Here is a 55,749-nt window from a genome sequence, read left to right on the forward strand (position 1 = left end):
CGGCTGAAGAACCGAGACCTCGGACGCACACCAGCCGCCGAACGCGACACACCGTAACCACCAACAACACCACAGGGGTCAGATTTCAGACGTTGGAAAGGGGTCAGTTTTGAAGCGGTGTTGACACTGAGCGCGCTGCGCGCGGAAGACCGGCTGTAACACCTTGGAGGACCCCCCGTGTTACAGCAGGTTCGGCCCTGGTAGGCCGCCCCAGGAAGGACGCCCGCCAAACAGGCGATCACGACTGATGGTGGTGCGCCATCTTCCGCCCGATACCAGGGCCAGGGCGCGTGCTCACCTCCTGCTCCCACCAGCAAACTCGCCGGCCTTTCGTCTTGGGAGGGCTGCAGCTTCAGCCAGGAGAGTCGCTAGGTTCCCTCGCCGCCGCTCCGTCTCGTCGTGGTGCAGTCACGCATGTCCGAATCCGTGTCAAGACGCTGAGGATGTTGCCGAGTCGCTCTGTTATGGCGTCCTTGAGTGCTCTTGTCACGCTCCAATGCTGACGTTTGGATCTAGGGGTGATCTTCTGCGGTGCGTCACAAGCAGCGGGTTTCGGATGTGTCGCCCATATTGCCGCCTGTCCTGCCCAGTTCAGTCCTGTCTGGGCGCGCGGTCATCAGCCTGCGCCGTCCTCCAAGAGAAGGAGTCGCGACCTTGACCATGCTGACCTACACCCTCATCACCGACCCGGCGCCCCTGGCGGCGTCAGCGGCCGGGCGGCCGTCCACGGGGACGGTGTACCTGCTCGTAACGAACACCGGGCAGCAGGCGGTGCTCTGGTCCACGATCAAGGTGGAGGTGCCCGTCGGCAACGGCGCTGGCGACCTCACCTCGGCCTTTAACAAGATCAAGCCCAAGGGCGAGTACAACGGCACCCAACCGGTGAACGTCCAGCGGCAGGGCTCCAACGCCTTCCAGGCCACCGCCCCTGGCGGCACAATGAGTTTCGCCTCCGGCGACTACATGGTGCTGACGCTGGAGAACGTCACCGTCGCCGCCACCGCCGGACTGGCCGTGCTGAAGGTGACTGAGAACACCGGCAGAACCATGCCCAAGCCCAAGACCAAGAGCCTGCCCACCAGGTCCGCGCGGGTGGCGCTGGTGAAGACCGCTCCGAAGGAGCTTCCGGTGCCGCGCGACTTCCGTCCGGACAAGGCCATGGTCGACGCCGGTGAAAAGCTCACACTGCGCTGGGAGGGGGCGGCCGGCTTCGGCTACGAGATCTTGTACCCGGGCGCGCCGCAGCCCGTACCCGTCTCCGGGGGCAAATGGTCACCGCCCGACGCGCCGAAGCGGGCTACCACCTACATCCTCATCGCCACCGACCCCAAGACTCAACAGCAGCACTTCCTCACCACGACCGTTCAGGTGCGCAATCCCATCCTGGAAGCTCTCACCGCCATCGAGGGTGTCACCACCCCGTGCGTACAGGGGGCGACCGAGGAGGACGGAGCCTTCACCTTCTCCAAGGGCGCGATGCATGTGCGGCGCGAATTCGGCTCCCATGAAGGCGGGGTGCTGTACGCCGGCGGCATCAGAACCGAGTACGTGAGCGGGCCCGATGACGCCGACGGAGACATCACCTTCCTCCCGGGCGAGGTGAAGGTCTGGCGCAATCGCGGCTCCAATGACCCGGGCGCCCTGGGCGCCGGTGAGGCCAATGTCAGCGGCATCGCCACCGGGTACGTGAAGGGGCTTAATGACAGCCACGGAATCATCACCTTCCTTCCGGGCGTGGTGCAAGTCGGGAGCGCACTCGCCTCCCGGGACCGGGGCATCCTGTACGTCGGCGGCATCAGAACCGAGTACGTGAGCGGGCCCGATGACGCCGACGGAGACATCACCTTCCTCACAGGCGGGGTGAAAGTCTGGACCGCACGCGGCTCCGGTTTCCCGGGCAACCTGTACGCCAGCATGGCTGAACTCTGGTGCATCTACACCGAATGGGTGGGAGGAAGAAGCAACGACAACGGACGGATCAGCTTCCCTGAGGAAGGGATACAGGTCAGCCGGGGAAACGGAGCGTATGGAATCGTGTCCGCCTACGAGTACCGCCGCTGTCAATAGTGAGGGGGCACAGAAAGGGTGCGCAGCACCTTAGATGTCCTAACGACCAGCGGACGAGCCGTCGCCAGCAGACGATTGCGGCGGCGAGGGTCATGAACGCCTCGTGGATGTCGTCGCGTACCTCCCAGCGGATGCGCAGGCGGCGGAACCAGTGCAGGGGCGCGATCGTGCGTTCGACGATCCAGCGGAGGATGCCCGGCCGGAGCCGTGCGGGGTGCCGCGGCGGGCGATGATGGGTTTCATGCCGGTGCGCCAGACCAGGCGGCGGTACTTGTCGTGGCCGTTGCCGCGGTCGGCGTACAGGGGCGTGCGAAGCTCCTCTTTGGTGGAGTGGCTGCGTGACAAACTGAGTGACAACCGCGGCAGACGATCACGGACGTTGACGGACGCTTGCGGATGGTCGGGGCCTGGTCAGCGCTGTCATGAGCCTGGCGGGAACGGGTGCTCGGCTTGCCTGAAAAGCGGAAGGTCGGCGGTTCGACCCCGCCTCTGACCACCTCATAAGACCAGCTGAACGCCCCGAACAGATCACTGTTCGGGGCGTTTGATGTTCGGTGACGACCTCTCTGCCAACGCTTCTTGAGACAGAGTGACTAGGTTCACCTGAGTGATGAGGGTGAGAAAGTAAGGATCTCAGGCCGACCACGCAGCTCGGCAGATCGTCCATGATGGGACGGTGGGCTCGGCCTCTAAGAACGAGCCGGCCGTGAACAGGACGACGAACGAGGCTCGGATCGTACCGGGCGCGATCGGCGTCATGGCGCTCGTCAGGAGCCGCAGGGGCCACTGGGCAGCTATGCAGGGTCGGGTTGACGATCTTGGTGATGGCGCGTGACCTACCCCTGGCCAGCGAGAACGCACGCGTGGTGCCCGGACGCCGGGGGCTGCGCCGCCCCGAGGGGCGCGGCATGACTTCGTTGCTTCGGGGAACGGATCGGGCATGAACGTACTGGTCATCGGCGCCGGCATCGGCGGGCTCTCGACAGCGCTCAGCCTGCACGCCGCAGGGATCGACTGCACGATCGTGGAGGCGGTGCCGGATCTGCGGCCGCTGGGGGTCGGCATAAATCTGCAGCCGCACGCGGTGCGGGAGTTGGTGGAGCTCGGTCTCGGTGAGGCGTTGGAAGAGACCGGGATACCGACGAACAACCTCATCTACACCAACCGGCATGGCGATGTGGTTCTCACGCTGCCGCGCGGGCGGAACGCGGGATACCACTGGCCGCAATATTCCATTCACCGTGGCCGTCTGCAGATGGTCCTTCTCGAGGCGGTGCTGCAGCGGCTAGGACCGGATGCGGTGAACCTCGGATGGGCCTTCGACGACTTCGAACACGGGGTGGACCGCGCCGGTGAGGGGCCGGTGGAGGTACGGCTGCGGGAGGTGGCCACCGGCCGGACGGTGGTGCGGGTGGCGGATGTGCTGGTCGGAGCCGACGGCGTGCATTCAACGGTCAGGGCGCGGATGCACCCGCACGGCGACCCGCTGCGGTGGAGCGGAATCACGATGTGGCGGGGGATCACGGAGCTGGAGTCATGCCTGGACGGGGCGTCCATGGTGGTCGCCGGGGCCGACGACGCGGCCAAGATCGTGGCCTATCCGATCTGCGCGCAGACCCGCGCCCGGGGGCGGGCGCTGGTGAACTGGGTGGCCGAGGTGCGGGTGGCCGAGCCGGGGCCGGCGGTGACCAAGGCGGATTGGCGGCGCGAGGGGCGGCTTGATGACGTGCTCCCGCATTTCACCGGGTGGCGGCTGCCTTTCCTGGACGTGCCGACGCTGATCGCCGGCGCCGGTCGAGTTCTGGAATATCCGATGGTGGACAGAGATCCGCTGCCCTTCTGGGGCGTCGGATGCGTGACGCTGCTGGGCGATGCCGCGCACCCGGTGTATCCGGTCGGTTCCAACGGCGGTTCGCAGGCGGTTCTGGATGCGCGGTTCCTGGCCATGGCGCTCGCGAACGCCGGCGATCCGGTCAAGGGCCTGGCCGGCTATGAAAGCGAGCGCCGGCCGGTGACCAGCGAGCTCGTTCTGGCCAGTCGGCGGTTCCCGGTGGATGAAACCGTCAAGCTTGTCGAACAACGTGCGCCCGGCGGTTTCTCCGACATCAGGGAGGTTCTCACGGCGCAGGAGCTGTCCAGGATGGCGGACGCTCAGAAGCTGGTCGCCGACATGGACGTCAAGACGCTCAACGAACGCCCGTCCTGAACCGTGCCTCAGTGAAAGTGTCACCGGCGGGAGCTTCGAGATCGTAAGGTTCTCGGCGCCCCAGTGATCACCTGAGGAGGAGCTGGACCCACGGATCGACCACCAGGCGCAGGTCGTGGGGTTCAGCTTTCCAAGGGGAGATCGTCCGGTGCCGGCGGGGCGGTCAGGGAGGTGGCGCGCTGGTCGAAGAACAGGCGGGCGACCAGGTCCCCCCGGGAACCGGTGCCGGACTTGGCGAAGATCGACTTCAGGTGGTCCTGAACGGTGTACGTCGCCATGTGCAGCCGGTTGGCGATCTGCCGGGTCGGCAGGCCTTGCGCGACGAGTTCGGTGACCCGTTTCTCCCGCTCCGTCAGGCCGTACATGTCGGCCAGCAAAGGCGCCATCTCGGCTGGTCGGGCCGCCTCGAGCAGCACCGCGACCGGCGCCAGCGGTCCCTCTCCCAGCAGGGACGCCCGGACGATCAGCCAACGGCCCGTACGGGTGCGGACGCGCGCCCTGGCCAGCCCGATGCCGGCGACCTGTGTCCTCCCGTCGGCGATGGCACGAGCCTGGCCGGCGACGGAGCGGATCACGAGCGGCAGCCTGGTGCCGGCTCGCTCGCCGATGCCGAGTTCGTCGACCCAGTGTTCGGCCTCCCGATTGGCAAGGTCGACACCGTCGTCGGGATCCAGCACGAGCATCCCGGTGTCAGGGCGGTCTGCACAGGCGTCATCCAGCAGGAGCGCCCGGCGCAGTCCGTCGGAGATCAACCCGGTCAGCGACGAAAGGAGCCGGACCTCGGGCAGCGAGAAGTGCGGGCTGCCCGTCTCGCGGAACACGGTGAGAGCGCCCCACGTACCGGTGCCGCTGGAGAGGACGACCCGAAGCTCATCGGCATAGCCCCCGGGATGCCGGACCTCGCGCTGACGACGGCTGAGGTCGAGATCGCCTGCGGTGGCCTCGCTCAGGCTCGCCGCCGCTGTGCGGGCGCGCGCCATGTCGACCCACTTGGTGTAATCCGGTTCGCGTAACTCGATGTCGACGAGCCGGCTGATCGAATCCGCGGTCAGCCCGTTCTCGACGAACTCCGCTGTCGGCAGCATGGTGGCCGGGTCCATGGTCATCAGGCAGGTGCCCGCCGACGGCACCGCGTCATCCAGGGCGTCGCTCACCGCGCGCCAGTAGTGCTCCACGGACATGCCGCGATGAACCAGTCGTACGAGGTCGTCGCGGACCCGTCCGCGCATCGCCTGGTCGTAGACCATGGTCCAGCGTAGCCGGACCCCCAGAAATATGGGATACCCCGAACACCGCGGTCGAGGAAAGCTGATCGCGTGAGCGGGAGGAGTCACGATGGAGACCTTGTACGTCGGGCTGCGAGTCGCAGACCTGAAGCGATCGCCGCCGTTCGACGAGGCCGCCGGGAGCGTGCCCCGGACGCCGATCACCGTGCTCGACCTGCCGGACGAGAGGGGTGCCTGCGATGGCTGACGCGCCGCTCCGTCTGTACATGGCCATGTCCGTCGACGGTTTCATCGCCGGACCGGACGACCGGGAGGGCCAGGAACTCGGGCGCGGTGGTGGGCGGCTGTTCAACTGGCTCGACGAGCGGAGATCCGCAGGGGTCAACGGGCAGGTGTACCGCGAGGCCATGGCTACCGGCGCCGTGATCTCGGGACGCCGTACGTTCGAGCTGGCGGGCAGGTGGCAAGGCGATCACCACGACGGCGTGCCGATCCACGTGCTGACCCACCACGTCGACGCGGGTGACGTGCCACCTGGCAGCGCGAAGTTCTACACCGACGTCAACGTGTGCGCCGCCGAGGCCAGGGAGGCCTCGCGAGACCGTGCGGTACTGGTGCACGGCGCGGGTGCCGCGCAGGCGTTGCTGGCGGCCGGTCAACTCGACGAGCTGGAGCTGCACCTTGTCCCCGTGCTGCTGGGAGGTGGCCGCCGGCTGTTCGAGGAGACGGGCCTCGGTCACATCGAGCTGGAGCCGGTCCGCCGGCTCGAAGGTCGCAACGCCACGCACTTGAGATACCGCATAGTCCGCTGAGGAGGAGATCCAGTGATGAAGGCCGCTCTTGATGAGGTTCCCGCAGGGACCTGGACCATCGATCCGATGCACAGCACGGTCGGGTTCTCGGTCCGTCATCTGATGGGCAAGGTGCGCGGAACCTTCGAGGAGTTCACCGGTTCCGTGACCACCGCCGCACGGCCGAGCGACTGCTCCGCGACCGCCACGGTCGCCATGAGCTCGGTGAACACCGGGGTCCGGATGCGTGACGACGACCTACGGTCCGCCAACTTCTTCGACATCGACCGGTTTCCCCATATGGTCTTCGAAGGTACCGGCCTGACCGTGGATGACGGACTCTTCGAACTCCGCGGAAAGCTGACGATCCGCGGCATCACGCGTGACATCGCCATGGGGGTCGAGTTTCTCGGCTTCGATGAGACCGGACTGCAGGGCGAGCAGCGGATCGGCTTCTCGGCGACGACGACGATCCGCCGCTCCGATTTCGGCGTGGGCGCCGCGGGGGAGGGTGAGAAGGTCGTCGTCGGCGACAAGGTCACCGTCCTGCTCGACATCCAGGCCGTACGCTGAATCACGGTCTGACGTCGCCAGGCACGCCTTCCACGTACGGTGGATCTAGAGCGAGAGCGCCGTGACGAGGATCAGCAGGAGCAGGAGCGCCAGCCCGCCGCCCGCGACCACCAGCAGGGCGATCATGCAGCCCTGCCCGTTCCACGGTTGGGGGGCGGGGCCGAGGGCGCCCCGGGCGTAGGCCCACACGGGGGCGCGGTATTCGATCTCGAACGCCATCCCCGGCTGGAGCCAGAGCGTGAAGTCCGCAGGGCCGATCTGCGCGGGGAGCAGGTAGGGCAGGTGGACATGAAGGTGATATTGGCCGGGAGGAAGCGGGATCACGTTGCGGCCCCACCGGCCCAGCATCGGCCGGCCGTTCAGGATGATCTTGGGGGTGATCATGGCGAGCATGAAGCCCATCCAGTGCCGCTTCACGTCGAGGACGAGCTGCGCCTGACCGCCTGGAGGGCCTGCCGGAGGGCCCCCTTGAGGCACTCCATGAGGGGCGGGTGGAGGAGGCTGGTTCCACGGGTGGTGCGGGCCGGGCGGATGCATGGCGGCCATGCTAGTGCTCTCCGGCCCTCTCGTGATCTCCCTTCAAAAGGATGCGAAACGTGGCGGTGACGAGCCCGGACGGCGCCGCGCTGACCCAGACGATCACCCGCGCCTACGCCGTCGGCTGACCGGCGTCACAGCGGCCCGGACGTGCAGACCGCTCCGTTGAGCTTGAAGACGGAGGGCAGCACGTTCGGGCCGCTGTAGTCGCCGACGAAGCCGATCGAGGTCGACGCGCCGGTGGCGAGCGCGCCTGCGCCGGGTTCGTTGACGACCTTGACCTCCCGACCGTCCTCCGTCCAGACCCCGCCCCAGCCGCTGCCCAGGCTCTGCCACGACCGGGGCCAGGAGAAGGTCAGGGTCCAGCCGTTCACGGGGGCGCCGTTGTTGGTGATGTCGATGGCGCCGACGTAGCCGCTGGCCCAGTCGGACTGGACGCTCAGCCGCGCCGTGCAGGAACCGGTGGCGGGCGTCGTGGTCGTGAACGTCAGCGGCGGGGACGACCAGGACAGGCCGCCCCCGCTGTCGCGGGCGATCACGTTGACCGTGTAGCGGGTGCCCGGTTCGAGGTTGTCCACGGTGAACGACGTGCCGCCGGTCTCGCCGAGCTGCTCGGTGACGGCGCCGTGCCGGCGGTGCAGCTCGTACTTGGCGATCGGGCGCGAGCCGGCCGTGGCGCGCGGCCAGGTGATCGTGGCGGTGGTGGCGGTCACGGCGGAGGCGGTGGGCTGCCCGGGTGCGCCGGGGCGGCCGGACTCGGGTGTCTCCGGGTGCAGGACGAGCGTGGTCAGCGAGAGGGGCGGGAGGGTCTGCGCGGTGGCGCTGCCCGTGGTCGATGTGGTGATGGACGTGGCGCCGTTGGTGTGGGTCAGCACGGTGGGCGGCCCGGCGGCGGGCGTGTAGCCCTCGTAGTCGATGGTCACGGGGTGGGACGTGCCGGACGAGGTGTTGATCAGCAGGACGGCGAGGTCGCCTCCGGGCCGGCGGACGGCGTGCGCGGTGACGGCGGGCTCGTCGGTCGCGGCGCTGACGAACTGGTCGCCGGGCCGGGCGAACGCGCTCATCATCCGCAGCGCGTGGTAGGGCGCGAAGGGCGTGTTCAGCGGCGGCTCGCAGACGCTCCCGTCCGAGGTGCACGACGCGCTCGACAGCAGGCCGAAGTCGCCGTAGTCGGTGTGCCCCTCGACCTCGGTGACGGCGCCGATGCCGTTGCGGACGTTCCACCAGTCGACCGTGAACACCCCGTTCGCCAGCAGCGTCGCGTAGGAGTCGGCGGCGGCCAGCGCGCCGGGCTGGGTGTTCGTGCCGTTGCTGCTCGAACCGGTGTTGAACTCGGTCATCGCGATGCCGATCCGGCCCGCGTCCGGCCCCGCGTGCCGGGCGATCTGCTCGCGGGTGAGCTGGATCATGTCGGGTACGTGGCCCGCCCGGTCGAGGGTGCCGGGATACCAGTGCAGGACCACGAAGTCGATCTTGGGGCCGGCGGCTGACAGGACGACCTCGTTCCAGCTGCCGGCGTCGCCCTCGGCCACGATCGCGTCGGGCCAGTTGGCGGGCGTGGTCAGCACCGCGCCGATCTTGATGTCCGGGTCGACGGCCTTCATCGCGTCGGAGTAGGCGACGACGTGGCGGGCGTACTCGGCCGGGCTCTTGTCGGGGTGGTCGTCGGCCTCCCACGCGGCGCCGTAGTGGCCGTTGCCGTAGATCTCGTTGCCGATCTCCCAGTACGTGATGCCGTAGCCCTTGGTGACGTTGGCGTGCCGCACCCAGGCCGCGGCCTCCTCCGCCGTTCCCGTGCCGTAGTTGGCGGTCACCATCGCCTGGGCGCCGGTGCGCCGTACGCCGCGCATGAAGGCGTCGAAGTCGGTGTCAGGCGCGACGTAGCCGCCCGGGGCGGTGTGGTCGGCCCAGTGGTAGATGTCGGAGTAGGAGCCGCCGGGATAGCGCAGCAGTTTCACGCCCGCGTCATCGAGCAGGTCGGCGGTCTCGTCGGAGCCCAGGTGGGTGTCCCAGATGGCATGGTTGGCGCCGATGCCCGTCTCGGGGACGGTGGCGAGGGCGGCGCGCGCGTTGACGGTCACCTCGGCCGGTGCGGCGCCGGCGTACGCGGCGGGGGTGTTGAGCGCGGTCAGCGTCAGCAGGAGCGCGGACGCGGCCCGCAGCAGGGTGGTCGGCATCGGTGCACCTCGCCCGTGGACAGTGGTCATCACTCGACGCCTCCTCCTGACCAGGAGGCAGCATGATCATGAGCGGCGGGCGGCGGGCTCGTCAACCTGCGATGAAACTTTCACCGCGCGCTGCACCATATGTGCGCATATGTGCCCTTTGGTGTGCATGTCATCATGGGGGACATGCTGGAGGTTGCCGGGCTGGGCGAGGTGGAGGAGCGGGCGTACCGGTTACTCGTACGGGCCGGCGAGGCGGATCTGACCGGGCTGGCCGAGGAACTGGACCTCACGCGGGAGGCCGCGGCCGCCGCGCTGGCGTCCATGGCGGGCATGGGGCTCGTCCGCGAGGTCGCGGGCAGCGCAGGGCGCAGGTTCGCGCCGGTCGCGCCCGAGATCGCGCTCGGGCCGCGGCTCGTGCGGCAGCAGGAGACGATCGACTGGGCCCGGCAGGCGGTCGACCAGCTCGCCGAGGAATACCGCGCGAGCCTGCGCCGCAGCGACGCCGACCGGCTGATCGAGGTGCTGCCGAGCCGGGCCGCGCTGCGCGAGCAGGTACGCCACCTCCAGGACAGCGCCCGCGAGGAGGTCATGTACTTCTGCCGGGCCGGGCACGTCGTGATGCCGTCCACGGACAACACCGAGGAGCTCGAGGCGCTCGGCCGCGGCGTGGCCTACCGGGTCATCTACGAGCGGGCCCTGCTGGAGGAGCCCGGAATGGTGGCCAACGTGGCGTTCGGCATCAAGCTGGGCGAGCAGGCGCGGGCCGTGCGCTTCCTGCCCGTGCGGATGATGATCGCCGACCGGTCCACCGCGCTGCTCCCGCTGGTGCAGTACGCCGGCCGGACCACCGAGCCGACCGCCGCGCTCGTGCGCGGGAGCAGCCTGCTGGAGGCGCTGATCGCGTTGTTCGAGGCCCAGTGGGAGCGGGCCACGCCGATCAGATTCCTGGAGGACGGGCAGGTCACCGACACCGCCCCCGGCTGCCCCCTGGACGCCGACGAGCTCTACCTGCTCTCGCTGCTGGTCGCCGGGGTGCCGGAGAAGTCGATCGCCAGCCAGCTCGGGCTCAGCCTGCGTACGGTGCAGCGCCGCGTCTACCACCTGATGCGGCTCGCGGGCGCGCAGACCAGGATGCAACTGGCCTGGCATGCGGCCCGCGAGCGCTGGTTGTGACTACTTCACCCCGTACGCCCGGGTGACGGTCTGCTCGAACCGCTCGCCCGGGGCGCCGGTCGCGACGACCCGCAGCGACACCCCGTTTCCGGTCCTGCGATGCGAGACGAGCGCCTTGTACCGGCCCTGCCCGAGGGGGAGGAGCGGCAGTTTGCGCCAGGTCTTCCCGTCGTCGTACGACATCTCCGCGGTCAGCTTCCTCGCGTCCCGCGCGGTGAAGCCCAGCGCGACCGGCAGCGTACGGTGCACCTTCCCTTCCAGGTCGGCGGGCACGTCGTAGTCCACGCCGAGCAGCGGCAACCGCTGCTCGTCCGCCGGCCGGGCGGACCTGAACGTCCAGGAGCTCTCGGTGGCCGTGGCGTAGCGCCACTCCTCCGAGTTCCGGGTCGTGGACAGCTCCAGGCGGTACTCGGCGTCACCCTCCACGGCGGCGATGTCGCCCCGCAGGTTCTTGCGCTCCTCCACCAGCTCGCCGTCGCGGTAGACGCGGGCCGCGGTGGTGTCCTTGTCGTTGCTCCCGCCCGCGTAGCCGTAGTGGCCGTCGGCGTCGACGAACTCGGGCACCTGCACCGACAGGACGTCACCCGTGCGGGTGGCGGCCGTCACGGCCGGGCGTACGACGGGGGCGAACCACCGCTCCCTGGCGATCTCGCCCGCCCGGTACGTCCTCGGCTGGTCGGTCAGGCCGCCGCGCAGCCGGCTGCTCGACTCCCAGGTGAGCGTGTGCTGGACCACGTGCTGCCACTGGGTGTCACCCGAGCTGACGTACTCGGCCCTGCGTAGCGGGGTGCGCACCACGCGCTGCGTCTCCATCTGCAGGCCCAGGTCGTACGTCTGCCACGGCCGCCAGCCGAACCGCTGGTCCTTGCCGTACGAGCCGCCGCCGGACTCCTGGTAGCCGGCGTCGACCCTGGCGGTGTTGCGCCAGTTCACCTCGTGCACGATCCGCTCGGGCACCCGGCCGGAGGAGACCTGCATGACCTCGTACAGGTAGGGGGTCGCGAACTGGCCGGTCACGTCGAGCACGGCACGGCCGGCGCGCGTCCTGTCCAGCAGCGCCTGGCCGCGGTCGTGCGTGATCAGCAGCGTGGGCAGCGGGTCGCGGTCGCCTGACGGCGTCCACGGTTGCCACATGGCCCGGCCGTCGGGCCCGACCACGACCACCGCCGCCGCGCCGGCCGCGGCGATGTCCTTCAGCTTGCTCGTCCAGTCGCCGAACGACGCGCTGGTGATGACGACCGCCTTGCCCTTGACGTCGATCCCGCTCACGTCGCCCGAGCCGCCGTCGACCAGCGGCCAGCGCTTCCTGCCGTCGATCTCCGGCGAGCGGATCGCGGGGCGGACCACCAGCGCGTCGCGGCCCAGCCGGGCGCTCACCCGGGGCGCGGCCAGCTGCCAGCGCGAGGAGAACTCGAAGGTGCCGTTGCGCACCGGCGCGGTGGGGGTGACCGCGAGCCCGTCGACCGACGGGAAGTTCATCGAGGCCAAGGAGATCTTGCGGGAGCCGTACGTGCGGTGGGTGAAGTAGGTGGAGATGCCCTCCTGCATTACCTCCTGCGAGGTCCTGATCTCGATGGGCACGGCGGTCCTGGCGTCGAGCACGACCTCCATGTCCGACGTGACCGGCAGTTCGGGGTTGACGACGAGGGAGTCGACCGGCAGCTCGTCGTTCGTCTCACCCATGATCGCCTGCATGTGGTAAGTGCCCTCCGGCACCTCCGCGGTCCAGCCCTCGTGCTCGCGCAGGATGTAGCCGTAGGCGTCGTCCCTGGCGGCGGCGCCGTACATGGTGATCAGGGGCACGCGGGCGGGGCTGCCGTCCCGCTCGACGCCGGTGAAGTGCACCTTGTGCATCTTGCCGCGCCGGGTCAGCGCGAGCGTGGTGTGCGCGGCCACCGAGCCGTCCGCCGTGGTGGCGGTGACGTAGCCGACATGTCTGCCGTGCACCAGCTTGGTGAGGTCCACGGTGGTCTCGACGGTCGCGTTCGCGCCGGCGTCCACGGTGACGGTCGTCGCCGACAGGTTCACGGCTCCCTCGCCGGGGGCGTCGCCGTCCAGGTTGCTCAGGGTCGCTGCGACCGTCAGCGAGACGGGCTCCTGGCCGGTGTTGGTGTAGGTGACGGTGCCGCCGGGGGTGCCGGTGCCGCCGTCCTCGTGCACGCCCATGCTGAGCGACGCGGTGGCCGAGACCGCCTGCCGCACGGCGCGGGCCACGTCGAGGCGGCCGCCGCCCTGCTCGTACGGCGTCTGTCCCTCGACGGTCTTCGCCGTGGACACCAGGGCGTCCTTGAGCTGCCCGGCCTTCCACTCCGGGTGGCGCTGGGCCAGCACCGCCGCCGCGCCCGCCACGTGCGGCGTGGCCATCGACGTGCCCGACAACTTCGTGTACCGGTCGTCGACCGGCGTGCCCAGCCCGGTGCCCGCCGCCCGCGCGGCCACGATGTCCACGCCCGGGGCGGTGATGTCCGGCTTGAGCGCCTCGTCCAGGCGCGGGCCGCGGCTGGAGAACGGCGCCAGCGCGTCGTTCCTGTCGACCGCGCCGACGGTCAGTGCGGAGGTGGCGGCTCCCGGCGAGCCCACCGAGTAGTCGTCGCCGTCGTTGCCCGCGGCGATGACGAACAGGCTGCCGGTCTCCTCCGTCAGCACGTCCACCGCCTTGCTGAGCGGGTCGGTGCCGTCGGTGGGGCCGCCGCCGAGGCTCATGTTGACGATGTCGGCGCCGCTCTCCCTCGCGGCCCACTCCATGCCCGCGAGCACCTGCGATTCGGCGCCCCTGCCGTTGGCGTCCAGCACCTTGCCGATGACCAGCTCGGCGCCGGGCGCGACGCCTTTGCGCAGCCCGCCGGACGCCTCGCCGGTGCCCGCGACCGTGGCGGCGACGTGGGTGCCGTGGCCGTGCTCGTCCTTGGCCGAGGGGTCGTCGGTGAAGTTGCGGGTCTCGGTGACCCTGGCCGCGACGTCGGGGTGGGCCTCGTCGATCCCGGTGTCCAGGACGGCGACCTTCACCCCCTTGCCGTCGTACCCGTCCTGCCAGGCCTGCGGCGCTCCAACCTGCGGGACGCTGTGCTCCAGCGACGCGGTGACCTTCCCGTCGAGCCAGATCTTGGCCAGTCCGTCGCGCAGCCGCGGCTCGCCTCCGCGAGCTCCGGCGCGCTCGGCTCCCCAGAGCACGGGCAGCGCGTCCTTGTCCGCCCGCAGGGTGCGCGCGTTGACGCTCTTCAGCGTGACGGCCTGCGTGTTCTCCTTGTACGCCAGGATCAGCGGCAGGACGTCGCTGCTCTCGTCGTCGTACCCCTGCTCGATCAGGTCGCTGACCGAGAACAGCCGCTCGTCCATGAGCCCCTGCGAGAGGTAGGGGACCATGTCGGCGGGGGTGACCACGAGGTCGTCGTTCTCCTCCTTGGTGAAGAACCTGACGTCCTCGCGGCCCTTGCCGGGCTGCACGGTCGCCGCGTGCTTGCCGCCCGCGAACTCCTGGACCGTCACCACGTCACCGGTGATCAACGTCACCCGGTGCGGGTCCGAGCCGACCGCCGGCTCGGGGGCCGCCGCGTGCGCGGGCACCGGTACGGCAATCATCGCCAGGCCCACGCCGGCGGCGGCGAGGGGGGTGATCCATCGCATGAACGAACCGATCTGTCTGTGGGGGTGACCCAGGTTTCAGTCGTTCAAGAGAATGGAGCATCGCGCCTGTTCGCAGGGCATGTACCGGGTGAGCAAACAACGACATGTCGTCAAAACGACACCCGGAGGGGTCAGGCGCACTCGGTGTTGCGCGGCGGGAGCCTGCGCGTGGTCACGTACGCGCTGACGTGGTCGATGACGCAGGCGTTCGCCATCGCGGCGAAGAGGTTGTGCCCAGGGCCGTCAAATTTGATCATCCGGCTGCCCTTGACCTGCTCGACCACCCGTGACGTCGGCGCAAAGTCCAGCCACGTCCCGGCCCCCAGCATCGGCGGCAACTTCCGGGGCAGCGGCTTCGGCGGGTTGGCGACCGGCGCGGGCCAGCCCGCGCAGGTGAGCGGGGCGTGCCAGATCAGCGGGAACGTCGCCCCCGTGCTGGGAGCGACCTTCCGCAGGCGCTCGACCGTGCGCGCCAGCTTCCGCTGGCTCTCCGGCCTGGGGAAGTCGAGGCACTCCTTCACGCCGCCGCCCATGAGAGCGGGGTACGGTTCCCGCCCGCCCGGCGCGAACCCCGAGGCGTCGCCGCCCTCCGCCGCCTTGATGGCCGCCAGCAGGGCGTCCCACTCGGCGGGGCCGCGCTTTCCCTTCTGGGTGGCGAGAAAGCGCAGCTGCGTGCCGTCGTAGCGGGCCTTCACCTTCGGCGCGGAGATCGGCTCCTTGTCGGCTCTGGCCACCAGCTCTCGCCAGCGCCGCTCCGTGCCCTTGGGCGCCCAGGCGAAGAACCGGTCCATCAGCCGCTCGTTGTCGCGGGCGATGGCGGTCAGCTCGCGCTCCCAGTTCCGGGCACTGTGGTTGCCGGTGCCGTCGACGTACATGGTCCGCACCCGCTCGGGGAACTGCCGGGCGTACGCCTGGGCGATGGTGCCCCCGTACGAGGTGCCGATGAAGTTCATCGAGTCCTCGCCGAGTGCCCGCCGGATGGCCTCGGCGTCGCGGGCGTCGCTCGCGGAGTCCATGTGGTCGAAGAGCTCGGGATCCGTGTTCCGGCACCGGTCGCCTCTGGCCTTGTTCGCGGCGGCGAGTTTGTCCAGCCCAGCCTGGTCGTCGGGGAAGGCGGGGGTGCGCAGCGGGCTCCAGTCGCACTGGAGCACCGGCTTGCCGAGCCCGGGGTAGCCGCGCGGGTCCCACGTCACGACGTCCATCGACTTCCGGATCTTGGCGAAGATCTTCCCCCAGGACCGCATGATGGCGATCTGGTCCCCCTGCGGGCCGCCGAAGTTGATCATTACGGTGCCCTTCTTCTCGCCGGTGGCGGGCAGCCGGGCCACCTTCAGGGTGAGCTTCCTGTCGCTGCCGGGGGCGATCGCGACGGGCAGGTCCGCGCATTGGAGCTCGGACTCGGTGTCCCCCGGGCAGGCGACCCACTGGAGGTCCTGCGCGGCCGGGGCGGGTGTGGTGAGCACGGTGAGTGCCAGCAGAGTTCGGATCACGCCGGCACGCTACGAACCGTACGGCCCGCCCGTCTGCCGCCGGAAGTCGCTGGAGGTTGTTCTCCAAAGTTGACGTAAGCCGATGAGTAGGGTGAGGCGTATGGCCTGGGTTGTGGCGGTCGCGGCCGCCGATACGGCGCTGTTGTGGCTGGACAGGGCGGAGGGCTGGGCGCTGGCCGCTTACGCCGTGGTGACGGCCCTCGCCATGGCGGCGTCCCCGCGCAGGCCGCTCGCCGCGTTCCTGGTCGCACTGACCCTGGCCCTGCAGACCGGCGGCTCGTACGCCCTGCTCGTCTGCACCGGCTACCAGGCCGGACACCGTATGTCCGCGCGGCGGGACATGATCGTGGCGTCCCTCGCGACCGTCGCCCACCTGGGGGTGCTCCTGATGATCGCGCAGCGTGCCTCGCTCGCGGCCGAGCCGTTCGTGGTGCTGGCCCGCGTCGTGGTCCTGACCGCACTGCCGGTGCTGGCCGGTCGCTACCTCGCCCAGCAACGCGAGCACCAGCGCAGGGAACGGGAGCTCACCGCAGAGCGCGAGCGGCTGCGCGAGCGGCTGCGCATCGCCCGCGACATGCACGACTCGCTCGGCCACCTCCTCGGCCTGGTCTCCGTGCAGGCGGCCGCGCTGGAGGTCGCCGCTCTGCCCGCCGAGCAGCGCGGCGCCGTACGCAGCCTGGCGGGCACGGCCCGTACGGCCATGGCGGAGCTGCACGAGGTGGTCGGCGCGCTGCGCCACGCGGACCGGCCGGGCGTCGAGGGCATCGACGAGCTCGTGGCCAGGGCCGCGGCAGCGGGGCTCACGGTGACGGTCGAGCGGTCCGGCTCGGCCGCGCCGCTCGCGGAGCCGGACGCCGGGCACGCCGCCCACCGGGTCGTCCAGGAAGGGCTGACCAACGCGGCCAGGCACGCGCCCGGCGCGCCGATCCGCGTGTCGCTCGACTGGCAGCCCGACGCCCTCTTGGTCAGCGTGGCCAACCCGGCCGTCACCCGCACCGGGCAGGCGACGTCGGGCGGCGCCGGGCTGGCCGGGCTGGCCGAGCGGGTGCGCGCGGCGGGCGGGCTGCTGCGGGTGCACGCGGAGCCGCATGAGTTCCGGTTGGTCGCGATGTTGCCGCTGGCCCAGGACGCGGTGGGGGCGCCGGCGTGATCAGGGTGCTGATCGCCGACGACGAGCCGCTCATCACGGCCGGCATCCGCGCCGTTCTGGAGTCGGCGGGCGACATCGAGGTGGTGGCGTGCGCGGGCGACGGGCGTGCGGCGGTGCTCGCCGCCCGCCGCCTGAACGTGGACGTGGCGCTGCTCGACATCGCGATGCCGGTGCTCGACGGGCTGGCCGCGGCGGCGGAATTGGGGGAGACGCGGGTGGTGATGCTGACCGCGTTCGGCGACGAGGAGAACGTACGGCTTGCGCTCCAGCGGAACGTTTCCGGATTTATCCTCAAAAATTGTGAGCCGGCGGAATTGATTAGAGCCGTGCGTGCCGCGCACGCGGGACAGGCGTACCTCTCGCCCGAGGTGACGCGGCACGTGCTGGGCATGGTCGCGTTCGGCGCGGGCGAGCGCGGTCGCGACGCCGAGCGGCGGCTCGCCGCGCTCACCCCGCGCGAGCTCGACGTGCTCCGGCAGGTGGCGGAAGGGCTGTCCAACGCCGAGGTCGGCAGGCGTGTCCACATGAGCGAGGCGACGGTCAAGACCTACGTGAGCCGCATCCTGACCAAGCTCGGCTGCGCGAACCGCGTCCAGGCGGCGCTGCTGCTCCGCGACGCCGCCTCCTGATGTTTCATCTGCCGAACGGCCCTTTCGGCAATTTCGAGAGGCATTTTCGGCAAGCTTTCTTTTCGCCGGGGTAAGGGCGGAAAAAGGCCGGTCACGCGTCCATCGCGCCTCGGGCCGAACCTGCTCCTCGCGTTGTGGCGAATCTGGCAGAGTTCACCCATGGCCTTCGATCACAATGATCACTATCACGGGATGCTCCTCAGCCTGGTCCCCCGTGAGAGCCGCACCGCGCTCGACGTCGGATGCGGCACAGGACGCTTCGCGCGGCGGCTCGCGGAGCTGGGCATGGAGGTCGACGCCGTCGACCCGTCGGCACGCGTGATCGAAACCGCCGTCGCGGCGTCGCAGGATCGTGGCGGGCCGCGTTTCCGCCGCGCCGACATCACGGAGACGCCGCTGCCCAAAGACCACTACGACTACATCTCGTGCCTGGCGAGCATCCACCACGTGCCCTTCGGCACCGTCGCCACGCTGCGCGACGCGCTCGCCCCCGGTGGCGTGCTGGCCATTCTGGGCTGCTACCGCGAGTCGACCCCCGCCGACCTGGCCTGGAGCCTGGCCGCCGTCCCGGTGAACGCGGCGGCCAGGCTCGCCATGGCCGGCCGGGGCGAGCCGTCCCCCGCGCCGGTCGCGCACCCCCAGATGACGCTGGCGGAGATCCAGCAGGAGGCGGGCGTCCTGCTGCCCGGCTTCCGCCTGCGGCGGCTGCTGTTCTGGAGATACCTGCTCGCCTACCGCAAACCCTGACGCGGCAGGGCCAGGGGGACGAGCGCGTCGGCCATGAGGTCACCCGGTCGAACTCCTCGAAGGCGGCCGGCCGAGGACACCCCTCACACGCGCAGGACGGTGACCTGGCGGCCGGACGGGGTGGTCGCCAGGTCGAAGCCGCCGCGTTCCTTCCAGGGTGGGGCTTCGGGGCGGCGGTCGAAGATGACCAGGACGCCGGTGGGCAGGGTGAGGCGGTCGAGGTAGCGGTCGAGCTGGGCCAGGCCCTCGGGCTTCGGGTCGTCCGCGCCTGGCCGCCACACCTTCAGTTCCATGGCTTCGCGTTGCATCAGTCGCCCGCCGTCGGGGCCGGGGTAGGGCCAGCGTACGAGTACGTCGAGACGTTTGGTGCCGGCGGCGTATTCGCGGTCGAGGTGGCCGCCGCCGTTGACCAGGCGGTGCACGAAGGCCATGAGGATGATCTGGCAGGCGGCCTCGTGGTAGCCCTCCTGCTGGATGAGGACCTCGCCGTGCTCGCGCCAGAACACGACGAACTCCTCCAGCAGGCGTGGCAGGTCGAACCGGCCGTCGGGGAGCACGAAGCTGTGCGGGTCGGCGCGTACGAACCGCTCGGTGCGGTCGCCCAGCACCCGGAGCAGGACCTCCCGGTAGATGGGGTTGGCGAGCTCCAGGTCTCTGGTCCCCCGGATGAGGCCAAGGTCGTGCACGTAGGAGGCGGCATGGTCGAAGGCGACGTCCGTGCCTGGCGACGTGCCGGCCACGATCGGTTCGATCACTTGCTTGACCCGGGGGTCGTGCAGCCGGGCCACGAGGGAGTCCAGGTGGGTGGCGCGCGCCCGGATCAGCCGCTCCTTGGCGTCGTCCACCTGGCCGGTGGTGATGGTGCCGGTCACCTTCATCTTGAAGGTGATCTCGTGGGCGAGGGCGTTGACCAGCCAGGGTTGTCCCTGGGTCAGCTCGAAGACCCGGTCGACGGCGTCCTTGGTGAACTCCTGGCCGGTCGCCTGGGTGTGCTGGTCGTAGAGTTCGGCGATCTGGTCGGCGGTGAAGTCGTCCAGGCGCAGTGAGTCAGCGAGGATGTTGAACGGGCTGGCCGGGCTGAATCGTGTGGGGTGGCCGCCGGAGGCGACCTTGTAGTCGCGCAGGTCGCGCAACCCGCACAGCACCACCGACGCAGGGAACGGATAGCCATCTGGCCGTATGTTGTGACCGTCGCGGAGCTGGCTGAGGATGCTGGCCAGGCTGTCGCCCTGCAGCGCGTCGATCTCGTCGAGGAACAGCACCACCCGGCGCGGGCAGCGGCTGCACCACGCGCTCAGCGCCTCACCGAACTGGGTTCTCACCGGATTCTGCGGCCAGGGGTCCGGCGGCAGCAGGTCCTCGGGCCACCCCGACAAGTCGGCGGCCCTGCGCAGGGACTTCAGCAGGATCGTCTCCGCGGCGCCGATGTCATCGCCGGCGGTCCCGGCGCGCTCGCAGGAGAACGACAGAGCGGCGATGTCGCCCTCGGCGGTCAGATCGGAGGCGAGGGTGCGCAGCATGGTCGTCTTCCCCGTCTGCCGGGGCGCGTGCAGCACGAAGTAGCGGTCCATCTCGATGAGCGTCCGCGCCTCGGGCAGCCGTGGTGCGGGGGGCAGCATGTAGTGGAGCTGCGGCTCGCAGGGGCCGGTGGTGTTGAAATATCTCGCTCGGGGTGTTGGCACGGTCACATTCTGCCAGCATGGCGAGCTGCGGACACGAAGGCCCGGATCCGGGAGCTGGAAATGGAGCGCGACATCCTGCGCCGGGTGGCGACCTCACGACGCGCGCAGTACACGATCCAATGGGGCGGAAGCCGCCACACGATCTGAGAGCCTCCGGGCTGGGCGAGGCAACGGCGAAGTGATACGACAGAACGGTGAGCGCCGCAGGGCGGCCCGGGCGGCGGTGTGATTCGTTGCGTGGCGAAGTGGTTGGGATGATGTCATCACCAGCATCACTTTCCGACTCGGTGTCCTTCTGGCAGGCCCGTTCGGGGTGGCTACCTGGAAAGGCCGAGGTGGTGGTCATCGGGGGCGGGCTGCTCGGCGTCAGTACCGCGTACTGGTTGGCCGAGGCCGGGCTGGATCCGCTGCTGCTGGAAGCGGGCGTTCCCGGTGCCGGCGCGAGTGGGCGTAACGCCGGCTTCGTGGGGCCGGGTCTGGCCATGCCATATCAGCAGGCCGTCGCGATGCTCGGACGTACTCAGGCCCGCGAGGTGCACCGCTCGACCATCGGCAATGTCGCGCTGGTACGCCAACTGGTGGCCAAGGAAGACATTGACTGCGAACTGTCGGCCGACGGCCAGCTCAGCCTCGCGCTCGGGCAGGCGCAAGGGAACGCCGCCCGCAAGCGGGCCGAGCTTCTCACGGCTGACGGGTTCCCGATCGACGTCGTGGAGCGGGAGGAACTCGGCCGATTCATCGGTACGCCGGTCGCCGCGCATGTCAGCGGTGGGCTGTACAAGCCGGACGCAGTGTCGGTCAATCCGATGCGGCTGGTTGCCGGGCTGGCACAGGCCGCCCGGCGGCGTGGTGCTCAGATCATGAGCGGTGTCCAGGTACGGTCGATCGCCCGCAACCATGGCCGGATCCAACTGCAGACCAGCGCCGGACCGTTGAGCTGCGCGGCGGCTGTCGTCGCAGTGAACGCCTGGACCCCCGCACTGGTGCCGCAGGCGGCTGGGCTGGTCACTCCGGCGCGGGCCCAGATGCTCGCTTACGCGCCCGCCGCACCGGTGTTCCGGGTGCCGACCGGCGGTTCGGTAAGCCCGACCGGCGAATACTGGCGGCAAACCGCCGACGGTCAGATCATCATCGGCGGTCGCCGCGACCTCGACGTCGGCTTCGCCACCACCGCACAAACCCCGACCAATGAGGTGCAGGCGGCCGTCGAGCGGGTCCTGCCCGGCCTGTTTCCCGAACTAGACCTGCCGCCTGTCACCACCCGCTGGGCCGGGGCGATGGCCCGCACCCCCGATCAGATGCCCATCGCCGGCTCGGTACCCGATGTGCCCAGTGCCTGGTTCGCAGTGGGCTGCAACGGGCACGGACTCGCCTTCGCCGCCTTCCTCGGGTACGCACTGGCCCAGGCGGTCATCGACCGCCACATCCCCGACGTGCTGGAACCCTTCTCACCCACCCGCCCCACACTCAATGGTCCGGAACACCGATTCTCCGAGTGAACTAAGGCGCCTTGGGTCAGGTTCCGGCTGCGGGGTCCGATGGCGGTTCGGTGCTCCTAGCGTGGAGCGCAAGGCCGCCACCGTTCGCGGCCGGATCGGGACATGTCACTAAGGCTCGTGGAGCCTCCCTGTCGAAACTCAGCACCCCTTCTCGTTCTGCTCACGCGCGGAGCTCGCACGACCGTCGCCACCAAGGCTCGCCTACCGCGAACCCTGGCGCGGCAGGGCCAGGAGGACGAGCGCGTCGGCCAGGAGGAGGGTCTGCCGCTCGCAGCTCGTCTCGTCCGACGTCTCCGCGAACTCGAAGACCAGGCCGTCCATCCGGTGGATGAGGAACCGGGCCAGCTCGGGCACCGGCACGGCCGTGCGCAGGCCGTCCCGCTCCGCCGCGGCGGTCAGGGCGGAGTCGATGAGGTCACCGCCGAGCTGGGCGTTGACCTCGGCCCACACGTCCCGGCCGGGGAGGACCGCCTCCTTGTTGCGGATGGCCCACATGAGCAGCTCCATCAGCGCGAGATGCAGCCCGTGGTGGTCGCGGATCCACCGCCAGTACGTCGCCACGACCTCGCGCACGGTCACCTCGAACCCGGCCCCCCGGTCGAGCTCCTCGAAGGCGGCCAGCATCGTGGCGCGGCCGCGCCCGAGGATGAGCAGGTTGAGCTCGTCCTTGTTGCGGAAGCAGTAGTGCAGGGTGCCGAGCGGCACCCCCGCCTGCTCCGCGATGCGGCGGGTGGTCGCGCGGGCCAGGCCCTCGGTGGCGATCACGCGGACGGCGGCGTCGACGATGACGCGCCGCCGTTCGTCGGCGGACACGTACGTCATCGCGGCGCCCCGCTGAACGCGGCCGGGAAGGTGGTCATGTCTCGCTGAACGCGGCCGCAGATCGTCATGGTGCCTCGATGAAGGCGCGCAGGAGCGCGAAGAACCGTTCGCCCTCCGTGTCGGCGATGAAGTGGCCCGACTTCTCGAAGATCTCCAGCCGTGCCCCTGCGGGCAGGCCGGTCATGATCTCCCGCGCCGAGGCGAGTGGTGTGATCGGATCGCGCGCGCCCGCCGCCACCAGCGCCGGGCAGCGGACGTCGCGGAGCTCGCCCCGCAGGTCGAACCGCTCCCGCGACATGAACCTCATCGTCAGCTCCGGGTTGGGGATCATCCGCATCATCGCCTGGATGTCCTCGAAGGAGGGAAAGGCCGGATCCGGGCTGTAGGACGGCGCGCACAACCGCCCGAACTCCGCGAACGTCTCAGGCGTGCCTTCCGTGAGGAACGCCTTGGCCGCCAGCGCCGCCGCCTCGCCCGCCTCCGCGCGGAACCCCTCGACGACCTGGTCGACGTCCATGCGGGCCATCGTGCTCTGCAGGATCAGCTTCGCGGGATGATCGGGATGCTTGGCGGCGTAGTGCATGGCGACGATGCCGCCGAATGACCAGCCGAGCACGATCGGCTTGGTGATGCCGAGAGCGTCGCACAGGGCGGGGATGTCGTCGGCCCACTGGTCGAGGTGCCAGGTGGAAGGGTCGGAGTCCTGGCTGCGGCCGTTGCCGCGCTGGTCGACGTAGACGATCTGGACGAGGTCGGCCAGCCGCCCGTACGCCGGTTTGAAGATCGAGTGGTCGTGGCCCGGGCCGCCGTGCAGCAGGAGAAGTGTGGGCTTGTCTCGCATCGTGTCACCGTCGGGCACGAGGGCGGGGCCCTCGACGTCCACGAACAACGACGTGCCGTTCACCGTGACGCGCATGGAGGCTTCCTCTCCGCAAATGTTGGTCTCGTGACCAAGTCATGTGACCAACATAGCCGGTTCGGGTTGGATATGGGGTCATGGACCTTCTTCTCGACCTGCTGCGTACGGCCGGATTCGACGCGGTGGCGGCGGAGGCCGCTCAGGGCGGGGTGGTGGCGCTGGCCGGGCTGGCGACCCTGCGCGACGGCTCCCGCGTGTTCGCCAAGACGTTGCGCGCCGACGTCCCCGACCTGTTCGAGGTCGAGGCGGAGGGGTTGCGCGTGCTGCGTGCCATGGGCGGCGTCACCACTCCCGAGGTGCTGGCGGTCACGCCCCGCCTGCTCGTGCTGGAGCCGTTACCGCCGCGCCGCGACGACGACGCACGCTTCTGGGAAGAGCTGGCCCGTGCCGTCGCCCACCTGCACACCACCACGCGGAGCGACCGGTTCGGCTGGCACCGGGACGGCTGGCTCGGGCGCCTGCGGCAGGACAACACATGGGACACCGACGGGCACGCCTTCTTCGCGCGGCGCCGGATCCTGCGCTGGCTCCCGGAACCACTCGTGGAAGCCGCCTTCGACGCCGCCGAACGGCGCGCGCTCGAACGCCTCTGCGCCGCCCTGCCCGACCTGCTGCCACCACGGCCGCCGGTGCTGACGCACGGCGACCTGTGGCGCGAGAACATCCTCTCCGGCCGGACCGGCGGCCCGGCGCTGATCGACCCGGCCGTCTCCTACAGCTGGGCGGAGGCCGACCTCAGCATGTTGTGGTGCTCGCCGCGCCCGCCCGCCTCCGACCGTTTCTTCGAGGTGTACGCGGACGCGGCGGGTCTCGACGGCGGCTGGCGGGACCGCCTGCCCCTGTTCCACCTGCGGGAGCTGCTGAGCAGCATCGCGCACGACGACCACGCCGCCGAGTGCGCCGAGGCCGTGCGCGAGATCATCGCGCCGTTCGCCTAGCGGCGGCTCACTTCGCCGGCCGCTGGACCGTCGAGACCAGCAGGAGGAGGAGCGCGCTCTGGGCCAGCATGCCGGGCGCGAGCGGCGGCGCGTTGCCGACCGACTTCGTCAGCGCCGACCACCACTGGGCGAGCGGCGACAGCGAGTCCCACGCGGGGTCCATCGCGCCCATGCCGTGGTTGACGGACACGTGGGTGAACACTCCGTACGCCGCCGCGACCAGCACGATCAGGGCGAGCGCCCGGACCACGGTGAGCGTGCCGGGGGAGTCGCGGAGCGCGACCAGCACCAGCGCGACCGTCAGCAGCGCCAGCGTCACCCACGGGATCAGCTGCGTCGGGCTGCCCCAGTGGCGTTCGAAGGCGAGCTCGGCCGCCGCGCCCGCGATGCCGATCGCGACCAGGGCGAGCAGGCCGAGCCTGAGCAGCGAAGGGCCGGCGGGGGCACGCCGGCGGCGGGCCGACTGCACAGTGGTGTCTTCGGCGGGGGTGGAGGTCATACGGGACACCGTCCGATGCGAAGGAGGTCTTCGGTCGACTCCAAAACTCTCCAGGCATCCTGGGAGGAAAATGGATGGTTTCTGAAGATCTGGTGAGAAAACGCCGCTGCACCAGCCGATCGGTACGGCGGCCCGCCGTACCGATCTCCGGTGGTCCTACATGTTGATCATGTGTCCGGCCAGGCCGTGCACGGCTTCCTTGACCGCCTCGCCGAGCGTCGGGTGCGCGTGCACGTTGCGCGCGACCTCGTGCACCGTCAGGTCCCACTGCTGGGCCAGGGTCAGCTCGGGCAGCAGTTCGGTGACGTCGGGCCCGATCAGGTGGGCGCCGATCAGCTCGCCGTGCGTGTTGTCACTGATGATCTTGACGAAGCCGGCGCTGTCGCCAAGCCCGTGCGCCTTGCCGTTGGCCGTGAACGGGAACTTCGCCACCTTCACGTCGTAACCCAGCTCGCGCGCCTGCGCCTCGGTGTAGCCGAAGCTCGCGACCTGCGGCTGGCAGTAGGTCGCCCGCGGGATCATCACGTAGTCGAGCTCCATGGTCTCGGCGTCGCCGATCGTCTCGGCCGCGATGATGCCCATGGACTCCGCGGCGTGCGCCAGCATGAGCTTGGCGGTGACGTCGCCGATGGCGAAGATGTGCGGCACGTTGGTCCGGCAGCGACCGTCGACGGCGATCGCCCCCCGGTCGGTCAGCGCCACGCCCGTCTTCTCCAAGCCGTAGCCGTCGACGCGCGGCTGGAAACCGATGGCCTGCAGGACCTTGTCGGCCTCGAGCACCTGCGTCTGGTCGCCCTTGGTGACGGTGACCTTGACGGAGGAGCCGGTGTCCTCGATGCCGTCGACGCGGGTGGAGGTCATCACCTCGATGCCGAGCCGCTTGTAGCGCTTGGCCAGCTCGGCCGACACCTCCTCGTCCTCCAGCGGCACGACCCGGTCGAGGAACTCCACGATCGTCACCTTGACGCCGTAGTTGTGCAGCACGTACGCGAACTCCACCCCGATCGCGCCGGCGCCCGCGATGATGATGCTGCCCGGCAGGTTCTCGGTGAGGATCTGCTCTTCGTACGTCACCACGCGCTCCGACAGCTGCGTGCCCGGGATGAGCCTGGTGGTGGCCCCGGCCGCGATGATGCAGTGGGAGAACGTGATCGTCTCGCCGTTCACCTGGAGGGTGTTGGCGTCCAGGAACGTGCCCCGGCCGTCGTACTCCGTGATGCCGTTCTTCTTCATCAGGTAGTGGACGCCCTTGACCCGCCCGTCCGCCACCTTGCGGCTGCGCTGGAAGGCCGCGCCGAAGTCGAAGCTGACCTCGCCGCTGATGCCGAAGGTCTTGGCCTCGTGGTTGAAGATGTGGGCGAGCTCCGCGTTGCGCAGCAGCGCCTTGGAGGGGATGCAGCCCACGTTCAGGCAGACGCCACCCCAGTATTTCTCCTCGACGACCGCGGTCCGCAGTCCGAGCTGGGCGGCGCGGACGGCGGCCGTATATCCTCCTGGACCCGCGCCGAGAACGACGACGTCATAGTGAGTGCTCATGAGTCGGACCATACCGTCCGGCCGCCGTCACCCCACACGTCAGACCTCCACGTTGTACGGCAGAGCGAGCTCGTCAGCGGGAACTCCGCGAATGCCCCAGTTGACCTTGGGCATCTCGATGATGGTGATCTCGACGTCTTCGGGATCATAGCCGGATTTCGCGTAGATCTCCCGGATCAGCGCCCGCTTGGCGTCGTCGCTGCGGCCGGTGAAGCAGACCACCTCGATGATGAGGTAGCGCTCGCTCCGCTGCGGGCAGACGAAGTCGTCGGCGTCCAGCAGCACGAACCGGTGGAACCTCTTCTCCTCGGGCAACCCCCAGGCGCTCACCAGACACGACTGCACCAGGTCCGACACCTCACGCTGCCGGCCCGCCCACACGTCCCTGCGCCCATAGACCTTCACCTGTGCCATGGGGGCCAATATAGAAGGCGTGATCCGCATACTCCTCGCCGACGACGAGGCCATGATCAGAGCGGGCGTCCGGGCGATCCTCGCCTCCGACCCGTCGCTCGAGGTGGTGGCCGAGGCCGCCGACGGCAGGCAGGCCGTCGACCTGGCCATCAGCCACCGGCCCGACGTGGCGCTGCTCGACATCCGCATGCCCAGGCTCGACGGGCTGGCGGCCGCGGCCGAGCTGCGCAGGGCCGCGCCGGGCGTGGCCGTGGTGATGCTGACCACATTCGGGGAGGACGACTACATCGCCAAGGCACTCGACGTGGGAGCCGGCGGGTTCCTGCTCAAGTCGGGAGACCCGCGCGAGCTGATCGCCGGGATCCACGCGGTCGCCGAGGGGGCCGCGTACCTGTCGCCCAAGGTCGCCCATCGGGTGATCACTCAGCTGTCGGGCGGCCGGATGGCCAGGGGCGCCGAGGCGCGTGACCGCGTCGCGAGCCTCACCGACCGCGAGCGGGAGGTGCTCGCCCTGCTCGGCGCCGGCCTGTCCAACGCGGAGATCGCCCGCAGGCTGCACATCGTGGAGGGCACGGTGAAGGCGTACGTCAGCGCCATCCTCACCCGGCTCGACGTGCGCAACCGGGTGCAGGCCGCGATCATCGCCTACGAGGCCGGGTTGGTAGCCTGACCCGTGATGTATCGCCTCGTGTTCACGCAGGTCTTGCGACGTTTCGACGCCGAGGCCGTGCACCACTTCACTGTGAGCGCCCTCGCGCTCCTCGCGCGGCTGCCGCTGCTCAAGCGGCTGCTGCACCGGGCGTTCGCGCCGCACGACCCGGCCCTGCGGGTGACGGCGTTCGGGGTGCACTTCCCCGGCCCGCTCGGGCTGGCCGCCGGATTCGACAAGGACGCCGCGTGCGCCGAGGGCATCGCCGCGCTCGGCTTCGGGCACGTCGAGGTCGGCACCATCACCGCCCACGGCCAGCCGGGCAACCCCAGGCCGCGCCTGTTCAGGCTCGTGCGGGAGCGGGCGGTGATCAACCGGATGGGCTTCAACAACGCCGGCGCGGCGGCCGCGGCCCGCAGATTGCGCCGCCCGCGCGGCGTCCCGGTCGTGATCGGGGTGAACATCGGCAAGACCAAGGTGGTGCCCGAGTCCGAGGCGGTGGCCGACTACGTCACAGCCGCCAAGGAGCTCGCCCCCATGGCCGACTACCTGGTGGTCAACGTCAGCTCGCCCAACACCCCCGGCCTGCGCAACCTGCAGGCGGTCGCCCTGCTGCGGCCGCTGCTGACCGCGGTCAAGGAGGTCGCCGACAGCACGCCGCGCCGCACGCCGCTGCTGGTGAAGATCGCGCCCGACCTCGCCGACGAGGACGTCGACGCGGTCGCCGACCTGGCGGTGGAGCTCGGCCTCGACGGGATCATCGCGACCAACACCACGATCAGGCACGGCGGCGAGACCGGCGGGCTGTCCGGGCGCCCGCTCAAGGCCCGCTCGCTGGAGGTGCTGCGGCGGCTGCGGGCCAGGGTGGGCGACCGCCTCACGCTGGTCTCGGCGGGCGGCGTGGAGGACGCCGACGACGTCTGGGAGCGGCTCCTGGCCGGGGCGACGCTGGTGCAGGGCTACACCGGCTGGATCTACGGCGGCCCGCTGTGGGCCTCGCGCATCCACCGGCAGCTCTCCCGCCGGGTGCGCCGCCACGGCATGACGTCGATCGCCGACGCGATCGGCCGCACCGCCCGAGACTAGGCTGTGACGGTGATTCCAGAGGTGCCCCTCACAGACGGTGTCGTCCTGCGCCCGGCCGCCGAACGCGACGCCGAGGCCCTGCTTCACGCCTACGTCCGCAACAGCGAGCATCTGCGCCGGTGGGAGCCCCGGCGGCCGGCCGAGTTCCTCACCCTGCCGGGCCAGGTCCACCGGCTCAAAGACCTGCTCGCGCAGCAGGCGCAGGGCCGGGCGATGCCGTGGCTGCTCGCCGACGGCGAGCGCGTCGTGGGCCGCATGACGCTCAGCAACATCGTGCGCGGCCCGTGGCTCAGCGCCGACCTCGGCTACTGGATCGACGCCGGCTGCACAGGACGCGGCCTGGCCACCCGGGCGGTGCTGGAGGTGTGCCGGATGGCCGACCAGAACCTCGGCCTGCACCGGATCGCGGCGGGCACCCTGCTCGACAACGTGGCTTCGCAGAGCGTGCTCCGCAAGGCCGGTTTCGAGCTCTACGGCACCGCGCCGCGCTACCTGGAGATCGACGGGCACTGGCAGGACCACCGGCTCTTCCAGCGCATCCTCAACGACCGCCCGGCCCTCTGACCGGCGGCCCGGCGAGCCCGTCCCGGAAGCGCCCGCCCGGCCTTCGCCGGCGGATCAGGGAAACGCCCGCCCTGCCCTTCTCCTGCGGTCCTGAGAGCGCCCGGCCGGTTCACAGGCTGGGCCGGGTCGACTCCGGGTCGTGCGTCATGGCCTCGATGCGGGTCATCCGCTCGGACATGGGCATCTCGCTCGGCCGGTGCGGGCGCCGCCGCTGCCACGGGTGCGGCCCCGCGAGCGGTCGATACTCCACCCCGATGGCGTCGAGCCGGCCCAGGTGCCGCCCCAGGCGCTCCGTGAAGCCCTCGGCGGCCGAGCCCGACCAGGCCACTTCGGCGAGCGCGCAGGCCCGCGGCCAGAGCTTGTAGTCGACCGTGCGGGCATCGGGCACGCGCTCGCTCCAGAGTTGCGCCTGCGCGCCCACGACGCGGGCGCGCTCGTCGTCCGTCCAGTCGTCAGGCGCCGGGCGGAAGGCGGCGACGTCCTCAAGGGCGATGGTGTCGCCGATGGATCTCGGCTCGTCGGGGGAGCCGGACTCCGCGTAGTCGAAATAGAGCGGGAACACCGGCGTCGCGATCACGTCGTGCCCCGCGGCGGCGGCACGACGGCCCACGCCCATGCCCCGCCACGGCATGACGATCGTGTCCTGGCGCAGCCCGCCGCCGACGAACGCCTCGTCCCACACCACGGTCCGCGCCCCTCGCTCGGCCAGCACGTCGGCCAGCCGCCGCAGGAACCACGCCTGCAACTCGACGGACGTGGACAGGCCCAGGGAGTCGCGGTAGGCGGCGATCTCCGCGGAGGCGGTCCAGTGGTCGAGCACCACCTCGTCGCCGCCGATGTGCACGTAGGGGGTCTCGCCCAGCGCGCCGATCAGCTCGTCGAAGATCGTGGTGAGGAACTCGACGGTCGGCGGCAGCGGCGACAGGATCGCGGGGGAGATGCCCCACCGGTCGAGCACGTCGTAGCGCTCGCCGGTGGCCCCCAGCGACGGGTAGGCGGCCAGGATCGCCGAGGCGTGCCCCGGCACGTCGATCTCGGGCACGATAGTGACGTACCTGGCGCGGGCGTAGGCGCCGATCTCCGCCAGGTCGTCGAGCGTGTAGTAGCCGCCGTGCGGCACGTCGTCGTACGCGGCCGGTTCGCCATGGGCGTGGACCGCCGTGCGCGGCCGGTGCGAGGAGACCTCGTGCAGCAGCGGGTAGGCCCGGCTCTCCACCCGCCACCCCTGGTCGTCGACCAGGTGCAGGTGGAGCCGGTTGAGCTTGTGCACCGCCATCAGGTCGATCAGGCGCAGGAGCTCCCGCTTGGGGAAGAAGTGCCTTGCCACGTCGAGGTGCAGCCCGCGCCAGGAGAAGCGCGGCGCGTCCTCGATCCGCACCCCTGGGACGTTCCACGACGCCTGCTCGGAGAACCGGTAGGAGGCGTCCGGCAGCAACTGGTGCAGCGACTGGGCCGCGTAGAACGCGCCCGCCCGCCCGCCGGCCACGATCTCGACACCCCTGGACCCGGTGGTCAGCCGGTAGGCCTCCGCACCGAGCGCGGCGTCCTGCCGGACGTCGATCTCACCCGAGTCGCCCGGCCGCAGATCGAGCAGGGGAAGGGCGAGGCGGACGGCGTCGGCCAGGTCGCCGGACACCGTGGCGCCTGAGGCCAGCTCGAAGGAGACGGAAAGATCACGGTGCAGCGTAGGGTGAGGAATCATGCTTTGAGATAGTGCTGCAATCCGTTGGCCAGCGCCAGAGCGATCTTCTGCCGGAACTTCGGGCGCCGGAACTTGGCGGCCTCGGCGGCGTTGCGCATGTTGCCGCACTCGACGAAGATCTTCGGCACCTTCGACAGGTTGAGCCCGCCGAGGTCGCTTCGGTAGTCGAGCGCCTTCCTGCCGATGTAGGTGGAGTAGGGCAGACCGGTGCCCTTGGCGAAGGCGTCACGCACCGCGATGCCGAGCCTGCTCGAATCGTCCACGACCTTGTCGACCGGGCCGTTGATCTTCTTGGGCATGATCACGTGGAAGCCGTGGTTGGCCGGCCCCGCCCCGTCGGCGTGCACGGAGATCGCGGCGTCCGCCTCCGCCTTGTTGCCGATGGCGGCGCGCCGGGTGATGCAGGGGCCGACGCCGTCGTTGCTCGACCTGGTCAGCTTGACCGTGGCGCCGCGCCTTTCGAGGATCTTGACCATCCGGGTGGACACGTCCCAGGTGAACGCGGCCTCGCTGTAGCCGTCGTTGGTGGCGGTGCCGGTGGTGTCGCAGGCCTTCCTCTTGGTCAGCACATCGACCTGGCGGTTGATGGTCTTGGGGGCGCGGTAGTTGCCGCCGTTGTGGCCCGGGTCGATGACGATGACCGTCCCGTCGAGCGGCCGCGCCTCCTGCGCCCGCTCGGCGCTTCCAGCGGTGCCCGCGGGCCCCGCGGTCTCGGCCGGATCTAAGGTTTTGGGCGCCGAGGAGGACGCCTGCTCCTCTGTGCTCGTGGTGGCGGCCTGACCTGCCGCGGCGTCACCGGTGCCGGTGGCGCCACACGCGGAGGCGATCAGGCCGCAGACGGCGAGGACCGTGAGGGGAAGAGCGCGCATGCCGTCCAACTTACGTGAACCCGAAGATCAGGACGGCTCATATGCCGAGTGCGGTGCGTCCTCGCCGGACGTGCTGTGCTCCTACCAGACGCGCTCGCCGACCTCCTGCCGTTCGAGCAGGGCGGCCAGCTCCCGCGCGTCCTCGGCGTCGAGGCCGAGAACGACGCGGGGACGGCCCCACGGATGGTCGAGAGAGTGGGCGACGTAGCTGGCGACCGACTCGGCGGTGGCGTCGGCGCCCCGCCCCCGGCCCGCTCGCCAGTGGCCCCAGGCGCGTTCGAGCTCCGCCGCGGCGCGCTGGGCGCAGGACACCAGTTCCGGATCACGCATGACTGTTCCCCCGGATCAGACCGTGACCGGACCGAACCGGCCACTCTTAGCATGACCCTGACGAGTAAACCGGCGCGTCATCGCGCCGCCACGCGGCTTGACCCAGGTTTGGGCAACAGGAAACCTGCCGCGGCGCAGCGTTGCCGTGCAGGTTTCCCGTTCGCCTCAGGCGGGCCCCGTGCTCCGTCGCACGATCAGTTCCGAGCGCACCTCACGCAGGCGGGAGCCCTTGGCGGGGTCCCCGATGCGGTCGCTGAGCAGCGCCGCCGCCGACCTGCCCATGGCACGGCGGGGCTGGTCGACCGAGGTGAGGGAGATGTGGCGGGAGGCCGCGAGGTGCGTGTTGTCGTAGCCGACCACCGACAGGTCGTCGGGCACGCGCAGGCCGAGGTCGCCGGCGGCCGACAGCACGCCGAGCGCGGCCGCGTCGCTGGCCGCGAAGATCGCCGTCGGCCTGGGGTCACGGGTCAGCAGGGCGAGCGCCGCCTCCCTGCCGCTGTCCTCGGTCGCGTCCGCGGCCTCGACCATGATGTACGGGGCCAGCGAGTGCCTGCGCATCGCCACGAGGTAGCCCTCGCAGCGCGACGAGCGGGGCCCCTCGATGTGCGCGATCCGCTTGTGGCCGAGCTCGACCAGGTGGTCGATGGCCAGGCGGGCGCCGAGCTGGTCGTCGTCGACCACGATGTCGACGCCGTCGAGCTCGATGTCACGTTCCCCTACGACGACCGTGGGCGTGTAGGAGGTGGCCTCGATCAGCGTCTCGCTGGTCGGAGCGATGCCCAGCAGGACCAGCCCGTCGACTCTGAGCTCGAGGAAGGCCTCCACGGCCTCGTCCTCGAACGCCGGATCCCACTGGCTGTTCCCGATCAGCATGCGCAGGCCGTCGCCGTGCAGGCTCTCCTGCAGTCCGTCGAGGAACTCGGCGTAGAAGGGGTTGTGCAGGTTGGCGACGAGCGCCCCCACCAGGTGGGTACGCCCTTCGACCAGGCTTCGTGCGACCGCGTTCGGCCGGTAGCCGAGCTCTCGTGCGGCCTGCAGCACGGCCTGGCGCCGGTGCTCGCTCACGTGCGGAGATCCGCGCAGCACGAGTGAGACCAGCGATTTCGAGACGCCGGCTCGTTCGGCGACGTTGCGGATGGTGGGTCTGGGCCGAGGCAGGGTGTCTACCTCTCTGAGCTCGGCGATGGATGAGGTGTTGACGGGCGGTCCTGACATGTGTCTCCCCCGCGATGCGGATATGGGCACCTGTCTGACCAAACGATCGAGTTAGCCGCAGGGTACGGCTTCCGTTACAGAGAGCCCGATATTCGCCGAACAGCGGCCACCTTCGGCTGGGGCACAGGTCGGATACTGTGCAGATGTGACACCAGGTAAGTCAGCCGAGAAGGCACGCCCGGCTCGGCGCAGGCTCAGCGTCGACCGGCGTCGCGAGGAGCTCATGGCGGCGGCTCTGGAGCTGTTCAGCACGCGCGACGCGGAAGACGTCTCGATCGACGACGTGGCGTCGGCGGCGGGGGCTTCGCGGGCCCTGGTCTACCACTATTTCGGCGGCAAGCAGGAGCTCTACGTGGCCGCGCTGAGGAGCGCGGCGGAGCAGCTGGAGTCCAGGCTGCGGCCGCATGAGGGCGGCAGGCCGCTCGACGAGCTGGCCTCCGGGCTCAAACGTTATTTCGACTTCGTCGAGGAGCACGCGGCCGGGTTCGCCGCGCTCCTGCGCGGCGGTCCCGCCAACAGGGCGGGCGAGGTGGGCGAGATCGTCGACGGCGTGCGCCGGCGCCTCTTCCGCCTCATCCAGAAGCAGATGCGCGTCGAGGAGCCCAGCCCGGTGCTGCGCACGACCCTGAGGTCGTGGATCGCCTCCGTGGAGACGGCCGGCCTCGACTGGCTGGAGCACCGCGACGTGGAACGATCGACGCTCGAGAAGATGCTGGTCGATCACATGGTCGCGCTGCTCGGCGTCGCCGCGAGGTATGACGGCGACGTCGCCGGCCTGCTGGAGCGGCTGGCGTAAGAGCGGGAGGCGGAAGCCGGGAAGGATGGCGCCGGGCGGGCGGCGCCAACTTCCCATGCGACGTCACGTCGTCACACGGTGGACCGGGCTTCGTTGCGCGCCTGGCCCACCCTCAACCCCCCTGAGGTCCGTGACGACCCTCTCGGCTACTCCGAGCGCTGCTGCGGGATCCCCGCGAGCAGTGCGCGGACCTCGGTCTCCCGGTAACGCCGATGACCGCCGAGGGTACGAATCGACGTCAACTTGCCCGCCTTGGCCCACCGCGTAACGGTCTTGGGGTCGACCCTGAACATGGTCGCGACCTCAGCGGGCGTGAGCAGCGGCTCGGCCTCGGGTGTACGAGCTGACATTTGTGCGGCCTCTCCTCCGTGTGGACCGGCTTAGCGATCCTGTGACTGCCTTTGCGCGTGTCACGGATGTCCCCCTATGGCGCAGAGCGTGCGGCTTTTCTGAGCCATATGCGGCATCACCCGATGTGACCATACCGCCACGCAGAGCGATTGGCGAGCCCTTCTTTGACCCAACTGCCCGCCCCCGTGGCCATGTCACGCTCGGTGATTCTAGCGACACGGTTCGTGGTATCGCAGTGAAAACGGCAAACTACTCAGTTCGCAGAAGAGAGCAGCCGCGAGACGTGACCTACTCATGCAGGTCAGACGGCCGTATTGGGGTTCAGTTGGCAGATTCCAGTTGTTGCATTGACTTCCACCGCAGGATGACCCTCTGGTACATGGCGTAGGCAAGTTCTTCTTGACCCGTGTCCAGGCCCGTGAGGGCGGCGGACAGCTCGGCGACCGACTGGTCGGCCTGCAGCGCGTCGTCGTCCATGAGGTGCACGAGGCCGCCGTAGTCGAGCTCGATCAGCGAGTGCGGGTGGAACTCCTCCAGCCACCTGGCGATGTCCTCGACCTCGAAGTTGGAGGCCACGTCGCCGAGGTGCCGGCGCAGCACGTTGAGCGCCCGCGCCGCCCGCCGCCTGGCCTGCGCCATGGAGGTGACATAGATGAGGTTACGGCCCGTAGCCGTCGTCACGTCCTGCCCCGGGGCGGCGGAGCCGAGCACCAGCCAGCGCTCGTTGCCGTCGAACGGCACGAACCAGGCCGGTGGTACGTGCCACGTCGTGGTGCGGATGTGCGTGCGCAGCGCGGACGACCCCGCTTTACGCTTGTAGCGATCAAAGTCGTCGGCCGTCTGCTCGGCGATCGCCTTGGGCACGAGACGGTCCATCAGCTTCGCCGGCGTGGCGCCGCGCAGCCTTGAGAACGCCAGCCACGAGCGCAGGCGGGTCTGCCATGGGCAAACGTACAGACGGTCCTCAACGCGCCGCAGGTAGGCGTTGGGGCTCTCCTGGGAGGGAACGGGCTGAGGGGGCATGCCGAGCAGGCGCATGACCGACTCGCCGTGCTCCGCGTTGAGCGCGTTCGCGCGCCGCGGACGGTCGCGTGAGTCGGCGTAGTCGGCCCACACCTTGCGCTCGGGCTCGGCGAACGCGGTCAGTGGCTCATAGACGCGGAGGTAGGCGGCATAGGGCAGCACGGAGGCATCGTGTCACGAAGCGACCCTGCGCGCACTGTCGAGACTAGGCTATGAGGCGATCTCCGCCGCGAAGGTGCGGTGGACCGGACAGGGAGTCACTACCGTGACCGACGTCTTCGGAGCGTCCCACAAGGACGTGCATGAGCAGGTCGTCTTCTGCGCCGACGAGCAGAGCGGCCTGCGTGCCATCATCGCCATCCACAACACGGCGCTGGGCCCGGCGCTGGGAGGCACCCGCTTCTATCCGTACGAGAACGAGCAGGCGGCGCTGGCCGACGTGCTCAACCTCGCCAGGGGCATGTCCTACAAGAACGCGCTGGCCGGCCTCGACCTGGGCGGCGGCAAGGCCGTCATCATCGGCGACCCGGCGCGCGACAAGAGCGAGGCGCTGCTGCGCGCCTACGGCAGGTTCGTCGAGTCGATCGGCGGACGCTACATCACCGCCTGCGACGTGGGCACCTACAGCGAGGACATGGACGTCATCGCCCGTGAGTCGCGCCATGTGACGGGCCGCACGCCGGCCCACGGCGGGGCCGGCGACTCGTCCATCCTGACGGCCTTCGGCGTGTTCCAGGGCATGCGGGCCTCGGCCGAGCGCGTCTACGGCACTCCGTCGCTCCATGGCAAGAGAGTCGGCGTCGAAGGGGTGGGCAAGGTGGGCCACCGCCTGGTCGAGCTCCTGCGCGAAGACGGCGCCGAGGTGGTGATCTGCGACGTCGCCCCCAAGGCGGTCGAACGCGTGCGCGCGCGCCGCCCCGAGGTCGACGTGGTGGCCGACGCCCGGGCCATGGCGCGCTCCGACATCGACGTCTTCGCGCCCTGCGCGCTGGGCGGGGTGCTGGACGACGAGATGGTCGCGGAGCTCCGCGCGAAGATCGTCTGCGGGGCGGCCAACAACCAGCTCGCGCACTCCGGCGTGGAGAAGCAACTCGCCGAACGTGAGATCCTGTACGCGCCCGACTACGTCGTCAACTCGGGCGGCGTCATCCAGGTCGCCGACGAGATCGAGGGCTTCGACATGGAGCGGGCCCGATCCAAGGCCACGCAGATCTATGACACGACATTGAAAATTTTCGCGATAGCGGCCGACGAGGGCGTCCCTCCCGCGGTCGCAGCAGATAGGCTGGCGGAGCGCAGAATGTCGGAAGTCGGGCGGCTACGAGCCATTTGGCTGGGCGACTGACGCCCCGCGCCCATACGACGTACCGAGCTGGGCACAAAACAGGTACGGTAATAGGCGAACGATAGGCTGACGCCCGGAGTCAGGCGGCGTCAGTGTGTGGTGCGTTAGCGACGAGGGGTCGGGGACGACCCCACACGAGGGGGTCGAGCCAATGGGGCGCGGCCGAGCAAAGGCCAAGCAGGTCAAGGTTGCTCGCCAGCTGAAGTACAACAGCGGTGGCACGGATCTTGACCGTCTTCGCGACGAACTCGGGGTCGGAGACTCCAGCCGCAGTGACGACGCCGACGACCTCAACGATGAGCTGGCGGATCGCTATGCCGATTACGCCGATGACTATGGCGCAGGAGACGACGACGACGGCCGTGCCGGCCGCCGATAGCCGTTCTTCTGGGTGACGTGGCGCAGGGTCCGGCGTACGCGCCGGATCCTCGCTCGCACTCGTCGGGCCCCACGGGTAACCGTGGGGCTTTCGTCATGTAGGCCCGCTTTCCCGTGGCCGGCTCATCAAGCGGCCCGGCCAAGATCGGGCCTCCCCGCGCGCTCGCGTGACCAGGCCCGCCCTTTCGGAATGGAGCACGAGGTCGCTCCGATGGCGTGCGTCCCGTGTGCCCGGTCGGGCGCGATCACCCGGAACCTGTACGGGTGCGAGGCGGACGCTCTCAGTGGCTAATGTGTTAACGGCGAGGTCCTACCATTAGGCGCATGGAACTGCTGACAGGCGAGCCCCTCGCACTCGACCTGGTCAACACGGGCGTCCGCACCCCGTCGGGCGGCGACCACGACGCCCTGGCGACCGCGGAGGGTCTTCATGCCTGGCTCGCCGAGCAGGCCGGCCGGCTGACCGTCCCCGAGACCACGCTCGGCCCCGACGATCCGGCCGCCGTCCGCGACCTGCGCGGCCACGTGGAGCGGGCCCTGGAGGCGGCGCGCCAGGCCGCACCACCGCCGCCCGAGGCGATCGACGCGCTCAACCGGGCACTTCGCGTCGCGCCCGCGTATCCCTGCCTGGAGGTGCGGGGCACGGTGCTGCGGCGCGGCACGGCGCGCGACGGCACGCCGCTCGACCGCCTCCTGACCGAGCTGGCCGAGGCCGCCGTGGCCCTGCTCACCGACCCCGACGTGGGCAAGGTGCGCGGCTGCGAAGGGCCGGGATGTCACCTGCTCTTCCTCCCGGCCCACCCGCGACGTCGCTGGTGCTCGCCCGACCTGTGCGGCAACCGCGTCCGCGTGGCCCGCTATTACCGGCGGCACAAGTGACCGGTCAGCGATAGCGCGCCCGGCCTTCGCCGGGGACGACCTCGCCCAGCACCCAGGCGCCGACGTCACGGGCCGCCAGCACCCTGAGGGCTTCGTCGGCCGAGTCGGCGGCCACCACGGCGGCCATGCCGACCCCGAGGTTGAACGTACGGTCCATGTCGTGCTGCGCGATCGAGCCGTGGCCCGCGAGCACCCCGAAGACGGCCGGCGGTGTCCAGGACGAGCGGTCGAGCAGCGCGTCGAGGTGGCCGGGCAGCGACCTCGACAGATTGCTCTCGACGCCGCCGCCCGTGATGTGGGCGTAGGCGTGCACCTCGGCGGAGCGCGCCAGCTCCAGGCAGTCGAGGGAGTAGATCCGGGTGGGCTCCAGCAGCTCCTCGCCCAGTGGCCGCCCCAGCTCGGGCAGCTCGGCGTCGAGGGAGAGAGAGGCCTCCCGCAGCACGTGCCGCACCAGCGAGTAGCCGTTGGAGTGCACGCCCGAGGACGCCAGCCCGAGCACCACGTCGCCGGCGCGCACCCGCGAGGGCCCCAGCAGGCCGGCGGCCTCGACGACGCCGGTGCCGGCGCCCGCGAGGTCATATTCGTCCGGGCCCATCGCCCCCGGATGCTCGGCGGTCTCCCCGCCCACCAGCGCGGCCCCGGCCAGCCGGCAGCCCTCGGCCACACCGCCGACGATCTCCGCGACGCGCTCGGGCACCACCTTCCCGCAGGCGATGTAGTCGGTCATGAACAGCGGCTCGGCCCCGCAGACCACGAGGTCGTCGAGGACCATGCCGACCAGGTCGATGCCGATCGTGTCGTGCTTGCCGTAGCGCTGGGCGATCATGACCTTGGTGCCGACGCCGTCGGTGGAGGAGGCCAGCAGCGGCCGCTGGTAGCGCAGCAGGGCCGAGGCGTCGAACAGGCCGGCGAAGCCGCTGGCGTCGTCGACCACCTCGGGCCGCCGCGCCCGCGCCACCCTGTCCTTCATCAGCGCGACCGCCCGGTCGCCGGCCTCGATGTCGACCCCGGCGGCCTCGTAGGTGCTCATGCCTTGCTCTCCAGGACGAACTTGCCCACGTTGTCCTCGTCGATGGGAATGGGGTAGGAGCCGGTGAAGCAGGCCATGCAGAGGCGGTCGGCGGGAATCGTGGTGGCCCTGGTCAGGCCCTCGAGCGAGATGTAGCCGAGCGAGTCGGCGCCCAGCGAGGCGCGGATCTCCTCGACCGTCAGCGAGCCCGCGATCAGCTCGGCCCTGGTGGCGAAGTCGATGCCGTAGAAGCACGGCCAGGCCACCGGCGGCGAGGAGATGCGGACGTGCACCTCCTTCGCGCCGGCCTCGCGCAACATCCTGACGATGGCACGCTGGGTGTTGCCGCGCACGATCGAGTCGTCCACGACCACCAGGCGCTTGCCCTCGACGACCTCGCGCAGCGGATTGAGCTTGAGCCGGATGCCGAGCTGGCGGATGGTCTGCGAGGGCTCGATGAAGGTACGGCCGACGTAGGAGTTCTTCACCAGGCCCTGGCCGTAGGGGATGCCGCTCTCCTGCGCGTAGCCGACGGCGGCCGGCGTGCCGGACTCGGGCGTCGGGATGACCAGGTCGGCCTCCACCGGGTGCTCGCGGGCCAGCACGCGGCCCACCTCGACCCTGGTGACCTGGACGCCGCGACCGGCGATGGTGGTGTCGGGGCGGGCGAGGTAGACGTACTCGAACAGGCAGCCCTTCGGCTCGGCCAGCGCGAACCTGCGCGAACGCACGCCGCGCTCGTCGATGGTGAGCAGCTCGCCCGGCTCGATCTCGCGAACGAACGTGGCGCCCACGATGTCGAGCGCCGCCGTCTCCGAGGCCACCACCCAGCCCCGCTCCAGCCGGCCCAGGACCATCGGGCGGACACCCTGCGGGTCGCGGGCGGCATAAAGCGTCGTCTCGTCCATGAAGACCAGTGAGTAGGCGCCCTTGACCTGAGGCAGCAACTCGGCGGCGGCCTCCTCGACCGTGCGCGTGCGGTCCTGGGCGAGCAGCGAGGTCAGGACCTCGGTGTCGGTGGTCGCCCGGGTGGAGCCGGGGGCCAGGCGCTGCGCCAGCTCCGGCGTGTTGATCAGGTTGCCGTTGTGGGCGAGCGCGAGGCCGCCTACCTCGGTGGAGCTCAGCGTGGGCTGCGCGTTCTCCCACACGCTGGATCCGGTGGTGGAGTAACGGCAGTGGCCGATGGCCAGGTGGCCGCGCAGAGTGCCCAGCACCGACTCGTCGAAGACCTGGGCGACCAGGCCCATGTCTTTGTAGACGAGGATGCGGCTGCCCTCGCTGACCGCGATGCCCGCGGACTCCTGCCCGCGGTGCTGCAACGCGTACAGCCCGTAGTAGGTGAGTTTGGAAACTTCCTCGCCTGGCGCCCAGACGCCGAAGACGCCACAGGCGTCTTTGGGAGCTTGGTCTTGGGGGTCCAGGTCATGGCCGAGCCGGCCGTCGCCCTTCAGCACATACCTCAGTCTAGGTCGGCGGCTTCCGTGCTCGCACACCCGGGTCGGAGGTCAGCCTGTGTGAGCTGACCTGCCCGCATTGGAGCCGTCGCGGATGATCTCTCCGGTGAGGTTGCGGTTGTCCGCCGAGCCGAGGAAGACGATCAGCGCCGCCATGTCGTCCGCCGTGCTCAGCCTGCGGGTGGGGGTCCTGGACGCGATCTCGTCCAGCAACCGCTGGGGGATCGGGCGCTGGGCTCCGGTGATGGTGAGCCCGGCCACGGCCACGTTGACCAGGATGCCGTCCCTGCCGGCCTCCCACGCCAGGGCGCGGGCCATGCCGTGCAGCGCCATCTTCGCGGTGCCGTACGGGCCGGGGCCCGGCTGTCCTTCCTCCGCCGCGCCCGACGAGACCAGCACGATCCGCCCGAACTTCCCGCGCCGCATCTGCGGCAGCACCGCCTGGATCAACAGGGCGTTGCCGACCACGTTGGCGTGCAGGGCGGCGGACCACTCGGAGGCCGGCACGTCCTCGAACGCCATGCCGCCGGGCATGACGGTGCCCCAGCGGACGGCGTTGGCCACGAGCGCGTCCACCGGGCCGGCCGCGGAGACGGCGGGCGCGACGGTCGCGTGGTCCTCCAGATCCAGGTGTACGGCCGCCGCCTCGCCGCCCTCCCTCTCGATCCGCTTGACCACCTCGGCGGCGCGGTCGGCACCCGAGTTGTACGTGATCGTGACCCGCGCGCCGGCCCGGGCGTAGGCGAGCGCGGTGGCGGCGCCGATGCCGGACGAGCCGCCGGTGACCAGTGCGTGCATGTGAGCCTCTCCTCATTGATTAGCCGACTAATTAGCCAGCTAACTAGAAGGGCCGACCGGCTGCAAGGAGTTTCGCCCGTAGTGGAAAACGTCAGGGCATGGCGCGGCGGATCAGCTGCGCGAGCAGGTCACGCTCGCCGGGATCGAAACCGCGCAGGAGGTCCTCGTCCATCATGGTCCAGATCTCCTCGACGGGCTCCCGCAGTGCCTTGCCCGCGCCGGTGAGATGGACGCGGGAAATCCTCGGCCGGGCGGGGTCGGGAATCCGGTAGACGAAGCCCGTACGCTCCAGGCGCTGGAGGGTCTTGGTGACGGTGGGAGGCTCGACGCCCAGCCGGGCGATGAGTTCGGCCTGGGTCAGGCCGTCCTCCTTCCACAGCTGGTTGAGCAGCATCTCCTGCCCCACGTGCAGGCCGAGCGGGGCCAGCGCGGCGGCCATCCGGTTGCGATGCGTCTTCACGACCTTGATCAGCGCATACGACAGGGTCTCGTCCAGCATCCCCCCATCTTGCCCGTGGGCAGGGCCTTTGGCGCATGGTGACCCAAGGATGAGCGGCCTCTTACCGTGTCGTGCGGTTTAGGCGTCGCCCTGCGCGAAAGGGTGAAGTATCCGGCATGTAGACCCGTCGGGAGACGCAGACGTGACCACACCTGGGGACCCGGACGAGACCCGCCGCGGGCAGGATCCGCACGAAGGCCGTCCAGAAGAGGGCGCGCCCCGCAACGTTCCGCCGCAACACGAGCCCGAGTGGTGGCGTGAGGGCACGCTGGAGGAAGAGGAGCGGAGGCCCGCGCTCAGACCGTACGAGCCGGGACCCACGGGCGGTGACCGGCCTCCGGAGGAGCGGTCCGCCGGTGGGCCCGGCGCCGGCCCCACCGGCGGCGCGGCGCCGGACGTGCCCGAGCCCGCCGGCGGGCGTACCGGAGGCGGCGGCGCCGAGTCCATGGGCGCCAGCGGTGACTTCCGGAACGCGGAGCCCGAGGGCCCAGGTCGGCAGGGCGAGGACCCCGGGCCGCGGGGTGAGGGCGCCGGTGAGGAGGGCGAGGAGCCGATCGCTCCCGCGCCACCCATCGTTCCGCGTCCGGACGTGCCGCCCACGCATGAGCCCAGACCCGTCGGCGAGCCCCGCCATCCCGACCTGCCCACCTCACCGGAGGTACCGCAGCCGACAGGGGGTGACGCCGAGGAGACCCAGGCGTTCCCGATCCCTGGTGGCACGCCGCCGTACCCGGGCTGGACGTCCACCCCGTCAGAGGGGGAGCGGCCGGGCAGGCCCGCGCCGTCGCGCTACGAGCAGGGTGATGACCAGCCGGGCTTCGAACCACCGGGAGGGGGCGCACCCGGGGGACCCCCGTCACCAGAGGGCGGCACCCCGGCTCGGGAAGGTCGCCCAACGCCCGAAGGCCGGGGCGGCCGGGAGGGCTGGCAGGGTCAGGAGGGCCCGGGTGGGACGCCGTACCAGGCCGGGGGCACGCCGCGGGACGACGAGCCGACCGTGCCGGGCACGGTGCCCTCCAGCCCGTACGGTGGCCCGCCGGGCTACGGCCCTGGCCCCGAATCCCCGTACGGCATGCCGGGAGCCGGTTACCAGCAGGCCAAGCCGGGCAGCGGCCTGGCCACCGCCTCGCTCGTGCTGGGCGTGGCCAGCCCGTTCCTGGTGTTCGTGTGCTTCACGGGTGTGATCACCGCCATCCTGTCGATAGTCTTCGGCGGCGTGGCCCTCGCCAAACGCGCCGGTAAGGGCCGCGCCATCGCCGGCATCGTGCTGAGCGTCCTGTCGCTGATCCTTTTCGCGATCGTGGCCATCTGGTTGTGGAACGTGGCGCAGGAGTGCGCCGGCCTCCCCAGCGACCTCGCCGACCGTTGTTTCGAGAGCCAGTTTCCCTGGATGGGCGGCGGCCGTTAGAGCGGCAGGTGTGCTGACAGGTCGGCGCGGGCCCCGCTGGCGGAGATGGCGCCGCCGGCCAGCGCCTCGGCCCAGGTGAGGCGGCCGAGCGCGAGCTCGATCCACGTGCGGCCGTCCATCTCGACCACGTTGGGCGGGGTGCCGCGCGTGTGGCGGGGCCCGGCGATGGCTTGTACGGCCGCGTAGGGGGGCACGCGGACCTCGACGGTCCTGCCGGGTGCGGCGGTCGCCAGCCGGTCGAGCAGGTGGCGCACCGCCTGCCTGGCCGCGTCGCGCTCGGGCTTCAGCCCGCGGTCGTAGGCGGCCAGCACGGCGGCCACGAGCGCGTCGGGCAGGGCGGACGCGGGCCCGTCGTAGGGGGGTTCGTCGAGGGCGACGAGCTGGCCGTCGAGGGCCGTTCTCAGCTTTTCCTGGTCGAGCTTGCGTGGTGGCACGCGACCATTGTCTCCCGGGAAGCGTTCATCAAGACGGAGGTCTTCGTTCACCTGTGGTTTCGCCGGTGGCCGTAGCGTTCCCCGCCGTACGACCGCACTTCGATGGAGGACCTGTGTCGAACCCCGAAGCGGGAGGTCGGCTGCTTCCGCTGATCTCTACCCCGCACAATGGTGGCCGATCCGCGCTGACCTGTCAGTTCCGCTGCGGCAACGCGTGCGCGCATGAGGTGGCCAACACCACCGGAAACGCCTATTTCGGCGACGTGGTGAAGGAAGCGCTGTCGCGGCGCGGCGTGTTGCGCGCCGGGGCGCTGGGCGCGCTCGTGGCAGGGGTGGGCGCGGCGGGGGCGGCTCCGGCGCTGGCCGAGGAACCCAGGCCGGTGGCCGCCGGTGGACAGGGCGGGCGGGGCGGCGACCTCCGTTTCACGCCGGTGCGGCCGAACAAGGACGACAGGCTGACCATCCCGGAGAACTACCGCTCCTCGGTGGTCGTGCGCTGGGGCGACCCGGTGCTGCCGGACGCGCCGGCGTTCGACTTCGACAACCAGAGCGCCGAGGCGCAGAGCAAGCAGTTCGGCTACAACTGCGACTACGTGACGATGTTCCCGATGGGCCGCGACCGGGCACTGCTCTGGGTGAACCACGAGTACACCGACGAGAACCTGATGTTCCGCGACTACCCGGGCGGCGCGGAGGCCACGGAGGAGCAGATCAGGATCGGCCTGGCCGGGCACGGCGGTTCGGTCGTGGAGATCGAGCGTGAGGGCCGCGCCGGCGAGTGGAAGCTGGTCACCAAGGGGCGTCGCCGCTACAACCGGCGCATCACCGCTGAGACCCCTATGAAGTTCTCCGGGCCGGCGGCGGGCAGCGGCCTGCTCAGGACGGACGCCGACCCCAAGGGCCGCGAGCCCATCGGCATGCTGAACAACTGCGCGGGCGGTACGACGCCGTGGGGGACGGTGCTGACCGCCGAGGAGAACTTCGACCAGTACTTCGTCAACGGCGACAAGGTGCCGGCGAAGCAGAAGCCGTACGTCGAGCGCTACACGATCGCGGAGGGCACGCCGGAGATCAGCCGCCGCTTCGACCGGGTCGACGAGCGTTTCGACCTGGCCAAGCACCCGCACGAGTGCAACAGGTTCGGGTGGATCGTGGAGATCGACCCGTTCGACCCCGAATCCACGCCGGTCAAGCGCACCGCGCTCGGCCGGTTCAAGCACGAGGCGGCCACCACGACGCTGGCCCGCGACGGCCGACTGGTCGTCTACATGGGTGACGACTCGCGCTTCGAGTACATCTACAAGTTCGTCTCGAAGGAGCGCTACCGGCAGGGGGCCGACCGGCACAACCGCGACCTGCTCGACGAGGGAACCCTGTACGTCGCCAAGTTCACCGGAGACAGCCCGGAGAAGGAGATCGACGGGTCCGGCAAGCCGCCCCGGGACGGCGAGTTCGACGGCTCCGGCGAGTGGATCCCGCTGGTCTCGGGCGACAGGTCGTACGTGAAGGGCATGACGGCGGAGGAGGTGCTCGTCTACACGCGGGTGGCGGCCGACAAGATGGGCGCGACCAAGATGGACCGTCCCGAGGACATGGAGCGCAACCCGGTCACCGGCGGCGTGTACGTCGCGCTGACCAACAACTCCGACCGCACCGCCGCCCAGGCGGACGAGGCCAACCCGCGCGCCTCCAACAAGCACGGCCACGTCCTGGAGATCGTCGAGCGGCGCGACGACGCCGGGGCGAGGAAGTTCTCCTGGTCGGTGCCGCTGGTCTGCGGTGACCCCGGCGACGCGAACACCTATTTCGCCGGCTACGACAAGAAGAAGGTCTCGCCGATCTCCTGCCCGGACAACGTGACGTTCGACCGCGACGGCAATCTGTGGATCTCCACGGACGGCAACGCGCTCGGCACCAACGACGGGCTGTTCGTGATGCCGGTACGCGGCAAGGAGCGCGGCCATCTGCGCCAGTTCCTCACGGTTCCGGTCGGCGCCGAGACGTGCGGCCCGATGGTCACGAAGGACCAGCGCAGCGTGTTCGTCGCGGTGCAGCATCCGGGCGAGATCGACGGGGCCAGCCCGGACAATCCGGGCAGCCGCTGGCCTGACGGCGATCAGCCGCGCCCGTCGGTGGCGGTCGTCTGGCACGAGAAGGGCCTGAAGATCGGCTCTTGACCTCAAGTTAACCTGAGGCTCTAGCCTCCATGCCATGAGCATGGAAATGACCGCGTGGCACCAGCTGTATTCGATGAACAACCGTCAGGAGCGTCGCTCTGTCTCCAGGGCGACGCTCCGGCGTATCGCCGCCTTCGCCCGCCCGCACCGGCGGAGGATCACGCTGTTCCTGCTGCTCAGCGTGGTGATGGCGGGCCTGGCGGTGGGCTCGCCGCTGCTGGCGGGACGGGTCATCGACGCGATCTTCAACGCCGAGCCGCTCAGCGTGGTGGTCGTGGTGGCGCTGATGATCGCGGGGTTGGCCGTCGCGGAGGCCGGGATCGGGCTGCTCAACCGGTGGCTCTCCGCGGGGCTGGGGGAGAGCCTGATCCTCGACCTGCGCACGGCCGTCTTCGACCACGTGCAGCGCATGCCGATCGCGTTCTTCACCAGGACCCGTACGGGCGCGCTGGTCAGCCGGCTCAACAACGACGTCATCGGCGCGCAGCGGGCGTTCACCGACACCCTGTCCAGCGTGGCGGGCAACATCGTGACGCTCGCGCTGACGCTCGTCGCGATGGTCGCCATCTCCTGGCAGATCACGCTGCTCGCGCTGCTGCTCCTGCCCGTGTTCATCGTGCCCGCGCGGCGCATGGGCAACAGGATCGCCCGGCTGCGGCGCGAGGCGGCCGACCACAACGCCGCCATGGGCAACCAGATGACCGAGCGGTTCTCCGCGCCCGGCGCGACCCTGGTCAAGCTGTTCGGCCGCCCCGCGCACGAGTCGGCGGAGTTCGCCTCCCGGGCCCGCAGGGTGCGCGACATCGGCGTACGCACCGCCATGACGCAGACGGTCTTCGTGACCGCGCTGACGCTGGTGTCGGCGCTGGCCCTGGCCCTCGTGTACGGGCTCGGCGGCTTCCACGCGCTGCGCGGCCAGCTCGCCCCCGGCGCGGTGGTGTCGATGGCCATGTTGCTCACCCGCCTGTACGCCCCGTTGACCGCACTGGCCAGCGCCCGCGTGGACGTCATGAGCGCGGTCGTCAGCTTCGAGCGGGTCTTCGAGGTGCTCGACCTCAAGCCGCTCATCCAGGAGAAGCCCGACGCCCGCGAGGTGCCCGAGGGACCCGTGTCGGTCGAGTTCGACGACGTGCGCTTCGCCTACCCGTCGGCGGACAAGGTCTCGCTCGCCTCGCTGGAGGAGGTCGCCACGCTGGACACGCGCGGCGGCGTCGAGGTGCTGCACGGTGTCTCGTTCCGGGCCGAGCCGGGCCAGATGGTGGCGCTGGTCGGCTCGTCCGGCGCGGGCAAGTCCACGATCGCGCAGCTCCTGCCCAGGTTGTACGACGTCGACGCGGGCGCCGTCCGGCTCGGCGGCGTCGACGTACGCGACCTGACCGCCGACTCGATCCGCGACACGCTCGGCATGGTCACCCAGGACGGCCACCTGTTCCACGACACGATCAGGGCCAACCTGCTCCTGGCCAGGCCGGAGGCGAGCGAGGACGACGTGTGGGACGCGCTCACCAGGGCCCGGCTGGCCGCGCTGATCGAGTCGTTGCCCGACGGGCTCGACACGGTGGTGGGCGAGCGCGGTTACCGGCTGTCGGGCGGCGAGCGCCAGCGCCTGACGATCGCCCGGCTGCTGCTGGCCAGGCCCAGGGTGGTGATCCTGGACGAGGCCACGGCCGCGCTCGACTCCACGTCGGAGGCGGCCGTTCAGGCGGCGCTCGGCGAGGCGCTGGAAGGCCGTACGGCCGTGGTGATCGCCCACCGGCTGTCCACGATCCGCGCCGCCGACGTCATCCTGGTGATCGAGGACGGGCGGGTGGTCGAGCGCGGCACGCACGCCGAGCTGCTGGAGTCCGCGGGCCGCTACGAGGAGCTGTACCGCACTCAGTTCGCGGAGCCCGCGGTGGCCGAGGCGGTGGCCTGAGGCCCCGCGGGCTCGATCTGGTGCTCAGCGGCATAGAAGCGCTGGCGGCCCGGCGTTCCTCATCCCCGGCAACCACATCGGCCGCGCCACCGTGTCGAGCGTCGCGGTGGCGCACGAGGTCGAGGCGATGGGCGGGCGCGGCATCGCCTGCCTCAACTCGCGTGACCGCAACCTGCTCGGCTTCCGCCGTGACCTGCTGACGGCGGCCGCGTACGGCGTCGAGCAGTTCCTGTTCGTCTACGGCGACAAGCCGGCGAGCGGCAACCGTACGAGCGATCTCACGGTGCGCTCGATGATCGCGGAGGCCAGGGAGTTCTCGCCCGGCTGCCGCCTGGGCGCAGCGGCGGGGCTGCGCCCGCTGCCGGCCTGGAAACGCGCGGCCGACTTCCTCTTCCTCCAGGTCTCCTTCTCGGTGGAGGCGCAACTGCGCTGGCGCGAGGCGCACCCGGTGGACGTGCCGGTCTACGCGGGCGTCATGGTGCTGGCCAGCGCCAATCACGCCCGCGGCCTGGCCGCCGCGATCCCCGACATCGCGCTGCCCGAGGCCCTGGTGGAGCAGGTCGCCGCCGACCGCCAGGCGGGCGTGGAGGCGGCCTGCGAGCAGGTACTGGCCCTGCGCGACTCCGGCGCCTTCGACGGCGTGCACCTCATCCCCGTCTCCCGCTACCGCGACGTCGAACGCCTGCTCGCCCCCGCCCTCAGATGAGCCCTAGTTTCAGCATGAGAGCGCGATCAAGCTCCGCGATCTCATGCGCTTCAAGCCCGCCCTTGAAGTCGCCGAGCCTCGACGGCGACACGGAATAGATCTGGTCCGTCAGCACACGCGACTTCGTCCCCTTGAACTCGATCTCGGGCCGGTAGATCGCCGGCCCGGCACTTGTCGAGGTCAGCGCGACGGTGATCGTGCTGGTGGTGAAGCTGTCCGACTGGATGATCACGGCGTAGCGGTGGCCTTGCTGCTCACGATCCCGTGCTCCGGGGAGCGCTTTGATCTCATAGATCGCGCCCCGGAGTATCACTCGGCTACACCCATGAAACGCTGGATCGCCAGCATCTCGGCCTGGTCGTCCGGGTCGTTTCGCAGCCGATCCGCATCCGCGGCAGCCTGCTCCAGCAGCATCTCCTTGTAGGTGTGGAGTATGGCGTAACGAACGGCTTCGGATCGGCTTCTGGTCTCTCCGGCCAGTGCGCGGAGTGCCGTCTCCATCGCCTCATCAGTGCGGACGTTGAGAGTTCCCATGAACCCAGCGTAACACGATTTGTAATACACTGCGGGCTGAAGGTTCCGCGATCATGTCCGTTGCTCAGGTACGACGTACGGCTGACCTGCCGCAGGGGCTAACGGGCGCGTTGGCGCAGCCCCTCGACGTCGTGGATGACCACCCGCCGCCGCCCCGTCTCGATCAGGCCCCGGTCGCGCAGCGTGCGCAGCGCCTTGCTGACCGCCTCGCGGGAGGAGCCCGTCCACCCCGCGAGCTCGTCCTGCGACAGCGGCAGCGCCACGCGTACGCCGGTGGTGGTCTGCTCGCCGTAGCGTTCGGCCAGCTCCAGCAGCCGCGTCGCCACCCTGCCCGTGGTGTCGAAGGCGCCGTATTCGATGCGCTTCCTGTCGGAGTCGCGCAGGCGCTCGCTGACGAGCTTCATGAGCAGCACCGCGACGCGCCCGTGTGACTCGAGGAAGGAGACGAAGTCGCGGACGACGACGCCGGTGACCTGCTCCAGCGTGGTGACCGTGGCCGAGCGGGGCGAGCCGTCGATGGCCGACTGCTCGCCGATCAGCCCGCCGGGGCCGCGTACGGCGAGCACCACCTCGTTGCCGCTGCTCGTGTGCGAGGAGACCTTCACCCGGCCCTCCAGCAGCACGAGCACCCAGTCGGACGTGTCGCCCTCGGTGATGACGGTCGTGCCGCGGTCCCAGCGGCGCAGCCGGCCCGCCGCGCGCAGCGCCGCCACCTCCTCGTCGGTGAGCAGGGACAGGAACTCGCCGGGCTCTGCTTTCATGGCCTGATTATGTCGGTACGGGAGGCCGCCCCTCTACGGCAGATCGGTGAGAACGTACGCCGCGACGAGTTCCTCCTTGCCCTTGAGGTTGAGCCGCCCCAGGGGCCGCACCGTCGCGCCGCGCCCCAGCTGCTTGAGCGTCGTCTCGCCGATGACGACCGTGCCGGGCTCGGCGACCCCCTGGAGCCTGGCGGCCACGTTCACGCAGTCGCCCATCGCGTTGAAGCCGCGCAGCTCGGGGCTGCCGATGTTGCCGACCAGGGCGGGGCCGGTGTTGACACCCACCCGGAAGGTCGGCCACTCGACGTCGTCGACCCGCTTCCACGCCATCTCCTCGGCCACCTCGGCGGCGGCGCGCTGCATGTCGAGCGCGGCCCGGCAGGCGGCCCTGGCGTGATCGGCCTGCAGCGCGGGCGCGTTGAACAGGGCGAGCAGCGCGTCGCCGACGAACTGCACGATGGTGCCGCCGTTGTTGAGAATGCAGGGGACGGCCGCCGTGTGGTAGCGGTTGAGCATCTCGACGATCTCGCCGGGCGTCACCTTCTCGGAGAACGTCGTGAAGCCCTTGAGGTCGGCGAAGAGCGCGCTCAGCTCTTTCAGCTCACCGCCGAGCGCCGCCTGACCGGGGTCGGCGAGCAGGGCGTGGGCCACGTCGGGCGACATGTACTGGTGGAACAGGGTGTGCAGCTCCTGGTAGAGGCGGGCGTTCTCCAGGGAGATGGACAGCTGCCCGGCCAGCGTGGCGGCCAGCGCCTCGTCCTGGCTGGTGCGGCCGATGGGCACCTCCAGCACGCCGGCGAGCCTGCCCTTGACGGTCAGGGGGAAGGCGAGCAGGTGGTCGCGGCGGATCGGGGTGTCGCCGTCGAAGCGGTAGTCGCGCGAGCCGATCTGGGTGGTGCCGTCGGCGACCAGGCCGATCTTGACGTCGCCGTACGCCTGCCGCACCCGCTCCAGCGACGAGGCCAGCAACTCCTGCTCGGGCAGGCCGACCCTGGTCTGGGCGCTCACCGACACCAGGGCGGCCAGCCGCTCCGACAGCTCGCGCTCGTTGGCCAGGGCCTCGCCGGCCCGGTCGAGCACCGCCGCCTGGCCCTCGTTGAGCCGGAACTTGCCCGACAGCCGGGTCGCGGCCAGCGGCTCGCCGCGGCGTACGTGCTCGACCAGCTCTTCGAGCGCCTTTTCGTAGTCCTGCTGGATGCGGCGGACGGTCGCGGCCAGCGCCACCGAGTCGAACAGCCCGGCGCTCGACCCCTCCCGCCTGAACTGCAGGTAGGCGCTGTAGGCCACGAACACGAAGGCGAACGTGAGCAGCAGGTGCCACTCCCACCAGGACAGATGCCAGTTGAGCTGCGACATCCCGGCGATCATGCTCTCGGCCAGCAGCGCGTACGCCGTGATCAGGCTGATCAGCATCGCCGAGGGGTGCCGCCGGTGCAGCCGGAACATCAGCACGCTCGCCGCGCCGTAGAGCAGCAGGCCGGGGATGGACGCCCAGATCAGCCAGTCGATCGGCGTGACCATGGGCGGCTCGCTGAGCGGCGTCAGCCCGGGGACCAGCGACGTGACGCCCCAGAGCACCATGATGCCGACGAGCGCGCCGCGGATGAAGTGCTGGGCGCCGAGCACGGACCTGGCCGCCGCCTCACCCAGCGGCAGGGCTGAGCCGAACGCGAACACCGCCGCGATCGACAAACCCACCTGCTGGCCCAGGTCGAACCCCAGCGAGCCGGTCGGCAGGATGATCTTCGGCGTGGCCAGGCCGTGCAGGAAGAAGAAGCCCGCGCTACTCAGGAAGACCATGGAGACGAGGAACAGCCGGGCGTCGTTGCGGCGCCGTGACGCCTCGCTGACCATGACGCCGAGCACGACGTTGACCCCGGCCACCAGGATGATCATCCAGAAGTGGCCGGCATTGTGCTGCCAGGAGATGTTGATGTGCGGCTGGCTCAGCAACAGCCAGAGGCCGAGCAGCGGCAGGACGAGGTGGACGCCCCACACCACACCCCGCACGGGCTGGGTCGCGGGAGGCAGGTAGGAGGTCGGACCGGGGGTGGGCACAGACCGATTATCCACGCGAGATGCTCGTCTCCAATGCGTCGTTCTACGCACTGGAAGGGCCGGTCGGAAAACCCCGGCCGGCCCTCCGGCGGATCGTCAGCCGAACAGCGCGGGGAGCGCCGCCTCGTGCGTCGCCCGCAGCTCGGCCACGGGGATCTCGAACGCGCCCTCGACGACCAGCGTGTCGCCGCCGGTCATGCCGAGCCCGTAGCAGGGCACCTCGTGGCGCCCGCACAACGACGCGAACTCGTCGTAGGCCTCCGGCCGCACGGCGACGAGCGCCCTCGAGGCCGACTCGCTGAACAGGTCGGTGAACGGCTCGCCGGTCAGCGCCACGGAGGCGCCGACGCCCCGCGCCAGGCAGGACTCGGCCAGCGCCACGGCCAGCCCGCCGTCGGACAGGTCGTGCGAGCCGGCCAGCAGCCCCCTGCGGGCACCCTCGACCAGCACCGTCGCCAGCGCCCGCTCCGCCTCCAGGACGGCCTGCGGCGGCAGCCCGCCCAGGTGGCGGTGGGCGACGTGGGCCCACTCGGAGCCGCCGAACTCCTCGCGCGTGTCGCCGAGCAGGACGACCCGCAGCCCTTCCGCGGTGAACCCGGTCGGCACCCGCCTGGCGACGTCGTCGATGACGCCGAGCACGCCCACGACCGGCGTGGGGTGGATGGCCGTCGAGCCCGTCTGGTTGTAGAAGGAGACGTTGCCGCCGGTCACCGGCACGCCGAGCGTCCGGCACGCGTCGGCCAGGCCGCGCGTGGCCTCGGCGAACTGCCACATGACCTCGGGGTCCTCGGGGGAGCCGAAGTTGAGGCAGTTGGTGACGGCGAGCGGCTGGGCGCCGGTCACGGCGACGTTCCTGTAGGCCTCCGCGAGCGCGAGCTGCGCACCCGCGTAGGGGTCGAGCTTGGCGTAACGCCCGTTGCCGTCGGTGGCCAGCGCGATGCCGCGGGTCGTCGGCTCGTGTTCGACGCCGGCCATGCTCTCCGAGATCCGCAGCATGCCCGCGTCGGCCGGCTGGGCCAGCACGGTGTTGGAGCGGACGTAGCGGTCGTACTGGGCGGTCACCCACTCCTTGGAGGCCAGGTTGGGCGAGCCGAGCAGCTTGAGCAGCGTCTCGCGCAGGTCGGTGGGCCGCTCCAGCCGGTCGGGGGTGTCGGCGTTGAGCGCGGCCTGGCCGGCCGGCTCGTGGTAGGGGCGTTCGTAGACGGGGCCGTCGTCGGCGGCCGTGCCCGGCGGGATGTCGACGATGATCTCGTCTTCCCACGTCATGACCAGGCGGCCGGTGTCGGTGACCTCGCCGATGACGGTGGCGGGGACGTCCCACTTCTCGCAGATCGCCATGAACGCCGGGATGTCGCGCGGCTCGACCACGGCCATCATGCGCTCCTGCGACTCGCTCATCAGGATCTCCTCGGGCCTGAGCGAGGGGTCGCGGAGCGGGACGCGGGTGAGGTCGACGTGCATGCCGCCGGTGCCCTTGGCGGCCAGCTCGGTCGTGGCGCACGAGACGCCGGCCGCGCCGAGGTCCTGGATGCCGACGACCACGTCGGCGGAGTAGAGCTCCAGGCAACACTCGATGAGCAGCTTCTCCATGAACGGGTCGCCGACCTGGACGGCGGGACGCTTGGCGTGCGACTCGTCCTCGAAGGTCGCCGAGGCCAGCACGGAGGCGCCGCCGATGCCGTCGGGGCCCGTGGAGGCGCCGAACAACACGACCTTGTTGCCGGGGCCCGGCGCGGTGGCCAGCTTGATCTGGTCTTTGCGCAGCAGGCCCACGCACAGGGCGTTGACCAGCGGGTTGCCGATGTAGCAGGGGTCGAAGACGACCTCGCCGCCGATGTTGGGCAGGCCCAGGCAGTTGCCGTAGTGGCTGATGCCCTCGACCACGCCGGGCAGCACCCGGCGCGTGTCCACGGCGTCGGCGCCGCCGAAGCGCAGCGCGTCCATGACGGCGATCGGCCGCGCGCCCATCGACATGATGTCGCGCACGATGCCGCCGACGCCGGTGGCCGCGCCCTGGTGCGGCTCGACGTAGGACGGGTGGTTGTGCGATTCGATCTTGAACGTGGCTGCCCAGCCGTCGCCGATGTCGACCACGCCGGCGTTCTCGCCCATGCCCACCAGCAGCGCCTCGGACTTGGGCGCCTTGGTGGCGAACTGCTTGAGATGCACCTTGGACGACTTGTAGGAGCAGTGCTCCGACCACATGACGCTGTAGATGGCCAGCTCGGAGCCGGTGGGACGGCGCCCGAGGATCTCCTTGACCCGGGCGTACTCGTCGGCCTTCATCCCCAGCTCGGCGAAGGGCATCGGCTCGTCGGGGGTCTTCGCCGCCCGCCGCACGTCGTCGATCATGCGTCCACCAGGTTCTTGAGTATGGAGGTGAAGAAGCCGAGGCCGTCGGTGCCAGGGGCGCCGACCAGCTCCTCGACCGCGTGCTCGGGGTGCGGCATGAGCCCGACCACGTTGCCCGCCTCGTTGCGGATGCCCGCGATGTCGTTGAGCGAGCCGTTGGGGTTGCCGCCGACGTAGCGCACGACCACGTGGCCGCCGGCCTCGAGCGCGGCCAGCGTCTCGGCGGAGGCGACGTAGCGGCCCTCGCCGTGCTTGACCGGCAGCACGATCTCCTGGCCCTGGTCGAACGCGTTGGTCCAGGCGGTCGCGGTCTGCTCGATGCGGACCCGTTGGTCACGGCAGACGTAGTGGAGCGAGGCGTTGCGGGTCAGCGCGCCGGGCAGCAGGTGCGCCTCGCACAGGATCTGGAACCCGTTGCACGTGCCGATCACCGGCAGGCCCGCCCCCGCGGCCGGGACGAGCTCATCCATGATCGGCGCGAACCGCGAGATGGCGCCGCAGCGCAGGTAGTCGCCGTAGGAGAAGCCGCCGGGCAGGAACACGGCGTCGACCCCCTTCAGGTCGTGGTCGGCGTGCCACAGCGGAACCGCCTGCGCGCCCACGAGGTGCACGGCTCTGGCGGCGTCCTGGTCGTCGAGAGTTCCTGGAAACGTGACTACGCCCACACGGGCAGCGCTCATGACAGTCGTCCCCTCCGAGGAATGCGCGCGCACGCGCCACCGTCTCTTCGGGGCGGACGGCGGTCTGCGGCGGTGTAACCCAGGTTATCGGGTGCTCGAGCGTGGTCCGCATCGGCTTGTGCGCGATGCGCGGGCGCAGGTCAGACGGCTGCGAGCGCGCGGGGACGGGCCTGCGCCTCGTCGTCCCATGCGAGCGTCTTGCGCAGGTGGACCGTGGTGCCTCTGCCGGGCTCGGTGCCGAAGGAGATCTCGTCGACGACGGAGCGCATGATCAGCAGACCCCGGCCGTTCTCCGTGTCGGGCGGGGGGAAGTGCGCGGGCATCGACGGCACGCCCGCGCCGCTGTCGGCGACGCGTACGTCGCAGTGGCCGGAGCCGATCGACGCCGTCACCTCGTAGCGGTTGGCGGGTCCTCCGTGCCGCACCGCGTTGGAGCACGCCTCGGAGACGGCGAGCAACATGTCGGCGATGCAGGTCTCACTCACGTTGAGTGAGCGCAGGGCATCGCCTAGCACTCGCCTGACCATCGGTATGCCGATCGCATCCCGAGGCAACGCCAACGAGAACTCAATATCCACCGGACTCCTCCGGGCGCCAGAATGTCACCTGGAGTAGGTTTCCCTGTGAAATCGGGGCTAACCGCAAAATCACGTTGTTGTTATTTACTGTTGGCTTGCGCGTGGCATTGTGGCACGTCAGAACCCCGCTTTAACCGACCAGGGGTAAATCGGGGGATCAAATGTGCGTTCTACTCCTCAACCCGGACGGTGTAGTCCTCGATCACCGTGTTGGCCAGAAGGGTCTCGGCCATCTTGCGCACCTCGGCCAGCGCCGCATCGTCGGCCGGGCCCTCGAGCTCCAGCTCGAAACGCTTGCCCTGACGCACGGCCCCGACGCCGGAGAAGCCGAGCCTGGGCAGCGCCCTGGCGATCGCCTGGCCCTGCGGATCGAGGATCTCGGGCTTCAACATGACGTCCACGATGACGCGGGCCACTGCGTTCCTCCTGGGAGCGGTGGGTGGATGGGAAGCACAGCCTACCGGCGCGTGTGGCCGCCGACACAACGGGAACGGGGAGGACATGGGGCT

At 70.3% G+C, this 55,749-nt stretch carries 52 protein-coding genes and 1 pseudogene; 22 read left to right on the plus strand and 31 right to left on the minus strand.

The annotated features are described in order from the left end of the window. Positions 1-654 precede the first annotated feature (654 nt). Positions 655-2,067 carry a hypothetical protein gene (locus tag ABGB01_RS39675; RefSeq protein ID WP_347778942.1) on the plus strand — a complete coding sequence of 471 codons (1,413 nt, stop codon included), beginning with the start codon at positions 655-657 and terminating at the stop codon, positions 2,065-2,067. 67 nt (positions 2,068-2,134) lie between these two features. Here ABGB01_RS39675 and ABGB01_RS39680 read toward each other — a convergent pair. Then, positions 2,135-2,254, minus strand: a pseudogene (locus tag ABGB01_RS39680) (IS5/IS1182 family transposase); the annotation flags it as partial. Between the two features lie 753 nt (positions 2,255-3,007). Here ABGB01_RS39680 and ABGB01_RS39685 point away from each other — a divergent pair. Further along, positions 3,008-4,273: a flavin-dependent oxidoreductase gene (locus tag ABGB01_RS39685; RefSeq protein ID WP_347778943.1), complete on the plus strand. Its 1,266-nt coding sequence runs from the start codon at positions 3,008-3,010 to the stop codon at positions 4,271-4,273. A 122-nt stretch (positions 4,274-4,395) separates the two neighbouring features. Here the strand turns inward: ABGB01_RS39685 and ABGB01_RS39690 are convergent, their stop codons facing one another. Further along, entirely contained in the window at positions 4,396-5,427 is a 1,032-nt protein-coding gene (locus ABGB01_RS39690; protein WP_347778944.1) for a helix-turn-helix transcriptional regulator, read from the minus strand. Positions 5,428-5,608: 181 nt separating this feature from the next. Here ABGB01_RS39690 and ABGB01_RS39695 point away from each other — a divergent pair, with 181 nt between their 5' ends. From ABGB01_RS39695 to ABGB01_RS39705, 3 genes are read left to right on the plus strand one after another with little or no spacing between them, the layout of a single operon-like run. After that, positions 5,609-5,746 carry a hypothetical protein gene (locus tag ABGB01_RS39695; RefSeq protein ID WP_347778946.1) on the plus strand — a complete coding sequence of 46 codons (138 nt, stop codon included), beginning with the start codon at positions 5,609-5,611 and terminating at the stop codon, positions 5,744-5,746. After that, positions 5,739-6,311 carry a dihydrofolate reductase family protein gene (locus ABGB01_RS39700; protein ID WP_347778948.1) on the plus strand — a complete coding sequence of 191 codons (573 nt, stop codon included), beginning with the start codon at positions 5,739-5,741 and terminating at the stop codon, positions 6,309-6,311. Before ABGB01_RS39695 ends, ABGB01_RS39700 begins: the two co-directional genes overlap by 8 nt. A 15-nt stretch (positions 6,312-6,326) precedes the next feature. Continuing rightward, a complete protein-coding gene (locus tag ABGB01_RS39705; RefSeq protein WP_347778950.1) occupies positions 6,327-6,863 on the plus strand; it encodes a YceI family protein in 537 nt (178 codons plus the stop codon). 45 nt (positions 6,864-6,908) lie between these two features. Here the strand turns inward: ABGB01_RS39705 and ABGB01_RS39710 are convergent, their stop codons facing one another. Together ABGB01_RS39710 and ABGB01_RS39715 are read right to left on the minus strand one after the other, a co-directional pair. After that, positions 6,909-7,280: a hypothetical protein gene (locus tag ABGB01_RS39710; RefSeq protein ID WP_347619526.1), complete on the minus strand. Its 372-nt coding sequence runs from the start codon at positions 7,278-7,280 to the stop codon at positions 6,909-6,911. 254 nt (positions 7,281-7,534) lie between these two features. Then, positions 7,535-9,577: a cellulose binding domain-containing protein gene (locus ABGB01_RS39715; protein WP_347778952.1), complete on the minus strand. Its 2,043-nt coding sequence runs from the start codon at positions 9,575-9,577 to the stop codon at positions 7,535-7,537. Between the two features lie 174 nt (positions 9,578-9,751). Here ABGB01_RS39715 and ABGB01_RS39720 point away from each other — a divergent pair, with 174 nt between their 5' ends. Beyond that, positions 9,752-10,741: a helix-turn-helix domain-containing protein gene (locus tag ABGB01_RS39720; protein WP_347778953.1), complete on the plus strand. Its 990-nt coding sequence runs from the start codon at positions 9,752-9,754 to the stop codon at positions 10,739-10,741. On the opposite strand, the gene ABGB01_RS39725 is transcribed toward ABGB01_RS39720, so the two are convergent. Together ABGB01_RS39725 and ABGB01_RS39730 are read right to left on the minus strand one after the other, a co-directional pair. Continuing rightward, the gene (locus tag ABGB01_RS39725) at positions 10,742-14,365 is read right to left on the minus strand and encodes a S8 family peptidase (RefSeq protein WP_347778954.1); all 3,624 of its coding nucleotides are present in this window, start codon (positions 14,363-14,365) and stop codon (positions 10,742-10,744) included. Between the two features lie 131 nt (positions 14,366-14,496). Next, entirely contained in the window at positions 14,497-15,855 is a 1,359-nt protein-coding gene (locus ABGB01_RS39730; protein WP_347778956.1) for an alpha/beta fold hydrolase, read from the minus strand. Between the two features lie 100 nt (positions 15,856-15,955). On the opposite strand from ABGB01_RS39730, the gene ABGB01_RS39735 reads away from it, so the two are divergent. The 3 genes from ABGB01_RS39735 (at position 15,956) to ABGB01_RS39745 (ending at position 18,381) form a co-directional block, all read left to right on the plus strand. Next, positions 15,956-17,005: a histidine kinase gene (locus tag ABGB01_RS39735; RefSeq protein WP_347778957.1), complete on the plus strand. Its 1,050-nt coding sequence runs from the start codon at positions 15,956-15,958 to the stop codon at positions 17,003-17,005. Then, positions 17,002-17,634 (plus strand): response regulator transcription factor, encoded by a 633-nt coding sequence (locus ABGB01_RS39740; protein WP_347778959.1) that lies wholly within the window; start codon positions 17,002-17,004, stop codon positions 17,632-17,634. The genes ABGB01_RS39735 and ABGB01_RS39740 overlap by 4 nt, the downstream gene beginning before the upstream one ends. Before the next feature lie 159 nt (positions 17,635-17,793). After that, complete coding sequence (locus ABGB01_RS39745; RefSeq protein WP_347778960.1) at positions 17,794-18,381, plus strand: class I SAM-dependent methyltransferase; 588 nt, start codon at positions 17,794-17,796, stop codon at positions 18,379-18,381. Between the two features lie 83 nt (positions 18,382-18,464). On the opposite strand, the gene ABGB01_RS39750 is transcribed toward ABGB01_RS39745, so the two are convergent. Continuing rightward, the gene (locus ABGB01_RS39750) at positions 18,465-20,063 is read right to left on the minus strand and encodes an AAA family ATPase (RefSeq protein ID WP_347778961.1); all 1,599 of its coding nucleotides are present in this window, start codon (positions 20,061-20,063) and stop codon (positions 18,465-18,467) included. Positions 20,064-20,350: 287 nt separating this feature from the next. Between ABGB01_RS39750 and ABGB01_RS39755 the strand changes: the two genes are divergently transcribed. Continuing rightward, positions 20,351-21,562, plus strand: a complete 1,212-nt coding sequence (locus tag ABGB01_RS39755; RefSeq protein WP_347619518.1) for an FAD-binding oxidoreductase — start codon at positions 20,351-20,353, stop codon at positions 21,560-21,562. Positions 21,563-21,763: 201 nt separating this feature from the next. Here ABGB01_RS39755 and ABGB01_RS39760 read toward each other — a convergent pair whose 3' ends face one another. Both ABGB01_RS39760 and ABGB01_RS39765 read right to left on the minus strand, forming a co-directional pair. Further along, positions 21,764-22,384, minus strand: coding sequence for a TetR family transcriptional regulator (locus ABGB01_RS39760; protein WP_347778962.1), 621 nt, complete (start codon positions 22,382-22,384; stop codon positions 21,764-21,766). A gap of 64 nt (positions 22,385-22,448) precedes the next feature. After that, positions 22,449-23,300, minus strand: a complete 852-nt coding sequence (locus tag ABGB01_RS39765) for an alpha/beta hydrolase (protein WP_347778963.1) — start codon at positions 23,298-23,300, stop codon at positions 22,449-22,451. An 80-nt stretch (positions 23,301-23,380) separates the two neighbouring features. Between ABGB01_RS39765 and ABGB01_RS39770 the strand changes: the two genes are divergently transcribed. Then, a complete protein-coding gene (locus ABGB01_RS39770; protein WP_347778965.1) occupies positions 23,381-24,241 on the plus strand; it encodes a fructosamine kinase family protein in 861 nt (286 codons plus the stop codon). Positions 24,242-24,248: 7 nt separating this feature from the next. On the opposite strand, the gene ABGB01_RS39775 is transcribed toward ABGB01_RS39770, so the two are convergent. From ABGB01_RS39775 to ABGB01_RS39785, 3 genes are all read right to left on the minus strand, one after another. Further along, positions 24,249-24,740, minus strand: a complete 492-nt coding sequence (locus tag ABGB01_RS39775) for a hypothetical protein (RefSeq protein ID WP_347778966.1) — start codon at positions 24,738-24,740, stop codon at positions 24,249-24,251. 156 nt (positions 24,741-24,896) lie between these two features. Then, positions 24,897-26,276 (minus strand): dihydrolipoyl dehydrogenase, encoded by a 1,380-nt coding sequence (gene lpdA / locus ABGB01_RS39780; protein ID WP_347619513.1) that lies wholly within the window; start codon positions 26,274-26,276, stop codon positions 24,897-24,899. Between the two features lie 39 nt (positions 26,277-26,315). After that, complete coding sequence (locus tag ABGB01_RS39785; RefSeq protein WP_347778967.1) at positions 26,316-26,690, minus strand: tautomerase family protein; 375 nt, start codon at positions 26,688-26,690, stop codon at positions 26,316-26,318. Positions 26,691-26,709: 19 nt separating this feature from the next. Between ABGB01_RS39785 and ABGB01_RS39790 the strand changes: the two genes are divergently transcribed. From ABGB01_RS39790 to ABGB01_RS39800, 3 genes are read left to right on the plus strand one after another with little or no spacing between them, the layout of a single operon-like run. Continuing rightward, complete coding sequence (locus ABGB01_RS39790) at positions 26,710-27,360, plus strand: response regulator transcription factor (protein ID WP_347778969.1); 651 nt, start codon at positions 26,710-26,712, stop codon at positions 27,358-27,360. Between the two features lie 6 nt (positions 27,361-27,366). Next, positions 27,367-28,425: a quinone-dependent dihydroorotate dehydrogenase gene (locus ABGB01_RS39795; RefSeq protein ID WP_347778970.1), complete on the plus strand. Its 1,059-nt coding sequence runs from the start codon at positions 27,367-27,369 to the stop codon at positions 28,423-28,425. 21 nt (positions 28,426-28,446) lie between these two features. Next, positions 28,447-28,989, plus strand: a complete 543-nt coding sequence (locus ABGB01_RS39800; RefSeq protein ID WP_347778972.1) for a GNAT family N-acetyltransferase — start codon at positions 28,447-28,449, stop codon at positions 28,987-28,989. A 109-nt stretch (positions 28,990-29,098) separates the two neighbouring features. Here the strand turns inward: ABGB01_RS39800 and ABGB01_RS39805 are convergent, their stop codons facing one another. The 4 genes from ABGB01_RS39805 to ABGB01_RS39820 form a co-directional block, all read right to left on the minus strand. Then, positions 29,099-30,691, minus strand: coding sequence for a beta-N-acetylhexosaminidase (locus ABGB01_RS39805; RefSeq protein WP_347778974.1), 1,593 nt, complete (start codon positions 30,689-30,691; stop codon positions 29,099-29,101). Then, positions 30,688-31,560 carry an N-acetylmuramoyl-L-alanine amidase gene (locus ABGB01_RS39810; RefSeq protein ID WP_347778976.1) on the minus strand — a complete coding sequence of 291 codons (873 nt, stop codon included), beginning with the start codon at positions 31,558-31,560 and terminating at the stop codon, positions 30,688-30,690. Before ABGB01_RS39810 ends, ABGB01_RS39805 begins: the two co-directional genes overlap by 4 nt. Positions 31,561-31,641: 81 nt before the next feature. Next, the gene (locus ABGB01_RS39815; RefSeq protein ID WP_132594753.1) at positions 31,642-31,890 is read right to left on the minus strand and encodes a hypothetical protein; all 249 of its coding nucleotides are present in this window, start codon (positions 31,888-31,890) and stop codon (positions 31,642-31,644) included. 165 nt (positions 31,891-32,055) lie between these two features. Continuing rightward, positions 32,056-33,105, minus strand: coding sequence for a LacI family DNA-binding transcriptional regulator (locus ABGB01_RS39820; RefSeq protein WP_347778978.1), 1,050 nt, complete (start codon positions 33,103-33,105; stop codon positions 32,056-32,058). Between the two features lie 145 nt (positions 33,106-33,250). Between ABGB01_RS39820 and ABGB01_RS39825 the strand changes: the two genes are divergently transcribed. Next, on the plus strand, positions 33,251-33,901 hold the full coding sequence (locus ABGB01_RS39825; protein ID WP_347778980.1) for a TetR/AcrR family transcriptional regulator: 651 nt from the start codon (positions 33,251-33,253) through the stop codon (positions 33,899-33,901). A gap of 146 nt (positions 33,902-34,047) precedes the next feature. Here ABGB01_RS39825 and bldC read toward each other — a convergent pair whose 3' ends face one another. Together bldC and ABGB01_RS39835 are read right to left on the minus strand one after the other, a co-directional pair. Further along, the gene (gene bldC, locus ABGB01_RS39830; protein ID WP_013133571.1) at positions 34,048-34,251 is read right to left on the minus strand and encodes a developmental transcriptional regulator BldC; all 204 of its coding nucleotides are present in this window, start codon (positions 34,249-34,251) and stop codon (positions 34,048-34,050) included. A 322-nt stretch (positions 34,252-34,573) separates the two neighbouring features. Beyond that, on the minus strand, positions 34,574-35,437 hold the full coding sequence (locus tag ABGB01_RS39835; RefSeq protein WP_347778984.1) for a hypothetical protein: 864 nt from the start codon (positions 35,435-35,437) through the stop codon (positions 34,574-34,576). A gap of 103 nt (positions 35,438-35,540) precedes the next feature. On the opposite strand from ABGB01_RS39835, the gene ABGB01_RS39840 reads away from it, so the two are divergent. From ABGB01_RS39840 to ABGB01_RS39850, 3 genes are all read left to right on the plus strand, one after another. Continuing rightward, on the plus strand, positions 35,541-36,620 hold the full coding sequence (locus ABGB01_RS39840; RefSeq protein ID WP_347778986.1) for a Glu/Leu/Phe/Val dehydrogenase dimerization domain-containing protein: 1,080 nt from the start codon (positions 35,541-35,543) through the stop codon (positions 36,618-36,620). A 151-nt stretch (positions 36,621-36,771) separates the two neighbouring features. Next, positions 36,772-36,999 carry a DUF3073 domain-containing protein gene (locus ABGB01_RS39845; protein ID WP_347778988.1) on the plus strand — a complete coding sequence of 76 codons (228 nt, stop codon included), beginning with the start codon at positions 36,772-36,774 and terminating at the stop codon, positions 36,997-36,999. A gap of 323 nt (positions 37,000-37,322) precedes the next feature. Next, the gene (locus ABGB01_RS39850; RefSeq protein WP_347778990.1) at positions 37,323-37,877 is read left to right on the plus strand and encodes an ABATE domain-containing protein; all 555 of its coding nucleotides are present in this window, start codon (positions 37,323-37,325) and stop codon (positions 37,875-37,877) included. Positions 37,878-37,881: 4 nt separating this feature from the next. Here ABGB01_RS39850 and purM read toward each other — a convergent pair whose 3' ends face one another. The 4 genes from purM to ABGB01_RS39870 all read right to left on the minus strand — a co-directional run bounded on the left by purM (position 37,882) and on the right by ABGB01_RS39870 (position 41,637). Further along, positions 37,882-38,907, minus strand: coding sequence for a phosphoribosylformylglycinamidine cyclo-ligase (gene purM, locus ABGB01_RS39855; RefSeq protein WP_347778992.1), 1,026 nt, complete (start codon positions 38,905-38,907; stop codon positions 37,882-37,884). Continuing rightward, entirely contained in the window at positions 38,904-40,340 is a 1,437-nt protein-coding gene (gene purF / locus ABGB01_RS39860) for an amidophosphoribosyltransferase (protein WP_347778994.1), read from the minus strand. The genes purM and purF overlap by 4 nt, the downstream gene beginning before the upstream one ends. Before the next feature lie 51 nt (positions 40,341-40,391). Continuing rightward, the gene (locus tag ABGB01_RS39865; protein ID WP_347778995.1) at positions 40,392-41,138 is read right to left on the minus strand and encodes an SDR family oxidoreductase; all 747 of its coding nucleotides are present in this window, start codon (positions 41,136-41,138) and stop codon (positions 40,392-40,394) included. Positions 41,139-41,229: 91 nt separating this feature from the next. Further along, on the minus strand, positions 41,230-41,637 hold the full coding sequence (locus ABGB01_RS39870; RefSeq protein WP_347778996.1) for a MarR family transcriptional regulator: 408 nt from the start codon (positions 41,635-41,637) through the stop codon (positions 41,230-41,232). 142 nt (positions 41,638-41,779) lie between these two features. Between ABGB01_RS39870 and ABGB01_RS39875 the strand changes: the two genes are divergently transcribed. Beyond that, the gene (locus ABGB01_RS39875) at positions 41,780-43,045 is read left to right on the plus strand and encodes a DUF4190 domain-containing protein (protein ID WP_347778997.1); all 1,266 of its coding nucleotides are present in this window, start codon (positions 41,780-41,782) and stop codon (positions 43,043-43,045) included. Here the strand turns inward: ABGB01_RS39875 and ABGB01_RS39880 are convergent. Continuing rightward, a complete protein-coding gene (locus ABGB01_RS39880; protein ID WP_347778999.1) occupies positions 43,042-43,479 on the minus strand; it encodes a sterol carrier family protein in 438 nt (145 codons plus the stop codon). The genes ABGB01_RS39875 and ABGB01_RS39880 overlap by 4 nt on opposite strands. A gap of 113 nt (positions 43,480-43,592) precedes the next feature. Between ABGB01_RS39880 and ABGB01_RS39885 the strand changes: the two genes are divergently transcribed. From ABGB01_RS39885 to ABGB01_RS39895, 3 genes are all read left to right on the plus strand, one after another. Beyond that, entirely contained in the window at positions 43,593-45,656 is a 2,064-nt protein-coding gene (locus ABGB01_RS39885) for a PhoX family phosphatase (RefSeq protein ID WP_347779000.1), read from the plus strand. 34 nt (positions 45,657-45,690) lie between these two features. Beyond that, positions 45,691-47,571 carry an ABC transporter ATP-binding protein gene (locus ABGB01_RS39890; protein WP_347779002.1) on the plus strand — a complete coding sequence of 627 codons (1,881 nt, stop codon included), beginning with the start codon at positions 45,691-45,693 and terminating at the stop codon, positions 47,569-47,571. Positions 47,572-47,662: 91 nt separating this feature from the next. Next, positions 47,663-48,277: a methylenetetrahydrofolate reductase gene (locus ABGB01_RS39895; protein ID WP_347779004.1), complete on the plus strand. Its 615-nt coding sequence runs from the start codon at positions 47,663-47,665 to the stop codon at positions 48,275-48,277. Here ABGB01_RS39895 and ABGB01_RS39900 read toward each other — a convergent pair. The 8 genes from ABGB01_RS39900 to purS all read right to left on the minus strand — a co-directional run bounded on the left by ABGB01_RS39900 (position 48,270) and on the right by purS (position 55,656). Further along, positions 48,270-48,590 (minus strand): type II toxin-antitoxin system PemK/MazF family toxin, encoded by a 321-nt coding sequence (locus tag ABGB01_RS39900; protein ID WP_347779005.1) that lies wholly within the window; start codon positions 48,588-48,590, stop codon positions 48,270-48,272. The genes ABGB01_RS39895 and ABGB01_RS39900 overlap by 8 nt on opposite strands. Continuing rightward, positions 48,587-48,811 carry a hypothetical protein gene (locus ABGB01_RS39905; protein WP_347779006.1) on the minus strand — a complete coding sequence of 75 codons (225 nt, stop codon included), beginning with the start codon at positions 48,809-48,811 and terminating at the stop codon, positions 48,587-48,589. Before ABGB01_RS39905 ends, ABGB01_RS39900 begins: the two co-directional genes overlap by 4 nt. 98 nt (positions 48,812-48,909) lie before the next feature. Then, the gene (locus tag ABGB01_RS39910) at positions 48,910-49,572 is read right to left on the minus strand and encodes a Crp/Fnr family transcriptional regulator (protein ID WP_347779008.1); all 663 of its coding nucleotides are present in this window, start codon (positions 49,570-49,572) and stop codon (positions 48,910-48,912) included. A 33-nt stretch (positions 49,573-49,605) separates the two neighbouring features. Beyond that, positions 49,606-51,630, minus strand: coding sequence for an adenylate/guanylate cyclase domain-containing protein (locus tag ABGB01_RS39915; RefSeq protein WP_347779010.1), 2,025 nt, complete (start codon positions 51,628-51,630; stop codon positions 49,606-49,608). 96 nt (positions 51,631-51,726) lie between these two features. Next, positions 51,727-53,982 carry a phosphoribosylformylglycinamidine synthase subunit PurL gene (purL, locus tag ABGB01_RS39920; protein ID WP_347779012.1) on the minus strand — a complete coding sequence of 752 codons (2,256 nt, stop codon included), beginning with the start codon at positions 53,980-53,982 and terminating at the stop codon, positions 51,727-51,729. Then, on the minus strand, positions 53,979-54,662 hold the full coding sequence (gene purQ / locus ABGB01_RS39925; protein WP_347779014.1) for a phosphoribosylformylglycinamidine synthase subunit PurQ: 684 nt from the start codon (positions 54,660-54,662) through the stop codon (positions 53,979-53,981). The genes purL and purQ overlap by 4 nt, the downstream gene beginning before the upstream one ends. A 140-nt stretch (positions 54,663-54,802) precedes the next feature. Then, the gene (locus ABGB01_RS39930) at positions 54,803-55,189 is read right to left on the minus strand and encodes an ATP-binding protein (protein WP_347619976.1); all 387 of its coding nucleotides are present in this window, start codon (positions 55,187-55,189) and stop codon (positions 54,803-54,805) included. Between the two features lie 221 nt (positions 55,190-55,410). Continuing rightward, positions 55,411-55,656 carry a phosphoribosylformylglycinamidine synthase subunit PurS gene (gene purS / locus ABGB01_RS39935; protein ID WP_347650217.1) on the minus strand — a complete coding sequence of 82 codons (246 nt, stop codon included), beginning with the start codon at positions 55,654-55,656 and terminating at the stop codon, positions 55,411-55,413. Positions 55,657-55,749: the final 93 nt, after the last annotated feature.

The sequence above is a fragment of the Nonomuraea sp. B5E05 genome, from assembly GCF_039880665.1.
GTDB lineage: Bacteria > Actinomycetota > Actinomycetes > Streptosporangiales > Streptosporangiaceae > Nonomuraea.

What these genes read in the sequence shown, in the direction of transcription:
- ABGB01_RS39870 (WP_347778996.1), bottom strand. Translation starts at nt 41,637, where the DNA reads ATGCTGGACGAGACCCTGTCGTATGCGCTGATCAAGGTCGTGAAGACG.
- ABGB01_RS39905 (WP_347779006.1), bottom strand. Translation starts at nt 48,811, where the DNA reads ATGGGAACTCTCAACGTCCGCACTGATGAGGCGATGGAGACGGCACTC.
- ABGB01_RS39910 (WP_347779008.1), bottom strand. Translation starts at nt 49,572, where the DNA reads ATGAAAGCAGAGCCCGGCGAGTTCCTGTCCCTGCTCACCGACGAGGAG.
- ABGB01_RS39695 (WP_347778946.1), top strand. Translation starts at nt 5,609, where the DNA reads ATGGAGACCTTGTACGTCGGGCTGCGAGTCGCAGACCTGAAGCGATCG.
- ABGB01_RS39715 (WP_347778952.1), bottom strand. Translation starts at nt 9,577, where the DNA reads ATGCCGACCACCCTGCTGCGGGCCGCGTCCGCGCTCCTGCTGACGCTG.
- ABGB01_RS39760 (WP_347778962.1), bottom strand. Translation starts at nt 22,384, where the DNA reads ATGACGTACGTGTCCGCCGACGAACGGCGGCGCGTCATCGTCGACGCC.
- ABGB01_RS39815 (WP_132594753.1), bottom strand. Translation starts at nt 31,890, where the DNA reads ATGCGTGATCCGGAACTGGTGTCCTGCGCCCAGCGCGCCGCGGCGGAG.
- ABGB01_RS39720 (WP_347778953.1), top strand. Translation starts at nt 9,752, where the DNA reads ATGCTGGAGGTTGCCGGGCTGGGCGAGGTGGAGGAGCGGGCGTACCGG.
- ABGB01_RS39770 (WP_347778965.1), top strand. Translation starts at nt 23,381, where the DNA reads ATGGACCTTCTTCTCGACCTGCTGCGTACGGCCGGATTCGACGCGGTG.
- ABGB01_RS39890 (WP_347779002.1), top strand. Translation starts at nt 45,691, where the DNA reads ATGAGCATGGAAATGACCGCGTGGCACCAGCTGTATTCGATGAACAAC.
- ABGB01_RS39930 (WP_347619976.1), bottom strand. Translation starts at nt 55,189, where the DNA reads ATGGTCAGGCGAGTGCTAGGCGATGCCCTGCGCTCACTCAACGTGAGT.
- ABGB01_RS39765 (WP_347778963.1), bottom strand. Translation starts at nt 23,300, where the DNA reads ATGCGCGTCACGGTGAACGGCACGTCGTTGTTCGTGGACGTCGAGGGC.
- ABGB01_RS39845 (WP_347778988.1), top strand. Translation starts at nt 36,772, where the DNA reads ATGGGGCGCGGCCGAGCAAAGGCCAAGCAGGTCAAGGTTGCTCGCCAG.
- purQ (WP_347779014.1), bottom strand. Translation starts at nt 54,662, where the DNA reads ATGAGCGCTGCCCGTGTGGGCGTAGTCACGTTTCCAGGAACTCTCGAC.
- ABGB01_RS39700 (WP_347778948.1), top strand. Translation starts at nt 5,739, where the DNA reads ATGGCTGACGCGCCGCTCCGTCTGTACATGGCCATGTCCGTCGACGGT.
- purL (WP_347779012.1), bottom strand. Translation starts at nt 53,982, where the DNA reads ATGATCGACGACGTGCGGCGGGCGGCGAAGACCCCCGACGAGCCGATG.
- ABGB01_RS39745 (WP_347778960.1), top strand. Translation starts at nt 17,794, where the DNA reads ATGGCCTTCGATCACAATGATCACTATCACGGGATGCTCCTCAGCCTG.
- bldC (WP_013133571.1), bottom strand. Translation starts at nt 34,251, where the DNA reads ATGTCAGCTCGTACACCCGAGGCCGAGCCGCTGCTCACGCCCGCTGAG.
- ABGB01_RS39850 (WP_347778990.1), top strand. Translation starts at nt 37,323, where the DNA reads ATGGAACTGCTGACAGGCGAGCCCCTCGCACTCGACCTGGTCAACACG.
- ABGB01_RS39705 (WP_347778950.1), top strand. Translation starts at nt 6,327, where the DNA reads ATGAAGGCCGCTCTTGATGAGGTTCCCGCAGGGACCTGGACCATCGAT.
- ABGB01_RS39785 (WP_347778967.1), bottom strand. Translation starts at nt 26,690, where the DNA reads ATGGCACAGGTGAAGGTCTATGGGCGCAGGGACGTGTGGGCGGGCCGG.
- ABGB01_RS39735 (WP_347778957.1), top strand. Translation starts at nt 15,956, where the DNA reads ATGGCCTGGGTTGTGGCGGTCGCGGCCGCCGATACGGCGCTGTTGTGG.
- ABGB01_RS39820 (WP_347778978.1), bottom strand. Translation starts at nt 33,105, where the DNA reads ATGTCAGGACCGCCCGTCAACACCTCATCCATCGCCGAGCTCAGAGAG.
- ABGB01_RS39725 (WP_347778954.1), bottom strand. Translation starts at nt 14,365, where the DNA reads ATGCGATGGATCACCCCCCTCGCCGCCGCCGGCGTGGGCCTGGCGATG.
- ABGB01_RS39795 (WP_347778970.1), top strand. Translation starts at nt 27,367, where the DNA reads ATGTATCGCCTCGTGTTCACGCAGGTCTTGCGACGTTTCGACGCCGAG.
- lpdA (WP_347619513.1), bottom strand. Translation starts at nt 26,276, where the DNA reads ATGAGCACTCACTATGACGTCGTCGTTCTCGGCGCGGGTCCAGGAGGA.
- ABGB01_RS39805 (WP_347778974.1), bottom strand. Translation starts at nt 30,691, where the DNA reads ATGATTCCTCACCCTACGCTGCACCGTGATCTTTCCGTCTCCTTCGAG.
- ABGB01_RS39685 (WP_347778943.1), top strand. Translation starts at nt 3,008, where the DNA reads ATGAACGTACTGGTCATCGGCGCCGGCATCGGCGGGCTCTCGACAGCG.
- ABGB01_RS39775 (WP_347778966.1), bottom strand. Translation starts at nt 24,740, where the DNA reads ATGACCTCCACCCCCGCCGAAGACACCACTGTGCAGTCGGCCCGCCGC.
- purM (WP_347778992.1), bottom strand. Translation starts at nt 38,907, where the DNA reads ATGAGCACCTACGAGGCCGCCGGGGTCGACATCGAGGCCGGCGACCGG.
- ABGB01_RS39865 (WP_347778995.1), bottom strand. Translation starts at nt 41,138, where the DNA reads ATGCACGCACTGGTCACCGGCGGCTCGTCCGGCATCGGCGCCGCCACC.
- ABGB01_RS39810 (WP_347778976.1), bottom strand. Translation starts at nt 31,560, where the DNA reads ATGCGCGCTCTTCCCCTCACGGTCCTCGCCGTCTGCGGCCTGATCGCC.